This is a genomic window from Pseudomonas bananamidigenes, assembly GCF_001679645.1.
Lineage (GTDB): Bacteria > Pseudomonadota > Gammaproteobacteria > Pseudomonadales > Pseudomonadaceae > Aquipseudomonas > Aquipseudomonas bananamidigenes.
Genome location: NZ_LRUN01000067.1, coordinates 1 through 55,762 on the forward strand (window position 1 = coordinate 1; position 55,762 = coordinate 55,762).

The following is a 55,762-nucleotide window of genomic DNA, read 5'->3' on the forward strand; positions in this document are numbered from 1 at the left end:
AGCAGTCGGGGTTTTGTTTTGTCCGCAGGAAAGTTCGTACGGCATTCTCGGACGCCTCGCGGCTGCCCTCGCCAGCCGACAATGCTAAGGTTCAGACCTAGCTTTTGTATTTTTCAAGGAAGCCCTATGCCGGACACTCAGTCCCTCAACGCTGCATTCATGGTGGTTCAGAGCAACAGCCTGGACGAACTGCGCAGCCTTGTGATCAGCATAATGCGGCGTTATCCGCTGGCTCCTCTGGTAAACGAAATTGCCCTCGTGCAGAGCAATGGCATCGCCCAATGGCTCAAGCTCGCATTAGCCGAGGATCCTGAAGCGGATGAGCTTGGTGGCTGTGGCATTGCTGCCGCCATCGATGTGCAATTGCCGGGCAGTTTCATGTGGCAGCTTTACCGCATGGTTCTGGGACGAAATGAGATTCCGGCCAAGTCCCTGCTCGACAAGGCCCCTTTGACCTGGCGACTGATGCGCTTGCTGCCACAAGTCATCAACCGGCCGCATTTCGAACCACTGCAACGATTCCTGACTCATGACACGGACCTGCGCAAGCGCTATCAGTTGTCCGAGCGACTGGCAGACCTGTTCGATCAGTATCAGGTGTACCGTGCCGACTGGCTCGAGGATTGGGCCGAGGGGCGTCATCAGCTACGAAATGTCAGAGGGGAAGTGAAACCACTCCCCAGTACCAGTTGCTGGCAGGCAGAGCTATGGCGTGCATTGCTTGAAGATGTCGGTGAGCAAGGCATGGCTCAGAGTCGGGCAGGCGTGCATCAGAGATTTATGGAATGCATCAACAACCTTGAAAATGCACCGGCAGGTTTGCCTTCACGAGTCATCGTTTTCGGGATTTCCTCACTGCCTGCACAAGTATTGGAAGCGTTGGCAGGACTGGCCCGGTTCAGCCAGGTCCTGCTCTGCGTACACAACCCTTGCCGCTATCATTGGGCCGATATCGTTGCCGACAAGGATCTGTTGCGTCATCAATACAAGCGTCAGGCTCGCAAGAACGGCATGCCCGTGGTGCTGGATCCGGAATCTCTGCATCAACACGCCCATCCGCTGCTTGCCGCCTGGGGCAAGCAAGGTCGTGACTACATCAATCTGCTGGACAGCTACGACGATCCAGGCAGCTATCGCGCGGCATTTCGCAACGGCCGCATCGACCTGTTCAGCGAAACCCTTGCGCAAAACATCCTCAACCAATTGCAGGACGACATCCTGGAACTGCGCCCGCTCAGCGAGACGCGTGAGCTATGGCCCGATGTCGACCTGACGCAGGATCAGTCGATCCGATTCCACATTGCTCACAGTGCACAGCGCGAAGTGGAGATTCTCCACGATCAGCTTCTGGCTCGCTTCAGTGCCAATCCGCAATTGCGACCCCGCGATGTGATCGTGATGGTACCTGACATCGACAGTTATGCACCGCACGTCCGTGCGGTATTCGGGCAGCTGGATCGCCATGACCCACGTTTCATCCCTTTCACGCTGGCAGACCAGGGACAACGCGGTCGCGATCCATTACTGATCGCTGTCGAGCATCTGCTCAAACTGCCAGACAGTCGTTTTCCCGTCAGTGAAGTCCTCGATCTGCTCGATGTTCCCGCATTACGCGCGCGGTTCGGTGTGCAAGAGCGAGATCTGCCGACACTGCATCGCTGGATCGAAGGCGCCGGTGTGCGCTGGGGGATGGACGCAGACCAGCGTGCCGGGCTGGGATTGCCCAATGAACTGGAGCAGAACAGCTGGCGTTTCGGCCTGAGACGGATGCTTCTCGGATATGCGGTTGGCGATTTCGGTGCCTGCGCGGATATTGAACCCTACGATGAAATTGGCGGTCTTGATGCGGCGTTGATCGGTCCTCTGGTCGCACTTCTGGATGCCTTGGAGTACTCGCACCAGCAATTACTGAGGCCCGCGAGACCTCAAGAGTGGGGGAGCCGGTTGCAGGTACTGATGCAGTTGTTTTTCAAACCGAGCAATGAACACGATGACTACTTGTTGACTCAGCTCGAGGAGCTGCGCGAGTCATGGCTGGAGACCTGCGAGTCTGTCGGACTGGAGGACGAGTTACCGTTGACCGTTGTTCGCGAGGCCTGGCTGACCGGGCTGGACCAGGGGCGTTTGTCGCAACGATTCCTGGCCGGTGCGGTGAACTTCTGCACCCTGATGCCGATGCGGGCGATTCCATTCAAGCTGGTTTGTCTTCTGGGCATGAACGATGGCGATTATCCTCGGGCACAACCTCCCCTGGACTTTGATCTTATGGGGAGCGATTACCGGCCGGGAGATCGTTCCCGCCGTGAGGACGATCGCTACCTGCTGCTCGAAGCGCTGTTGTCTGCTCGCCATCAGCTTTACATCAGCTGGGTCGGGCGCAGCATTCGGGACAATAGTGAGCGACCACCTTCGGTGCTGATCGGTCAGTTGCGTGATCATCTCGCCAGCGGCTGGCGAACGACTGATGAAAAAACCAATATTCTGGAAGCCCTGACCCAGGAGCATCCACTTCAGCCATTCAGTGCGCGCTACTTTCATGAAGGCAACGAACTGTTCAGCTATGCCAGTGAATGGCAAGTGTTGCACCAGCATCATGAGCCTGCTGAGGTAGCATCCAGGCTTGAACCTCATGTCCAGGAAGAGCCACTGAGCCTCGCGTTGCTGCAGGATTTTCTGCGTAACCCGGTTCGCCACTTCTTTACCCAGCGCTTGAAGGTCTACTTTGAAGCGGCACAGGCCCCCCAGGCGGATGAAGAGCCCTTTGTGCTGGACGCGTTGCAACGATACACCCTGAGCGAAAGCCTGCTCGAAGCAGCCTTGAGGCAACCTGAGAATGTCGATCAGGCGCTTGAAGCTCAAGCAAGACGTCTGCAAAACAGTGGACTGCTGCCCATGGCGGGATTCGGTGAGTGCCTGCAGCGAGAATTGATCGAACCACTGCCTGATTTGCTGCAACGCTATCAGCAGCTACTGACGCTTTGGCCGACGCCGCTGACCAGTGCGACACCAATCAATCTGCAATGGCAGGGTTTACGCCTGGAAGGATGGCTGGGCGGTCTGCATCAACGAGCCGATGGCGGAGTGTTGTCGGTGACGACGATTCCCAACGGCGTCGGTTCGATCAAAAGCCGCAAGTGGCACCGTCTGACCAAACCATGGGTCAATCATCTGGTCGCTTGTGCGAGCGGGCTTTCACTGACGACTGCGCTGGTTGCCAGTGACGACACCCTTTTACTTGAACCGATGGAGCAGGATCGGGCCTGGGGAGTACTCGAAGATCTGCTGCTCGCCTGGCAGTCCGGGATGCGTCAACCGCTCCCGGTCGCGGTGAAAACTGCATTCGCATGGCTGGGGCAGAGTGATTCGCAGAAGGCTGAAGCTGCTGCCCGTAAAGCTTATGAAGGTGATGGTCTGACCAGCGAAGGTGAGCGACGCGAAAGCCCCGCATTGGCCCGTCAGTTCCCGGATTACGATGCACTGCTGGCCGACGAGACATTCTCCGATTGGTGCAACGCTTTATACCGCCCGTTACTCGAGGCTCCCTGGCAATCCCTGGCCGGTGCGGGAGTTCGTTCATGAGTGCAAAGCAACCTCTCGCCCTGGCGTTTCCGTTGAAGGGCAGTCAACTGATCGAGGCCAGTGCAGGCACGGGCAAGACATTCACCATTTCTGCGTTGTATCTGCGCCTGATCCTCGGTCACGGAGGTGAAGCGAGTGGTTTCGGTCGCGAGCTGCTGCCACCACAGATTCTTGTAGTGACCTTCACTGATGCGGCGACCAAGGAGTTGCGCGAACGTATTCGCACACGCCTGGCCGAGGCCGCACGTTTTTTTCGTGACGAGACGCCGCCCCCTGATACGTTGATCGATGAGCTTCGCGCGCAGTTCGATCCTCAGCAATGGTCCGGCTGCGCCAACCGTCTGGACATTGCCGCACAGTGGATGGACGAAGCCGCCGTCTCGACGATCCACAGCTGGTGCCAGCGGATGCTGCGCGAGCATGCTTTCGACAGCGGCAGTCTGTTTACCCATACATTGGAGACCGATCACAGCGAGTTGCTGGGCGAGGTGCTTCGCGATTACTGGCGTCTGTTCTGCTACCCGATGCGTGGGGATGCTCTGAATTGGGTTCGCAGCCACTGGGGGGGACCGGCAGCACTGTTGCCTCGCCTGCGAGGACTCTTCGGCACCGAACGTGCAGAGGGGGAGTACAGGACTCCGGCTGAGCTGATCGAAGCGTGTCTGCAGGAGCGCCGTGCGGCATTGATTGAATTGAAGAAGCCTTGGCATCAATGGGCAGATGAACTGCTTGCCCTTTGTCATCAGGGCGTCGCGAACAAAGTCGTCGACGGGCGCAAGATGCAGGTTCGCTACTTCGAGCCCTGGTTCGAAAAGCTCAAGGCCTGGGCTGAAGATGAGTCCCAGGAGCAACTGGACATCGGAACCGGATTTACCCGACTAACGCCTGATGGCATGGCCGAAGCCTGGAAAGGCGAGCCACCAAACCATCCGGGGCTGGACGCCATGCAGGCACTCAAATCGAGCCTTGACGGACTGCCGACACCTGATACCGCTGTGCTGCAGCACGCCGCCAAATGGGTTGGTGAGCGCTTTGAAGAAGAAAAACGTCGACGTGCAGAAATGGGCTTTGACGACATGCTGCTGCGTCTCGACGCAGCCTTGCAATCCGAAGGAGGCGAGCGCCTCGCCACTCTTATCCGGGAGCAGTTTCCGGTCGCGCTGATCGACGAGTTCCAGGATACCGATCCGGTGCAGTACCGGATCTTCGAGCGTATTTATCGCATCGAGGACAACGATTCCGATATCGGGCTGTTTTTGATCGGTGATCCCAAGCAGGCTATCTACGCCTTCCGTGGTGCAGACATCTACACCTATCTGCGCGCCCGACAGGCCACGGCAGGTCGACTGCATACACTGGGCACGAACTTCCGTTCCAGTCACGGGATGGTGCGTGCAGTGAACCAGGTGTTCGAGCGCGCCGAGCTCCGGGAACAGGGACGGGGTGCGTTTCTTTTCCGAGAGAAAACCGGTGACAACCCGGTACCGTTTCAGCCTGTGGACTCGCAGGGGCGCAAGGAGCAGTTACAGATTTCGGGGCACGACGTCCCGGCACTCAACATCTGGCATTTCTCCACCGAGCAGCCGGTTTCCGGTGCGGTCTATCGCCAACAGTTGGCAGCTGCTTGCGCCAGTGAAATCACGGCCTTGCTCAATGGCGGACAAGGCGGCAGCGCTGGCTTCGCCCAGGACGGCAAGGCGTTTCGCGGACTGCAACCGGCAGACATTGCGATCCTGGTACGCGATGGCAAAGAGGCTCAAGCGATACGTGGCGAACTTGCCGCCAGGGGAGTGCGCAGCGTTTATCTGTCAGACAAGGATTCGGTTTTCGCCGCCCAGGAGGCCCATGATCTTCTGGCCTGGCTCAAGGCCTGTGCCGAACCGGATATCGAGCGCTCGTTGAAAGCTGCCCTGGCCTCTACCACATTGAATCTGTCGTTGGCCGAGCTGGAGCGATTGAATCAGGACGAAATGGTCTGGGAAGCCAGAGTCATGCAGTTCCGGGCCTATCGTGAGCTGTGGCGCAAGCAAGGCGTGCTACCGATGTTGCGGCGTTTTCTGCATGACTTTCAGCTGCCGCAGACATTGATTGCGCGCACTGACGGTGAGCGGGTGCTGACCAATTTGCTGCACTTGTCGGAGCTGCTGCAACAGGCGGCCTCCGAACTGGATGGTGAACAGGCCCTGATCCGGCACCTGGCCGAGCACCTGGCATTATCCGGTCAGGCCGGTGAGGAGCAGATCCTTCGTCTTGAAAGCGACGAGCAACTGGTCAAGGTGGTGACCATCCACAAGTCCAAAGGGCTCGAGTACCCGTTGGTATTTCTGCCCTTCATTTGTTCGGCCAAACCCGTGGACGGCAGTCGCCTGCCGCTGCACTACCACGATGAATCCGGTCAGGCCCGGATCAGTCTCAAGCCTGATGCCGAGCTGATTGCCCTGGCCGACAATGAACGACTCGCGGAAGACCTGCGTTTGCTCTACGTCGCGCTGACCCGTGCGCAACATGCCTGCTGGCTCGGTGTGGCGGACCTCAAACGTGGTAACAACAGCAGCTCGGTCCTGCATCTTTCAGCGCTTGGTTATCTGCTGGGAGGCGGCGCCTCCCTGGGTGAGTCCAGCGGTCTGATCCGTTGGCTCGATGATCTGAAAGAGCATTGCCCTGCGCTGAACGTTCTTGAAATGCCACTGGCGACAAATGAGCGCTACCAGCCACCTCGCAACGTAGCGACCCCAAGTGCCACGTTGATTCCCAAACGCAAGGCCAGCGAAAACTGGTGGATCGCTTCCTATAGTGCATTGCGCATCAGTGACGTGTTGACCATGGGCAGCGACGAGGCACCGGACAGCCCGCAAGCGCAGAAGCTGTTCGACGACGAACGTCTCGAACCCGATGCTCCCCGTGAGATCATCCCCGGAGGCGCCGATATTCATCGCTTCCCCCGTGGTCCGAATCCTGGAACGTTTCTCCATGGCCTGCTTGAGTGGGCAGGTAATGAAGGGTTCGCGGTTTCGAGCGAAGCGCTGGCAGACGCGATCGCCCGGCGTTGCAATCGGCGCGGCTGGGAAGGCTGGATCACCACTCTTACCGATTGGCTGCGGCATTTGCTGCAGTCACCGATGCCGGCAGGTGCGGGTCGTCCGCCAATCATTTTGGCGCAATTGAAGCAGTACCGGGTCGAGATGGAGTTCTGGTTCGCCAGCCACAAGGTCGATGTGGTCAAGCTCGACGAACAGGTCTGCAAGCACACCCACAGGGGCGCAGCCCGGGTCGCCGCGGAAGCGGTGCAGCTCAACGGAATGTTCAAGGGGTTCATCGACCTGACCTTCGAGCACGATGGCCGTTACTACGTGGCGGACTACAAATCCAACTGGCTGGGCATTGATGACGCTGCCTACACCGAACAGGCCATGGAGCAGTCGATTCTGGAAAACCGTTATGACCTGCAATACGTGCTGTACCTGCTGGCACTGCATCGCCAGCTCAAGGCGCGTCTCGCCGATTACGACTATGACCGGCATGTCGGAGGGGCGCTGTATCTGTTCCTGCGCGGTACCCGGGCAGACAGCGGTGGCGTTTATTTCGCGCGCCCGCCACGGGAACTGATCGAGCGCCTGGATCGGATGTTCCAGGGCAAACCGGAACCGAGAACCGAACCGGTGTGGGAACAGGGAGAATTGCTATGAGCCGTACCTTCGTGGATTTCCCACCGGTTTCGCTGGATGCCGAAGACCTGGGGCAACTCACACCACTGACCCGGGCCCATGACCTGCTGCAACTACTGAATCTTTGGGTCGAGCGTGGATGGTTGCGGGCTCTGGACAAGGCATTCGTGGCGTTTCTTCATGAGCTGGCGCCTGATGTCGATCCGCTGGTATTGCTGGCCGCCGCGTTGACCAGTCATCAACTCGGTCATGGTCATGTCTGCCTCGATCTGTACGAAACCCTCAAGGCTCCGGACTTCGCACTGTCCCTGCCACCGGAGGGCGATGTGCAATACGGTGTATTGCTGCTGCCCTCACAGTTGCTCGAGGGCCTTGAAGGGGCGCATTGGTGCAAGGTTCTGGCCGGCAGTCCACTGGTGGCGCTGGCCGTCGACGACAGTGAGTCCGCGCGGCAATGCCCTCTGGTGCTGTCCGGTAAACGCCTGTACCTGCGGCGCTACTGGACCTATGAGCGCCGCATCGACATGGCACTGCGTCAGCGCCTGGCGGAGCGCGAACCGACACCGGATGATCTGTCGCAGCGGCTGGACGGGGTGTTCGGCGCGGCAAGGAAACCCGACGCGATCGACTGGCAGAAACTCGCCTGCGCACTGGCGACCCGAGGTGCCTTCAGCATCGTCACGGGCGGGCCGGGCACCGGCAAGACCACCACGGTCGTGCGTTTGCTGGCCTTGCTCCAGGCGCCTGCCGTCGAGGCTGGCCAACCTTTGCGCATTCGTCTGGCTGCGCCTACGGGGAAAGCCGCTGCACGGCTGACCGAGTCCATCAGTCAGCAGGTACAGTCATTGAAGGTTGCCGAGGCCGTTCGGGAAAAGATTCCTTCCGATGTGACGACTGTGCATCGCCTGCTCGGCAGTCGTCCCGGCACCCGTCATTTCCGCCACCATGCCGGCAATCGCCTGCCACTGGATGTGCTGGTGGTCGATGAGGCGTCCATGATCGACCTGGAGATGATGGCCAATCTGCTTGATGCGTTACCGCCACACGCCCGCCTGGTGTTGCTGGGCGACAAGGATCAACTGGCCTCGGTTGAAGCCGGTGCGGTGCTGGGGGATCTGTGCCGCGATGCCGAGGCCGGCTGGTACAGTCCGCAGACACGTCAGTGGCTGGAGTCCGTGAGCGGGGAGTCCTTGCAGGGCGCCGGCCTGCACGAAGACCTGGAGGGCACGCATCCCCTGGCGCAGCAAGTGGTGATGTTGCGTCACTCGCGGCGATTTGGCGAGGGCAGCGGCATCGGCCAGCTTGCACGCCGGGTGAATCAGCAACTGCCGCATGAGGCTCGCCAGTTGCTGGCAGCGCGAAGCCATGACGACGTGTATTCGCTGGCGCTCAAGGGAGAGCATGATCACGCACTGGAACGCCTCGTTCTGGATGGGCATGGCGAGGGCCCACACGGCTACCGACATTATTTGAGCGTTTTACGCAATCAGCGTCCGCCTGCCGGAACTCCCATTGAACATCCCGGTTGGCTCGAATGGGCGCGAGAGGTTTTGCGGGCGTTCGATACGTTCCAGCTGCTCTGCGCGGTTCGCAAGGGGCCGTGGGGCGTTGAAGGGTTGAACCGGCGCATCACCGAAGCGCTGCTAAAGGCGCGTCTGATCGACAGCGACCAGCAGTGGTATGAAGGCCGCCCTGTGCTGATGACCCGTAATGACTATGGCCTGGGGCTGATGAACGGCGATATCGGCATTGCGCTCAAACTGCCTGAACCCGACGGACGGGCCGTCGGTGAACCTGTCCTGCGGGTGGCATTCCCGCGCAATGACGGGCGCGGCGGCATCAGGTTTGTGCTGCCGAGCCGGCTCAATGATGTAGAAACCGTGTATGCGATGACCGTGCACAAGTCTCAGGGCTCGGAGTTCGCTCATACCGCACTGATACTTCCGGATGCGTTGAATCCGGTGTTGACCAAAGAGCTGATCTACACCGGTATTACCCGAGCCAGGCAATGGTTCACCTTGATCGAGCCGCGAAGCGGGGTGTTCGAGGAGGCCGTGCAGCGCAAGGTCAAGCGCTTGAGCGGTTTGATGCTTGAACTGGAAGACAGGGCGGGGACTCAAGGCTGAAGATGTCGGCTTTTTCCGGCACGATCTGACCAGTCGGTCAGCGGGGCTTGTATCGCTGGTGTTTCAACGCTGTGCTATCGTTGCGGCATCATTTCGTAACGATCCAAGAGAATCCCTGCATGAAGCTGGCTGTCTGGGCGACAGAGCGCGTAGTTGGCAGCAAACGAGTATTGCTTGCCGTTCTGCTCTGCTTGCTCACGGGTGTGGCGGTTGCTCAGCCGGAACTGCCGGTGAGCATGGCTGAACAGAGGGCCAGGTCTGTCACTCAAGTGGTGCTGGGCATTCTCAGTTATGCGCGCTGGCCGGTCGAACCTGCACAGTTGCGTCTTTGTATCGTCGGCCCTACCGAATACACCGATGATCTGGTGAAAGGCACGACCCAGGCGACAGGCCGTCCTGTCGCTGTGCGTCGTCTGCTGGCAGACAACCCGACAGTCGCCAATGAGTGCGATGCGGTGTACATCGGCAAGCTCACCGCCGATGAGCGCAATCGGTTGTTCGCATCGCTGATCGGCCATCCGGTCCTGAGCATCAGCGAGGGCGGCGATCAGTGCACGGTCGGCAGCCTGTTCTGTCTGCGGGTTGGCGACGAGCAGGTGTCTTTCGAGGTCAATCTCGACTCCGTCGCCCGTAGCGGCGTTCGTATCCATCCAAGCGTGCTGCAGTTGTCGCGCCGCAAGCCGGCGGTCCCATGAAGCGCGACCCTTCCACCGGACGTCCGACCCTGGGCTCGGTCATCGGGCGCGGACATCTGATTGTCGCACTGGTCGCCGTAGCGATGGCCAGTGTGTCCCTGACCCTGCTCGGCGTGCTGGCGCTGCGGGTCTATGCCGATCACAACCTGCACCTCATCGCGCGTTCGATCAATTACACCGTGGAAGCCGCGGTGGTATTCAACGACAAGGCAGCGGCAACGGAAGCGCTCGCGCTGATCGCCTCGACCGAAGAAGTGGCTGACGCGCAGGTGCTGGACAGTCAGGGCCAGGTACTCGCCCGTTGGCAGCGACCGGAGAACGGTCTGTTTTCCGCGCTGGAAATGCAGGTGGCACGAGCGATTCTGGAAAAACCGATCAGCCTGCCGATCCTGCATCAGGATCGTGAGATCGGACGCATTCTGCTCACCGGCCACGGCGGCAGCCTGATGCGATTTTTGTTGAGCGGTCTGGCGGGCATCATTCTCTGCACCGCGATCAGCGCCTGGGTTGCGCTCTTTCTGGCGCGTCGCCAGTTGCTCGGCATTATCGGGCCATTGCACAGCCTCGCCAAAGTGGCCCACGCCGCGCGCAGCGAGCGCGCGCTGGATCGGCGCGTACCTCCGGCGAAAATCGCCGAACTCGACAACCTTGGCAACGACTTCAACGCCCTGCTCGATGAACTGGAGTCGTGGCAGACCCACCTGCAAAACGAGAACGAAACCCTTGCCCACCAAGCCACTCACGACAGTCTCACCGGACTGCCCAACCGCGCGTTTTTCGAGGGCCGGTTGATTCGTGCATTGCGCAGCGCCAATAAACTCAACGAGCGCGCAGCGGTGTTGTTTCTCGACAGCGACCGTTTCAAGGAGATCAATGACAATTTTGGCCACGCTGCCGGTGATGCGGTGCTGGTGGCGGTGGCGAACCGGGTGCGTGCGCAGTTGCGTGAAGAGGATCTCGTGGCGCGCCTGGGCGGTGACGAATTTGCCGTGCTGTTGACGCCGTTGCACAAGACCGAAGACGCCGAGCGCATCGCCGACAAGATTCTCGCCAGCATGGACACGCCCATTACCGTACCGGGCGACACCAGTGTGGTGACCTCGCTCAGTATCGGCATTGCCGTTTATCCCGATCATGGTGCTACGCCGGGCACCTTGCTCGATGCCGCTGACGCCGCGATGTATCAAGCCAAGCGCCTTTCCCGTGGCGCCCAATTCACCGCCGGGTCGGAGCACCCGGTCGATCCCGTTCAAACCAGGAGCTGATGCCGTGTTCTCACTTTCCGTTCGACTGTTTTCCACTCTGTTGCTGACGGTCATGCTGACCCTCACCGGTTGCCAGACCGCTCCGCAAAAAGGCCTGACACCGGCGCAGATTGCCGTGCTCAAGCAGCAGGGCTTTGAACTGACCGACGATGGCTGGGAGTTCGGCCTGTCGGGCAAAGTGCTGTTTGGCAGCGATGTGGAAAGTCTGAACAAACAAAGCACCGATATCGTCGAGCGTATCGGCAAGGCTCTGCTCGGCGTCGGTATCGAGCGGGTTCGCGTAGATGGTCACACCGACGCCTCGGGCAAGGAAAGCTACAACCAGCAGTTGTCTCTGCGCCGGGCGAAAAGTGTCAGCAAAGTGCTGACGTCGGTTGGCATGAAAGAGGAGAACATCCAGCTGCAGGGCCTCGGCAGCCGCGAACCGGTGGCGTCCAACGATACCGCTGCCGGTCGCACCGAAAACCGCCGGGTCTCGATCGTGGTCAGTGCCGACTAGTCGGCAAACTGCATTTCCCGGGTCTGTCCCATCAACAACGCCTGATTGCGCTCGGTCACCTCACGGATGTAATCCCACAACAGGGTGATCCGCTTGAGCTTGCGCAGATCCTCCCGGCAGTACATCCAGAACTGCCGGGTGATATCGATTTCTTCCGGCAGCACCGGTAGCAGGCGCGGGTCCTGCGCCGCGAGGAAGCACGGCAGAATCGCCAGCGAACGTCCCTGCTGCGCCGCCACGAATTGGGCGATCACGCTGGTGCTGCGCAAATGGGCGTTGGCGCCGGGCAACACGTTCGCCAGATACAGCAGCTCCGAGCTGAACGCCAGGTCATCCACGTAACTGATGAATTGATGCTTGCCCAGGTCGGCGGGGCGGTGGATCGGTGGGTGCTTGTCCAGGTATTCCTGGGTGGCGTACAGCTGCAAGCGGTAGTCGCAGAGTTTGCAGCACACATACGGCCCGTGTTCCGGGCGCTCGAGGGCAATGACGATGTCCGCCTCGCGCTTGGACAGGCTGATGAAGTGCGGCAGCGGCAGGATGTCTACCGAGATCGCCGGGTAGGCATCGACGAAATGGCTCAGCTGCGGCGTGATGAAGAAACTGCCGAAACCTTCTGTGCAGCCCATCCGCACGTGGCCGGACAATGCGACTCCTGAGCCGGACACCTGCTCGCAGGCCATGTGCAGCGTGCTTTCGATCGACTCGGCATAACTCAGCAGACGCTGGCCTTCGGCGGTCAGCACGAAGCCGCTGGTGCGGGATTTCTCGAACAGCAGTGTGCCCAGCGCGGCTTCCAGCGAACTGATTCTGCGCGACACCGTGGTGTAGTCCACCGCCAGGCGTTTGGCCGCGGTGCTGGCCTTGCGGGTACGGGCGACCTCCAGGAAAAACTTGAGGTCGTCCCAGTTCAGCGAACCCAGAGAGGTGATGTTTTTTTGCATGATGGACGGGCTTATATGTGCGTTCTTATTAGAAGTTTGCACATCTATACTCCAAAAACAGTCCGACAACCAATTCGTGACACACGCCTCATCTCAAGGCGAACCTTCGCCTTGGCTCCCAAGATAAAAACAATTTCCGGAGACCAGCATGAACGCATCGCTTACGCCCAACGAAACCACGGTCCAGAAGGTCAAGCTGCTGATCGACGGCGAGTGGGTCGAGTCGCAGACCACCGAGTGGCATGACATCGTCAACCCGGCGACCCAGCAGGTGCTGGCCAAAGTCCCGTTCGCCACCGCTGCTGAAGTCGACGCTGCCGTCAGTGCCGCCCAGCGCGCCTTCCAGACCTGGAAACTGACCCCGATCGGCGCGCGCATGCGCATCATGCTCAAGCTTCAGGCGCTGATCCGCGAACATTCGAAACGTATCGCCGTGGTACTGAGCGCCGAGCAGGGCAAAACCATTGCCGACGCTGAGGGCGATATTTTCCGTGGCCTGGAAGTGGTCGAGCACGCGTGCTCCATCGGCAGCCTGCAGATGGGCGAATTCGCCGAGAACGTCGCCGGTGGCGTTGACACCTACACCCTGCGCCAGCCGATCGGTGTTTGTGCCGGCATCACCCCGTTCAATTTCCCGGCGATGATCCCGCTGTGGATGTTCCCGATGGCCATCGCCTGTGGCAACACCTTCGTGCTCAAGCCGTCCGAACAGGATCCGCTGTCGACCATGCTGCTGGTGGAGCTGGCGATTGAAGCCGGCATTCCGGCCGGTGTTCTGAACGTGGTGCACGGCGGCAAGGACGTGGTCGATGGCTTGTGCACCCACAAGGACATCAAGGCGGTTTCTTTCGTCGGTTCGACCGCCGTCGGCACCCATGTTTATGACCTGGCCGGTAAACACGGCAAGCGCGTGCAATCGATGATGGGTGCGAAGAACCACGCCGTGGTGCTGCCGGACGCCAATCGCGAGCAAGCGCTCAATGCGCTGGTCGGTGCCGGTTTCGGCGCGGCGGGTCAGCGTTGCATGGCCACCTCGGTGGTGGTGCTGGTGGGCGCGGCCAGGCAGTGGCTGCCGGACCTGAAAGCGCTGGCGCAGAAGCTCAAGGTCAATGCCGGCAATGAGCCGGGCACCGATGTCGGCCCGGTCATTTCGAAAAAGGCCAAGGCGCGGATTCTCGACCTGATCGAAAGCGGCATCAAGGAAGGCGCCAAACTTGAACTGGACGGTCGCGACATCCGCGTACCGGGCTACGAGAACGGCAACTTCGTCGGCCCGACCCTGTTCTCCGGGGTGACCACCGACATGCAGATCTACACCCAGGAGATCTTCGGCCCGGTGTTGGTGGTGCTGGAAGTCGACACCCTCGATCAAGCCATCGCGCTGGTCAACGCCAACCCCTTCGGCAACGGCACCGGCCTGTTCACCCAGAGCGGTGCGGCAGCACGTAAATTTCAGAGCGAAATCGACGTCGGCCAGGTCGGCATCAACATCCCGATTCCGGTGCCGGTACCGTTCTTCAGCTTCACCGGTTCGCGCGGTTCGAAACTCGGCGACCTCGGCCCCTACGGCAAGCAAGTGGTGCAGTTCTACACCCAGACCAAAACGGTCACGGCGCGCTGGTTCGATGACGACAGCGTCAACGATGGCGTGAACACCACCATCAACCTGCGCTGAGGAATGGCCATGAAAATCGCATTTATCGGTCTGGGCAACATGGGTGCGCCGATGGCGCGCAACCTGATCAAGGCCGGGCATTCATTGAACCTGGTAGACCTGAACAAAACCGTGCTGGCGGAACTCGAGCAACTGGGCGGCACCATTCGCGCCTCGGCTCGCGAAGCCGCAAAGGATGCAGAGCTGGTCATCACCATGCTGCCGGCGGCGGTGCATGTGCGCAGCGTCTGGCTCGGTGAGGACGGTGTGCTGGCCGGAATCGGCAAAGGTGTGCCGGCAGTGGATTGCAGCACCATCGATCCGCAGACCGCTCGCGACGTGGCAGCGGCGGCGGCCAGACAAGGCGTGGCCATGGCCGATGCGCCCGTGTCCGGCGGTACCGGCGGCGCCACGGCCGGGACGCTGACCTTCATGGTCGGCGCTACACCGCAACTGTTTGCCACCCTGCAACCGGTGCTGTCGCAGATGGGCCGCAACATCGTGCACTGCGGTGAAGTCGGCACCGGGCAGATCGCCAAGATCTGCAACAACCTGTTGCTGGCGATCTCGATGGTCGGCGTCAGTGAGGCCATGGCTTTGGGCGATGCGCTGGGGATCGACACCGGCGTGCTTGCCGGGATCATCAACAGCTCGACCGGGCGTTGCTGGAGTTCGGAGATGTACAACCCGTGGCCGGGCATCGTCGAAACGGCGCCGGCCTCGCGCGGTTACACCGGTGGTTTCGGTGCCGAACTGATGCTCAAGGATCTGGGGTTGGCCACCGAAGCGGCGCGCCAGGCCCATCAGCCGGTAGTGCTGGGCGCCGTGGCGCAGCAGTTGTATCAGGCGATGAGCCAGCGTGGGGAAGGTGGCAAGGACTTCTCGGCGATCATCAACAGCTATCGCAAGCCGCAGTAATCGTCGACAGGCCTGTGCGCGGCACAGGCCTTTATTGCCGGGAAATCACGTCGGGTGGTTTCCCGGCTTTTTTGCATCAGGCGAACACGAAATATTTGCGCACGGTCTCGACCACTTCCCAGGTGCCCTTCATGCCCGGCTCGACGACGAAAATGTCTCCGGCGCGCAGATGGATAGGCTCCATGCCATCCGGGGTGATGACGCAGTAGCCTTCCTGGAAATGGCAGTACTCCCATTTCACGTAATCCACCCGCCACTTGCCGGGGGTGCAGATCCAGGTGCCCATGATCTTGCTGCCATCTTCGCTGGTGTAGGCGTTGAGGTTGACGGTGTGCGGATCGCCCTCGAGCTTTTCCCATTTACAGGCGTCGAGTACGGGCAGCGGGTGGGTGTCGCGCAAAACGGTAACAGGTGCGGTCATTGGTGAGTTCCAGAGCAGGCCTTGAAGCGGAAGCTGCACCCTATAGCGCCGGGTACTTTGCCAATTGTCTGGGTTCGACATTCAGTTGCTCATAAACGCAACAACGGATTGCACTGAACGGTTAGTCAATAACCCGCTGGAACTTTAATTAAGGCAATGTACTGATCTGGAACAAAGGTTATGAACTTATAACAAAATTACTTGCTTTAATTTGACAGGTGATACGCCAGGGGTCGTCGCTAAGTTGCTTTCCAAAGTTGAACATGAGTGCGGCGGGCGCGCTCCACCCTACGCAGACATTGTTAAGTAAATATGTCGCTCCGACCAAGCGCCTGCACCAATCGAGTGCAGCGTTTACGGGCTTGTGCACGTTCGTCTCAGATCAATAAAAAACTTTGAACAGTTCGTTGACTCTCCCCTTAAGGGCAGAGTTTAGATTTCCGCCGCGTGAGAAGTTGCTGTGGGAAAAGTTACTTCTCGAATACGGAAAATATGAGTCAGACACCACATATAGGGAGATAGAAATGAACAATCCATTGGACTTGGAACAGGTCATTGGCAGCACCCGCGCCATTCTCGCGCAGTTGTTGGTAATGAGCGCTGACGAAATCGATGAACACAGCAGCATCGTCGAAGATCTGGGAGCGGACTCGCTGGACATCGTCGACCTCAGCTTCCAGCTGGGTCGCCAGTATGGCTGCACCTTGCCCAAGACCAGCGTGCTGGACCACGCGGTGGCTGTGTGCGGGGATGCCAGCGAGTTTCTGGCCAATGGCCGGATCACTGAAAACGGCAAGGCCCTGCTGGAGCAAAGCCTGAGCGCCTACGCACCGGACCAGCTCAAGGCCGGCATGCAACCGGCGCAGGTGTTTGCGGCCACCACGGTTCTCAACTGGGCGCAGCAGTGCCGCAATCTGTTCAATTACCTGCCGTCGAGCTGCCCTGACTGCAACGCCCATCAAGCCGTGCTCAACGAGCGTCAGCAAGTGGTCTGCGGTGCATGCAGCGCACGCCTGGTGCCGGCCGATGGCGACAAAGTCTCCCGTCAACTGGTCGAGCAGTTTGTCGCCACTCACGTCAAAGAGACGGTGTAGGAGCTCACATGCGGGCACGAGAAGTCTATGTGAGCGGGTTCGGCCTGGTGGCGCCCATGGCGCTGGACGCCGCCACGTTGTTCGAGCGCATCTGCCGGAAACAATCCTGTGTCCGCGAACATCCCCGGTTCCAGGCATTGGGGTTTCGCAACAGCGCGGCCGGGTTTATTGATGAAGCACAGTGGCAGAAGATCGCCGCCGGATTCGGTGGCAATGCAGCGTTGCACCCGCGTCAGAGCGTGCTGGCCGAGTACGTCGCGCGTCAGGCGTTGCAGCACGCCGGTCTGACACCGGCCGACTTTGCCCACAGCCGCAGCGGTCTCTTTCTGGGGGCCAACAAATATTGTGCCGACAGCGACGATCTGCAGCGGGTCAGTCGATGCATGGATGACGCAGGAAGAGTCGATCTGGATCGCCTGCTGGACCATCCGGCACCGTCGGGCTCGGCCTTCGTGCGTCGGGTCGATCAGCAGACCCAGCATCTGGCGGACTGGCTCGGTATCCGCGACTGCATCTCGACCCACTCTGATGCCTGCGCCGCCGGCACCATGGCCATCGGCAGCGCTTTCCGGGCGATCGAGCGCGGTGAAGTGGATCTGGCGATTTGCGGCGCCGTGGAGCTGATGGCCAATGAGCTGCCGTATTACATGTTCAACAGCCTCGGCGCGTTGTGCCAGGCCGACCTGCCGGCAGGCGAGCAGAGCCGCCCGTTCATGCCCGATCGCAGTGGTTTTGTGCTCAGCGAAGGCGCGGCACTGGTGATTCTCGAATCCGCCGAGCATGCCCGACGCCGCAAGGCCAGGCCGTTGGGACGAGTGTTGGGCTACGCCAATGTCTGCGAAGCCCAGAAGATGACCTCCAGCAGCCGGGATGGCAGCAAGTACGAGGAATGCATGGACGCAGCAATCGAAGATGCCGGGCTGCTGCGCAGTGCCGTGCAACACGTCAACACCCATGGGACTTCCACCCAGGCCAACGACAGTTGCGAGGCCCTGGCCCTGCAGCGGCTGTTTGGCGAATGTCAGGACTTCATGACCTTCACCGCCAACAAATCGGCCATGGGGCACTCTCTGGCGGGCAGCGGTGCCATTGAAGCCGTGCTGTCGTTGATGACCTTGCGCGACGGTGTGTTGTTGCCGACCTTGAACTATGAGCCTGAGCGCGCCGAATACCCTTCACTGAAGTTCCTCAGTGAGCCGATGCGCCAGTCGATCAACGTGGTGATGTCCAACTCCTTCGGTTTCGGCGGCGTCAACAGCTCGCTGGTTCTGGGGAGGGCATGACATGAACAGACCCCTCTACATCAATGCCGCTGCCGTACTCAATGCGGCCGGCAGCGAATGCGCCGATCTGCTCGGCACACCGCCGGTGCCACAACCGCTGACCTTCGACCTGCAACGCAAGGCTCTGGCGTTGCCCGTGCCGCGCCTGGCCAGTGATCTGTTCGATCGCAAGATCCAGCGCAGCGTCGAACCGCAGGGGCTGCGTCTGCTGCATTGCGCTGCACGGCTGGCGCCCGCGCTGGCGGCACTGCAACTGCCTGCAGCGCGCATTGCCCTGACTGCCGCCATTCCGGAGGTGGACGCGCCGAGTCCTTGCTGGGATGCAGTGCAGGCGATCCTCGAACAACCACACAAACAGCTGTCGCAACTGTTGGCCAATACCCCGCCATTGCATGCGCTGACATTGCTCAACAGCAGCGTGATGGCTTACGTGGCCGAGGCGCTGAATTGCCATGGCCCGATGGGCGGCTTCTGCTCCCAGGACAATGCCGGGCTCGATGCGTTGATAGAGGCCTGTCAGCAAATTGCCGAACGACACGCCGATGCGGCGCTGGTGGTCAGCAGCAGTCCGAACCTGACACCGGCCCTGTACCTGCGCGAGCCTGATCTGGCGGACGAGCCGGTTTACGGTGAAGGCGCTGCGGCGCTGTTGCTCAGTTCGAAACCGCTGCAGGACGCCACGCAGGTCTTGCGCGTGGCCGGGTTTGCCCGAGGCTACAGCGCGGATCCGCAGCGTACGCTGGCCGTCGGCAAACGCGTGATCGAGCGCGCCCTGAGCAAGGAAAAACTCTGTGTTGGCGACGTTGCCAATCTGGTGGCCAATCCCGCCGACCGGCAACTGATGAGCCTGTTTGAGTCGACGCCACAATGTCTGCGCAGTGTCAGTGCAATGACCGGCGAACTGGGCGCCAGCGGATTGCTGACCGAGGTCGCCATGACTTTGCACCACAGTCGCGAAGCAGGCGCCGTGCCTGGTTACACCTTGCTCGTCAGCCATGGTCGCGCCGGTCACTGGGGCGCATTGCTGTTGGCCAGTGAAAACCTGGAGAAGTACGCATGAGTGCGACACGGATTGTGATCACCGGAATGGGCGCGGTAACCGGATTCGGTTTCGAATGGCAGACCCTTTGGGAAAAAATGCTCGGCGCCGAACACTGCGTGCGCCCTTGGCAGCCGCAAGACCTGCAGGACAATGAATTTCCGGTTCGCTACGCGGCGCCCGTGGACATGACGTTATTGCCCGGGCATTTGCAGAACCACCCGGCCTGGACGCTGCCGCTGGAAAAACGCAGTCGCTTTGGCTGGGTGGCTGCCAGCCAGGCCGTCGCCGACAGTGGGCTGAATCCCGGGCAATTGCGCGAGGCTGCCGTGCTGTGTGCTTCCGGGGCACCGCAGCACATGCTCGCCGACATGCTCCTGACTCAGGCGCCGGACGGCGCTGCACCGGACTGGCAACACCTGATGGCGCGGGCCGCGGAAGTCAGTGCCGAAGGCTCCTTGCGTCAGGCGAACGACCGGCTGGCGCGAGTGATTGCCGACGACCTTGGTTGTGAAGGTCCGGTGATCAATATCAGCAGTGCCTGTGCCGGCGCGTCCCAGGCGATCGGCAATGCGTTCCGGATGATTCGTCGCGGCGAAGTGGACGTTGCCGTGGCCGGTGGCGCCGACTCGGTGCTCAACCTCGACACCATGGCGGCGTTGTACCTGCTGGGTGCCGCCTCGGGCGAGCAACGCTGGGGCGCTGATCTGTGCCGACCGTTCGATCGTGACCGCAGCGGCCTGATCGCCGGCGAAGGCGGCGGATTCGTTGTATTGGAAAGTCTTGAACATGCTCTGGCGCGAGGGGCGACCCCGTATGCCGAAGTGCTCGGTTACGGCAGCAGTCTCGATGCCTACAAGGTCACCGCGCCGCAGCCGGAGGGCCGGGGCGCCGCGTTGGCCATGCAAGCGGCGCTGGACGATGCCGGGTTGCAGCCGCAACAGATTGACCTGATCAATGCTCACGGCACCTCGACACCACTCAATGATGTCGCCGAGACCCTGGCCATCAAGCAGGTGTTCGGTCGGCACAAGCATTTTCAGACGCTGGCCGTGAGTGCCAACAAATCGCAATTCGGTCACCTGATCGCGGCGGCAGGGGCGCCGGAGTGCATTGTCACTGCACTCGCCTGTCTGAACGATCTGGTCACGCCCACCGTGAACCTGCACGAGGCCGATGAGCGCTGCGATCTGGATTATTGCGCCGGTCAGGCCGTCAGTCGTCGTGTGGATTACGCCCTCAGCAACTCCTTTGGCTTCGGCGGGCTGAACACCTCGCTGGCACTTGGCAAATATAGGGAGCACGGACAATGACTAGCGCCACTGCACGCATTGCCATCGCTGGCAGCGGTTGTGTGTTGCCCACGGGCTGGGGTGTCGAGGGATTCTGGTCGGCAGCCCGGGAAGGTCGCAGTGCGATTGCGCCTCTGCAAACGCCGCTGTTTCACAGTGAACGCATCGCCGCATTCGGACAGATCAATGACGCCACGCACCAGCGCAGTCGCCAGGACGTCGCGCAAAACCTGCAGCGTTACTGCCCGCCGGCGGTGATCTGGGGCGTGAGCGCGGCACGCCAGGCGCTGGCCGAGGCCGGCGTCGAACCCGGCCGGGACGGCTTGCGGTATGGCCTCTATTGCTGCCAGGGCGGGTATACCCATCCGTCGGTGGCTTCCTATGGAGAACTGCTTCAAGAGTCCCGGACCGACAACGCAGCCGACATGAACCGCCTCGCCCGACAGGTGTTGCAGGAGCGTGCGCTCGATCCGTTTCTGGTGCTCAAGAGTCTGAGCAACGGCTTGCTCGGCGTGGTCAGCCTGGCGTTGAAACTGGAGTGTGAGTGCAACGCCTACATGCAAGGCGTGGCCGGCAATCTGGCGGCATTGCGTCAGGCGCATAGTGCCTTGCAGAGTGGACGAATCGACGTGGCCATCGTGGTCGGGGCCGGCAGTGAGCTCGACCCGCTGGCGCTGGCCGCGCTCGCCGAGGCCGGTGTGATCGGTACCGACGGTTCCCGGCAGATGCTCGCCTTCGACCGAAAAGGTTCGGGCGGCATTGCCGGTGAAGGCGCCGCTGCGCTGGTGCTGCGGCGGGCTGCGGATCTGCCGCCGGAACCGCAGACCTGTCTGACGGCGCTGTTCGCGCACCCGCGTCTGGACGCTCTGAGCCTGCCGGACAAACAGGTCGATCTGCTGATCAGCAGCGCCACCGGCACTGCGCACAAGGACGCCGATCTGGCCCGCACGCTGGCCCGTACCGGCGCCGCACACATCACCAGCAGCACGGCGTTGACCGGCATCCTCAGCGGTGCGCCGAGCCTGGTCGACCTGATTCTCGCCCGCCAGATGCTGCAGGCCCAAAGCATCGCTCCGATTGCCGGGCTGACGCAGCCGGTGGATACCCATCTGCCGTTTGTGTCGGGCGAACCACGGGATGCCGTTCTGCACGATTGCCTGGTGATCAACCGCGACGACAACGGCTTCAGCGCCTGTTACCAACTCGACTTGCAGGCGGACGACTGACCGCTTGAAGGCAATACATCGCTTCTGAATTTTTACTCAAGGGATATGACTGTCATGGATTACCGCGATTACGTTCGGCCAAAATTCGTTGAATTGATGCAGGCCCTGGGCCTGGAGTGCCAGTTCCATCGGGCGCAGGGCAGCAAGCTGTTCTACCGCGACAAACAGGGTGACGAAGTGACCGTCACCGATTTTCTCGGTGGCTACGGTGCTGCGCTGTACGGTCACAACGATCCGCAATTCGTCGATCAGCTGTGCGGCCTGTTGCGCGCGGATGTGCCGTTCAACGCGCAAATGTCGGTGCGCAGCGCGGCGGGGCAGTTGGGTCGCGAACTCAGCGAAGCGTTCAACCGTGAGCTGAACAACACCGAGCGCTACATTTCCACGTTCTCCAACAGTGGCGCCGAGTCGGTGGAAATCGCCGTCAAGCATGCCGAGTACCGCCGGCAGAAAAACCTGCAGAAGCAGTTCGACGAGCATGATTTCGAACTGGCGAACCTGATGAGCAGCGACAAGGCCTATGTCGAGCTGGAGGTCGATGATCTCGAACTGCCGGCCGGCCTGTTGCCGCCGCACCTGACCAGCGTGACCGTGCGTCAGGTGGCCGAGGCGGTGCGTCAGCACAACCTCGCGCAACTGCATGTCGAGCCGGTCTTCCTCGCGGTGCGGGGCAGCTTCCACGGCAAACTGGTGAACACCGTTCAACTGACTTACGGCAAGCAATATCGCAAGCCATTTGCCCGTTTCGGGCTCAACGTCGAATTCATCGACCCGGATCAACCGCAGCAGTTGCAAGACCTGCCGGCCCGCCATCAGCATCACTGGCTGAGCCTGGAGTGGAACGGCGAAACCCTGCACGTGCGTCGTGAAGCGTTCAGCGCAATCACTGCCGTGCTGCTGGAACCGATCCAGGGCGAGGGCGGGATCAACGAGTTTGCCAAAGAGTTCTACCTGGGCCTGCGTCGCCTGTGCAACGAGCAGCAATGCCCGCTGGTCATCGACGAAGTGCAATCGGGTTTCGGCCGCACCGGCACCTTGCTCGGCGCCACCCATTTCAACCTGCAGGGCGACTACTACTGCCTGTCCAAGGCGCTGGGCGGTGGCTTGATGAAAATCGCCGCCACCGTGATTCGTGCCAGTCATTACGAAAACGATTTCAGCTACATCCACAGCTCGACCTTCGCTGAAGACGATGCCTCGTGCCACATCGCACTGTCGGCCCTGCGCCGGTTGTTCGAGAACGACAGCGCCATGCTCAAGGATGTGAACAAGAAGGGCGAATACCTCAAGGCTTCGCTGCTGGAGCTCAAGGCGGCCTACCCGGACGTAATCGCCGATGTGCGCGGGCGCGGTCTGCTGCTGGGCTTCCAGTTGCATGACCTGACCGGTGCCAGTTCGCTGGTCCAGGCGTCGGCGCAATACAACGAAGCGCTGGGCTACATCATTGCCGGCTACCTGTTGCAGTTCGAGTCGTTGCGTGTGGCGCCGTCGGGCAGCAATGCCAATGTGATTCGCCTGGAACCCCCGGTGTGCATCACCTTCCAGGAGATCGATGGCCTGATCGCTTCGCTGCAAAAAGTCTGCGACATGCTGCGTCGCCGCGATGCATTCCCGCTGGCCGCCGGTGTGTGTGCCGACAGCATCGATCATGTGCCGGCACGCGAGGTCAGCTTCACGGAGACCGACAGCCTCCCAAAGTCTGACGAGAACGTGCGCGTGGTAGCACGCGTGGCGTTCATCAATCACCTGATCGATGCGGACATGCTCAGTGACGTCGACCCATCGCTGTCGACCCTGAGCCCGGAGCAGAAGCGCGAGTTCATCAAACGCATGGCCCCCGAGCGCCGCGCGGCGCCCATCGGCCCGGTGCAGATTCGCTCGAAACTGGGCACGGCGGTGGAATTCACCCTCTATCCGCTGTGCATGGATTCCGATGCGATGGCGGCTTACATCGCCAGCGGTGATCTTGAAACCATCCGCGAGGAGGTCGGCAATCGCATCAAGGATGCCCGCGCCGACGGCTACAGCGTGGCCGGCCTGGGCATGTACACCTCGATTGTCACCAACAACTGCCAGGCGCTGAAAATTCCTGACATGGCGCTGACTTCGGGCAACGCGCTGACCATCGGCATGGGGCTGGAGGCAATCGAGCAGGGCTGCAGACAGCAAGGACTGGAACTGAGCCGGCAGACCGCTGCCGTGGTCGGTGCGGCCGGCAACATTGCTTCGACCTACGCCTCGCTGCTGTCGACCCGTGTCGAGCACCTGATCCTGATCGGCAGTGGTCGTGACGGCTCGCTGCGACGCCTGGAGAAAACCGCTCAGCAGATTTACGCCGAGGCTGCCCGCGCCCTACTCAAGGGGGTTGCCGAGCACGATCGTCTCGCCAGTCGCCTGCAGCAGCTGCAGGGTATCGACGCCCTGCTGCAAGCCCATGGCAACAGTGCCGATCTAGGTCAGCGTGTGGCACAACTGGTCGATGAGCAACTGGGAAGCAACGCGTTCATCACCGTCAGCAACGACCTGGAGGCCTTGAAACAGGCGCGCATCGTGCTGTGTGCGGCGAATGCACCGCAGGCGTTTCTCGGTGCCGGACACTTTGCCGAGAACAGCGTGATCTGTGACATCGCCGTTCCGCTGAACGTGGACCAGAACCTCGCCGGTCAGCGCTCCGACGTGCTGTACATGCACGGCGGGATTGTCCAGACGCCGCTGGGCGATGGCCTGGCCCCCAACGTTCGCGCCTACCTCAAGCAAGGGCAGTTGTATGCCTGCATGGCGGAGTCGGTACTGATGGGGTTGTCGGGCATGAAACAGCACTACTCCTACGGCGACATCAGCCGTGAGCAAGTGCAGCAGATCCGTGCACTGGCCGCGACCCACGGGTTCAGCCTCGCGCAGTTCAAAACCGACAACTCGCTGTAAGGAACGGTCATGCCGAACAAAGTAGCAGTAGTGACCGGTGGCAGCCGTGGCATCGGCCGGGCCATCGTCCTGGCGCTGGCGGGTGCCGGTTATCAAGTGGCGTTCAGTTATGTGCGCGATGAAGTAGCGGCGATGGCCCTGCGTGATGAAGTGCAGGCGTCGGGCGTGGATTGCCTGGCGCTGCAATGCGACATCAGCCGTGGCGACAGCATCGAGTCATTCTTCGGGCGGGTGGAAGCGCATTTCCAGCGCGTCGATCTGCTGGTCAACAACGCCGGCATTACCCGTGACGGCTTGCTGGCGACGATGCCGGCCAGCGACATCCTGGACGTGATCCAGACCAATCTGGTCGGCACCTTGCTCTGCTGTCAGCAGGTACTGCCGGGCATGCTGCGCCAGCGCAGTGGCTGCATCGTCAATATCAGTTCGGTCGCCGCGCAAAAACCCGGCAAGGGCCAGAGCAACTATGCCGCGGCCAAGGGCGGGGTCGAAGCCATGACCCGCGCCCTGGCGGTCGAGCTGGCGCCGCGCAATATCCGGGTCAACGCGGTGGCGCCGGGGATCGTCAAGACCGAGATGAGCACCGCGCTGATTGGCAGCCAGGAGGAGCAGATCCAGTCGCGGTTGCTGATCAAGCGTTATGCCGAGCCGCAGGAAATTGCCGAGGCGGTGCTGTACCTCGCCGACCGTGGCCTGTACCTGACCGGGGAGGTCCTGCCGGTGAACGGCGGGTTGAAAATGCCATGAGCCGCACGATTCTGATTACCGGTGCGGCCAAAGGCATCGGTCGCGCCGTGGCCGAGGACTTCGCGGCCAATGGCGACAATCACCTGATCCTGCTGGATCTGGATTTGCCGCAACTGCAGGGCTGGGTAGAAGAACAGCAGGAGCGGATCAAGGCGCGGGTAGAGACTTATGCGGCGAACATCGCCGACCTGCCTGCCATGGAGACGTTTTTCAAGCAGCTCGGCACCCGGATCAAGCAGGTCGACGTGCTGGTCAACAGTGCCGGCATCTGCAATGAAAACGAGCCCGAAGATCTGCACAACTGGCACAAGGTGATTTCGGTCAACCTCAACGGTACGTTTTATGTGACTTCGCTGTGTCTGGCGCTGATGCCGGATCGGGGACGGATCATCAACATGTCCTCGATCCTCGGGAGGGCCGGCAAAGTACGCAATACCGCGTACTGCGCCTCCAAGCACGGCATCGTCGGGATGACCAAGGCCCTGGCGCTGGACCTGGCGCCACGGCAGATCACGGTCAACGCCATTCTGCCGGCCTGGATCGATACACCGATGCTCCAGGGCGAGCTGGCGACGCAGGCGGCGATCGCCGGTCTGACCCAGGAACAGATCGTGCGCAACGCGAAGAAAAAACTGCCGATGCGCCGCTTCATCCAGAGCGAAGAAGTGGCCGCGATGGTGCGGTATCTGGCCAGTCCTGAAGCCGGCGGGGTCACGGCCCAGAGCCTGGTGATCGATGGCGGCGTCGGATTGGGAATGTAGCGATGCCAGGATCTATCAACCGCATCGCCTGGGCGGTGTGGGCGTGCGTGGCCGCTCCGGCGGCTGTCGCGGCCCTGGAAGTCGATGATCTCAAGCCCGATTACGCCGACGCCGAAATCGGCGTGGCCACGGCGCTGCGCCTGCACGGTGACGATCAGGTCACGCAGAAAGCCGTGTATTTCAAAGCCAATCTGGAGGACAACTGGGACGGCGGTTATTACAAGGCCAAGGGCCGCGTACGGTATGACGCCCGCTACGACGGCAACAACCCTTACAGCGAACGCGCCCGGGACAAATATCGTTTCGACGCCGATTGGCGGCATCTGTATGTCGGTCATTCGCTGGGCGACGGTGAAGTGACGGTCGGCTGGCAGCAGGTGGTCTGGGGGCGTGCGGATGAACTGCGTGTGCTGGACCAGATCAACCCGCTGGACTATCGCGATGGCCTGACCCCGTTGCTCGAAGACAGCCGCATCGCCGTGCCGATGGTGCGCGTGACGCAGCCCGTGGGCGAGTGGGAACTGGAAGCGCTGTGGATCACCGACTTCGTCAAGAACCGGCCGCCGGTGGCGGGCAGCGAGTTCGCCGCGCCGCTGTTTGCGGCGCCCGATCCCGAGTATTTCCTGCTGGATTCCAAACCCGGTTATGACGGTGACAAAGGCTACTCGTATGGTCTGAGCGCCAATGGCCGGATCGGTGCAGTGGACACCAGTTTCGTGGCGCTGAGCGCACGTCAGCAGGACCCGGTGTATGCCGTCGAAGGTCTGGCCGATGACGGTCGTACGCGCCTTGAACGCCAGTTTCCCCGTTACACCATGGGCGGTGCAGGGCTGGCGATCGACGCCGGCCACAGCATCGTGGTGCGCAGCGAGATTGCGTGGTTCGACAATTGGCGCGTGACCAATCCGACCCGCGCCTATGGTGCCGACAGCACTTCGATGGTCAAGTCGCTGCTGGGTGTCGACTATCTGTGGCGCGACTGGCTGATTTCGGCGCAATGGCAGGAACAGGTGTTGCTCGACTGGCAGGACGGAATGCTGCAGGACAAGCGCGAGCCGCTGTTCACCCTCTCGGCCGAGGGCACTCACTGGCAGGACCGGCTCAAGAGCCGACTGGTGGCCGCCGCCTCGCCACCGTACAAGGACAACGCTTTGTTGCAGGGCATCTTCACCTACAAACCCGTGGACTACATCAAGCTGGGACTGGAAGTGGACGTGTTCTTCGGCAAACCCGACAGGGCCTTCGGCGAGTACAGCAAGCGCGATCAAGTGCGCCTGTCCGCCGGCTATCTGTTTTAACCCCGTGACGCCTGCCTGCCGTCGGTGGCGCAGGCCCGCATGTACTCATCCGACGAAAAGGGAAATTCCGATGTTGCCGCTTTTGAAAAGTCTGACCGCCACCGCGTTGATCCTCAGTGGCGCCTGCGCGAGCGCTGCCGACGGCAGCAATGCCGATGAAATCATTCGTCAGGTGCGTGATCGCAATGACGGTAAAAGCTTCATGTCCCAGGTGTCGTTGATCCTCCACGACAAGAAAGGCAATACCCGGGTTCGTGAATTCACCTACCTGCAGAAGGACTACCCGGACAGCGACAAATTCAGCATGTATTTCTCGGCACCGACCGATGTGCGCGACGTCGCGTTCCACATTGAAAACCCCCATGAGCCCCTGGGCCTGGAAGACAGCCAGTGGATGTACCTGCCGGTCAGCCGCCAGACCCGCCGGATCTCCACCACCGACAAGCGCGGCTCGTTCATGGGCAGCGAATACTCCTATGCCGACCTGGACAAGATCCGGGTCAAGGATTACTCGCAGAAATTGCTGGGCGAAGAGCAGATCAAGGGCCGCGACTGCTACGTGATCGAGCGTGAGCCTGCGTCCCCGGAAGTGCTGGCCAAGACCGGTTACAACCAGCTCAAGGTGTGGATCGACAAGCAGAACTTCCTGGTCATGCGTCAGGACTTCTTCGACGTCAAAGGTGTACTGATCAAGCAGATGCGCACCCAGAAGGTCGAGACCATCGACGGAATCGACAGCATCGTGCTCAGTGAAACCGAGCACTTCATCGACGGCACGCGCTCGGAAATGCGCTTCAACCAGTTGCAGTACAACGTTGCGCTGGAAGACCGACTGTTTACCCAGACCGCCATCAAGCGCGGACTGAAAACCGGTGACATACCGGAATTTTCCGTGTCTGCCCGTTAAGCGCCGCTCCCGACGACCCTGGAACACATGATCATGGAAAGATACCTTAACTTCGTCGAGCGCCATGCGCGGGCGATCGTTTTCCTGCTGGTGGCGATCACCGCGTATTTCACTTATACGCTGGGCGCGCTGATCTCGGACACCAACCCTTATCTGCTCAAGGACAGCCATCCGGCGCGCAAGACCATCATCGATTTGCAGGGTGAGTTCACCGGCACTTTCGACTCGGTGATGGTGGCGTTGAACAACCCGCAGACGGTCTTCAACAAACAGACGCTCAATGCGCTGTTTTCGATGTCGCAGTCGGTGCGCAAGATGATCCTGGCCAACGACGCCGACAAGGAGCAACTGACGCAGATCGTCGCCCGCTACCCGAATGACAGCCGCGCGCAGTTATTGACCCGGGACATTCTGGAGGACGGTTTTTCCCAGAATGATTACGCTCAGGCCAAGGCCCTGCGCGATCATGCCCAGAGTCAGAACTGGGATGCTCATGATCAGTTGTTCCTGACCTTCCTCGCCGAGCGGATCAACCCGATTCGCGAAATGGCGTCGATGGGCGACCTGGAAAACATCGTGTTGACCGACGGTGGCGAGTTGTTGATCCACAAGACCCTCAACGCCTATGACATGGACCCGGCCTTGGTCGAGTCGCAGATCATGGGCAACGAGCTGATGGTCGACGGGGTGGTGTCGAAGGACAAGAAAGTCGCAATGCTGGTGGCCGAACTCGGCACCAAGCAGGATGACGCCCAGGCGCAACTGCGCGCCTATCAGATCGTGCGGGGCATCGTCGCGAAGTATCAGGCAGAGCATCCGGAGTACAAGGACGAGATTTTCATTGCCGGCATGCCGATATTCATCGCGGCCCAGCAGGAAATCATCGACCATGACCTGGCGGTGCTGTTTCCGATCGTGTTTCTGCTGATCACCCTGCTGCTGACGTTCTTCTTCCGCAAACCGCTGGGCGTGCTGTTGCCGCTGTTCAACATTCTGTTCTGCACCATCTGGACGCTGGGCCTGATGGCATTGCTGCGGGTGCCGTTCGACCTGTTGACCAGCGTGTTGCCGGTGTTTCTGTTCACCATCTGCTGTTCGGACGCCATCCATGTCATGGCCGAATACTACGAGCAGAAAAACGCTGGCAAGAGCAACCGTGACGCCAACCGCGAAACCCAGCGCCTGATGGTAGTACCGGTGGTGTTGACCACAGTGACGACCATCGCCACGTTCATGATTTCCACCACCAACAACATCGTCAGCATCCGCAATTTCGGCGTGTTCATGTCCATCGGCCTGACGGCGGCGCTGATCATTTCGTTGTTGCTGATTCCGGCCTGGATCTCCCTCTGGGGCAAGGATCAACCGGCGCAGACCAGGGTGGCTGTGCACAAGGAATCGATCATCTCGCGTTATCTGGTGGCGTTCTGCGCCTGGATGATCCGCTTTCGCAAACCGATTCTCATGGTCATGTTGCCGCTGCTGGCGCTGGCCACCGTGTTCACCTTCCGCGTCGATATCGAAGACTCGGGCATCGCCTATTTCAAGCCCGAAAGCCATATCCGCATCTCGGACCAGTTCATCAACCACGCCAACGTGGCGGGGACGGCGCCGGGCTGGATTGCCATCGACAGCAAGGAGCCACGTGGGGTGCTGACCACGGAGGTGGTTCAGTTCATCGACAGGCTCGACCACTTCATCAAGCAGCAGCCGAACGTGAGTTACGGTTACTCCCTGGCCACTTACGTCAAGCGCATGAACCTGGTGCTCAACGACATGAACCCTGATTACCTGCGCGTTCCCAACGCCATGGAAAAGGTGAGCTCAGTCAATGATGACGGGCAGGTCGAACAATTCGAAGTGCCGGGCAATTCGCTGATCGAGCAGCACGTGATGCTGTTCGAAAACGGTGGCGGCTCGGACTTGAACAACGTGCTCAACGCCGACTTCTCCAAGGCCTTGACGCTGTACACCATGACCTCGTCGGTCGCCAGCGATTATCAGGGCATGCTCGATCGCCTCGACGCCTGGCTGCTGGTGAACAAGCCGGCCAACCTGGAGGTGACGCATGCCGGCACGCCGTTGATCTGGACCGGTGTGTTGCAGGAAATCACCCAGGGCCAGGTCCTGAGCTTTTCCCTGGCGTTGCTGGTCGTCACGCTGATGATGATGTACTGGCTCAAGTCCGTGCGGCTGGGCATTCTCGGCATGTTGACCCTGCTGACCACCTCGGTCACGGTCTACGGCTTCATGTTCCTGTTCGAGATCCAGCTGAACATCGGCACGACGCTGGTGACTTTCCTGGTGGTGGGCGTGGTCGATTACGCGGTGCACCTGCTGTCGCGCATCAAATGGCTGGTGCAGCAGGGCATTGAAGTCGACGCGGCGATTCTGCAGGCGATGCACAGCGTCGGTCGCTCGACGGTGATCAACGTAGTGATTTTCTCCGTGGGCTTCATGGCGCTGCTGTTTTCTGACTTCAAGCCGATTGTCGACCTGGGGGCACTGGTGGCCATGGCGCTGTTCTCCAGCGGGGTCATGACCATCATTCTGGTGACGCTGGTTTCGCCGTGGTTCTTCGGCGCAATTGAGCCGGTTGCACAGCCCGCTCGGGCGCAACGCCTCGACGCAGAGGCAGTACCGGGCTGAACAGGCCTGAGCCGGTTCCGCCTGCCCTGATCCGACAGGCGAACCGGCCCATGCGCCGCAGAAGGGTTTTCAGTTCAGCGTAGCGGCCGGGGTTTTTTCCCCCTGCCGGGCGATGCGCTCGAACTGACATTCCTGTCGAGCCTCGTGAAGGTTGTTTTCAAACGCTTCAAGACCATCGTACAACTGCTGCAAATCGCCGATCTGGGTCACCAGCTCGGCTTTTTTTCGGGCGATGGCATTCTGTGCCATGTCCCAGGGGAATTCGTCGCCGCGGTAGTTGTTCAGGATGACTTGCAACTCCTTGAGCTTGAAGCCCAGTTGCTGAGCGCATTTGATGAACGTCAGGACCTCGACGCTCTCCTGACTGTAGATACGGTATTTGCCTTCACGCTTGGGCTCGGGCAACAGGCCGATTTCTTCGTAATGGCGAATGCTTTTGACTGTGGTGCCCGACAGCTGGGCGGCTTTGCCGATATACATAAAGATCCATCTCGATGATAAAACAGGGCGTAGCGTGACCAGGCTCGAGGCCTGACCGGCGGGCGATTATAGGGTGAATACCATCGGCAGGTTGCAACTGTGCGTAAATGACGCGCACAGCTGACGGACGGGCTTGAGGGAGAGCCCGTGGAAGGCTGACGGCGTCGGCGGCGCCGTCAGTTGGACAGTGGCGTCGGATTCAGATCGCGGCGCTGGCCCGCGCCTGTTTCAGCCATACGTCGCGCTGCTCCGGTCTGGAGCCGAGCATGGGACCGAACGTCAGGGTCTTGATAGGCTTGACCCCGCAGAATTCCAGCGTGGTCTTGCGCACCTGATGCAGGCCCGGCATGCCGTAGAACCACTTGTAGTACCAGTACGGCGTGTCCATGGTCACCAGCAAATGGGCGGTGCGCCCTTTGAGCAGTTTGTCCGGGAAGGCTTTGCCCTCGCGGTACTTGAACGCGAAACCGGGCAGGAAGATGCGGTCCAGAAAGCCTTTCATCAACGCCGGAATCCCGCCCCACCAGATCGGATAGACGAAAGTCAGGTGCTCGGCCCAGGTGATGTCGGCCTGCGCTTGCAGCAGATCGGGCTCCAGCGGCTGAATCTTGTTGTAACCCTCGTGCAGGACCGGGTCGAAATCCAGCGCATCCAGGCGCATCAACCGTACCTCATGCCCGGCGTCCTTGGCCGCCTGAACGTAGGTTTCACTCAGTGCTCCGCAAAAACTCTCGGTGGAGGGGTGTCCCAGAATCACGAGCATTCGTTTGCCCATAGTGTGTACTCCTGAAAAGAAGCTCACAGGATAGAGTCTGCCCCTAGCGGTAGAGTCAAGGCGTCAGTGCCTCCAGCAAGGCTTGGGTGTAGGCCGGCAGATGGGCGAAATTTCTTGAACACAGGTGCAGTGTCCGCCTGGCCCATTGGTCGTCCAGCGGCACACAGGCAAATGAGTTCGCCCGGGGCCAGCGCTCAACCGCCACTTTGGGCACGATCGCCAGCCCCGCCCCCCGCGCAACCATGCGCATGAGGCCATCGAAACCATCGGCGCGGATGCGGATCGCCATGCGCTGGCCGATGTGCAGCGCCTGTTCTTCCAGATGAATCGCCAGGGCACTGTCGGCACCCAGCGCCACGTAGTCATGGGCCAGGGTTTCGGCAAAGGTCAGCGAGAGACGCTCTGCCAGCGCATGCCCCGGCGGCACGAGCAGCACCAGCGGGTCGTCGCGAAAGATCCGGGTCTGCAAATCGTGGGTGTCCACGGCGTCGGAGACGATGCCAAGGTCTGCCGTTCCCTGACGCAAGGCGTGGGTGATGCGCGCGCTGGGCAGTTCCTGCAAGTCGATGTCGAGGTTGGGATGTTCGCTCAGGAAATCCGCCAGCACTTCCGGCAGGTATTCGCTGATGGCCGTGGTGTTGCACAACAGACGCACCTGGCCCTTGGCACCGCGGGCGTATTCGTTCAGGTCCTGCTGCATGCGCTCGGCCTGTTGCAGCAAGAGCCGCGCATGTTGCGCCAGGGCCTTTCCGGCCGGCGTCGGCGTGACCCCGCGACGTCCGCGCTCCAGAAACGCCGTGCCCAGCGAAGCTTCCATGGCACGGATCCGCGCACTGGCCGCCGCCAGCGACAGATGACTGCGGGCGGCACCGGCGGTGATGTTGCCGCTGTCGAGAATGTGCAGGTACAGGCGCAGGTCGGTGAGGTCGAAGTGCATCGGTCGTGACTCTTGCTGAAAGAGAGGCTGCCTCAGTGTATGACAGATTTTCAGTTCACCCGCGCCGGCGCACAGTATCGCCATGAACGCACTCGCAGATTTCTATCAGAACCTCGGTCTGGCCCTGTCTTTACTGGTGCTGATGACCTTCGTCCTCGCCGGCCTGGTGAAAGGCGTGATCGGCCTCGGCCTGCCCACTGTCGCCATGGGGCTGCTCGGTCTGGCTATGGCACCGGCGCAGGCTGCGGCGTTGCTGATCATTCCGGCGACTCTGACCAATGTCTGGCAACTGGCGTTCGGCGGGCATTTGCGCGCACTGGTGAAACGGCTGTGGCCGATGCTGCTGACGATTGTCCTCGGTACGGCCATCGGTACATTGTGGATCGGCATGGCGGGCGGGCACTGGGTGGTGCGCGGGCTCGGTGTGGCGCTGTTGCTCTATGCGGCGAGCGGATTGTTCCTGCCGACGCTGAATGTCAGTCGTCGCCGTGAACCGTGGCTGGGGCCGCTCTGCGGTTTGATCACCGGCGTCATCACTTCGGCCACTGGCGTGTTCGTGATTCCCGCCGTCCCCTACATGCAGGCATTGGGCTTGAGTCGCGATGAACTGGTTCAGGCCCTGGGCCTGTCCTTCACCGTGTCGACCCTGGCGCTGGCCGCCGGACTGCTCTGGCGCGGCTCGCTGGGTGGCGCGCAATTGAGCGCTTCGCTGTTGATGCTGATTCCGGCCATGCTCGGCATGTGGCTCGGGCAATGGCTGCGCCAGCGCATCAGCACCGTGTTGTTCAGGCGGGTGTTCTTCATCGGTCTGTGCGCGCTGGGCGCCCATCTGCTGATCAGCGGCTAGCGGACGATGCGCTGAGCATCTCGATCGGACGGATATCGAAATCCCGCTCCAGGTATTCCATGCGATTGGCGAGAAACTGCTGCATGTGCGGCAGGTTCGAGTGCACGTCCAGATGCGCCTGGCTTTCCCAGATCTCGTAGAAGATGAACAGGCTCGGGTCTTCCTTGTCGCGCAGCATGTGGTACTCGATGCAGCCAGGTTCTGCGCGGCTTGGCTCGACATAAGCGCGGAAAAACGCTTCGAAGGCTTCGGCTTTTTCCGGGCGGGTCTTGGCGTGCAGGATGAAACCCTGACGTTCGCTCATGGCAAAAAACTCCATTCAGATTCAGATGGCGGCCAATCCTACGGCAACAATCGACGTTCTATTCGTGCGTTTTACTCAAATGAATTTTGCGCAACCGACGCTTATTCCGCGCGAGGCGCATCGTTAATCTGCCGCCATCCAATTTCTTCCCCTTGTCCATCCGGCGCTCTGCGCTGTGTATCGGCATCCGATCGAGGCTGTCCCATGAAAAAAGTGCTGTTGCTCAATGGCGGTAAAAAATTCGCCCACTCCGACGGTCGCTACAACGACACTCTGCACGAAGCGGCGCTCGGTGTGCTGGATCGTGGCGGTGTCGACGTCAAGACCACTTTCATCGACGAGGGCTATGACATCGCCGAAGAGGTGGCCAAATTTCTCTGGGCCGACGTGATCATTTATCAGATGCCAGGCTGGTGGATGGGCGCGCCGTGGACCGTGAAAAAGTACATCGACGAAGTCTTCACCGAAGGCCACGGCAGCCTCTACGCCAGCGATGGCCGCACCCGTTCCGACTCCTCGCAGAAGTACGGCAGCGGTGGTCTGATTCACGGCAAGCAATACATGCTGTCGCTGACCTGGAATGCGCCGCAGCAGGCGTTCGACGATCCGACCGACTTCTTCGAGGCCAAAGGCGTGGATGCCGTGTACTTCCCGTTCCACAAGGCCAACCAGTTCCTCGGCATGACCGGTCTGCCGACCTTCCTCTGCGTGGACGTGATGAAACGCCCGAACATCGACGCGGACGTGGCGCGTTACGAGCAGCATCTGAGCGAGGTGTTTGGCCTCAAGGCCTGACGCTCGGCTACTATCGAAGGCCTGAGCCTGTACCGCAGGCCTTTCGATTCGAGGACACCCGTGAAAGCCAGATCCGATGAGTTGCAGATTTTCGTCTGCGTGATCGAGTGCGGTTCGATTTCAGCCGCCGCCGAGCAGGTCGGGCAGACGCCCTCGGCGGTCAGCCGCACGTTGTCACGACTGGAAGCCAAGCTCGACACCACGCTGATCAACCGCACCACGCGGCGCATGGACCTGACTGAAGAAGGCAAGTATTTCTTCGAACAGGCCAAGCTGATCCTCGACCAGATGGATCAACTCGAAGAGCGCCTGTCTTCACGTCAACAGACGCCATCAGGACGGCTGCGCATAAACGCCGCCTCGCCGTTCATGCTCCACGCCATCGTGCCGTACATCGACGAGTTCCGGCGGCTGTACCCCGACATTCAGCTCGAACTCAACAGCAACGACCTGATCATTGATTTGCTGGAACAAAGCACCGACGTCGCCATCCGCATCGGCGCCCTGGCCGATTCGACGTTGCACGCTCGGTCGCTGGGTTGCAGTCCGCTGCTGATCGTTGCGAGTCCTGCCTATCTGGAAAAACACGGTGCGCCGCTTCAGGTCGCCGATCTGAGCGAACACACCTTGCTCGGCTTCACCCAGAACGAAGGCCTCAACCAGTGGCCGTTGCGTTACGTGCACGGTGACCGCTGGCCGATCAACCCGGCGATCAGCGCCTCCAGCGGCGAGACGGTCCGGCATCTGGCGCTGGAAGGCCAGGGCATTGCCTGTCTCTCGCATTTCATGACCATCGACGACATTCGCGCCGGGCGCCTCAAGGTGCTGCTGGCGGAATTCAACAGCGGTTATCGCCAGCCGATCAACGCGGTGTACTACCGCAACTCGCAACTGGCGCTGCGCATCCAGTGCTTCCTGGATTTCATCCAGAGCAAACTGGCGGCTTACGCCAGCGCCGATTTCAAGGGCTGATTCGTGATCCCTGCGCAACAGTGATTTGGTTGTGGGCGGGTTTTTCCACCGGGCTCGCCGGTCGATACTCGCTGCATCACTTATTCACGCAGGGAGTTTCTCCATGAACGTATTCGTCACCGGCGCTGCCGGTTTTATCGGCGGCTCCATCGCCACCGGGCTGGTCAAGGCCGGCCACAGCGTCACCGGTCTTGTGCGCAGCGCCGAGCAGGCCGATGAGTTGAAAGCACTGGGTATCACCCCGGTGATCGGAACCCTCGACGACAACGCGCTGCTGGGCAAACACGCCCGTGCCGCCGACGCAGTGATCAACGCTGCCAGCAGCGACCATCGCGGCGCAGTCGAAGCCTTGCTCGACGCCCTGCGCGGCTCGAACAAAGTGTTCCTGCACACCAGCGGTTCGAGCATCGTCGGCGATGCTTCGGGCGGTAAATCCAGCGATGTCATCTACTTCGAAGACAACCTGCCCGAGCCGACCGTCGACAAGGCTGCGCGGGTGGCCATCGACAACCTGATCCTCGCGGCAGCGAAGGACGGCGTGAACTCGGCCGTGATCTGCAACACCCTGATCTACGGGCACAGCCTGGGCGTCCATCGCGACAGCGTGCAGTTGCCGCGCCTGCTGAAACAGGCACGCAAAAGCGGTGTGGTGCGTCATGTCGGTACCGGGCAGAACATCTGGTCCAACGTGCACATCGAAGATGTGGTGGCGCTGTACCTGCTGGCCCTGAGCAAAAATGTTCCGGGCACGTTCTACTTCGTTGAAAGCGGCGAGGCGTCGTTCATCGACATGACCACCGCCATGGCCGAGGCCCTGAATCTGGGTGAGCCACAAGACTGGCCGCTGAAAGACGCCGAGGCAGAGTGGGGCTATGAAATGGCCAATTATGGCCTGGGCTCCAACAGCCGTGTACGCGGCAAACACGCCCGCGAACTGTTGGGCTGGGCGCCGAAGCGCACGTCGGTCGTCGAGTGGATTCGCAACGAAATGCTGTGAGTCCACACACTCACATCGCACTCGAACCTGTGGGAGCCCTTCGGCTCCCGCAGGTTTTTTTATGCCCCGGAAAAGAAGGACAGGGCGCCGAGGCTCATCGAAACGTTCAGATATTTCCTACTAGTCTGATCCCTGCACAGACATGGCCAACGCAACAGGCCGGTTTGTAGGATAGCGGGCACCCACTGGTTGTCTGGCCATGAGGCCAGGTCGGTGGGTAACGCCCGTGGAATTTTTCTGCAAAAAGGAATTTGCGATGGCAATACGCACCTCTGCTGCCTGCACGTAAAGGCATATCCCGGGCGAACCAGACGATTTCGCCTCCTCACGGTTCATGACACGGCGCCAAGCGCCCTGGCCGGAGCATTGCGCTCTTCGGTCACGGGCACACTCATCCGCGAAATTGGCAATAACAAGGAGTAGTTATGATCATTTTGGGCATTACCAATAATGACTTGTCGGGTGCCTGCCTGGTACGTGACGGTCAGATTCTCTCGGCGGTCAGCGAAGAGCGATTCACCCGCATCAAGGACCACAAGATCTGGCCTGCGAAGTCCATCGATTTCGTGTTGAACCAGGCCGGCCTGTCGCTGGAGGATGTCGATTACGTGGCCTATGGATGGAATGCCGGTTTCAGCGCCGACAAGCACCTTGAGTTGTATTTCGACCGGGTCGTCGAAGAAGTCAGGAACAACCCCGAAGGCCTGGCGCAGTTCCGCCAGCGTGTCACCGATGAAGTCCGCAACGACAAAGAAAAACGTGCCGAATTCGACCAGTACATTGCCGCCAACGGGCTGACCGGCAAGGCGTATTACATCGATCACCACGAGTGCCATGCCCTCGGTGCCTATGTCTGCTCGCCATTCGATGAAGCCTTGACCCTGACCTGTGACGGGCGCGGTGATTTCCAGTCGTTGACCGTGACCTGGTACAGCCCGACCGAAACCACGGTGCTGCAGCGCGAAACCAGCATCGACAGCCTGGGTTATTTCTACGGCCGGATCACTCATTTGCTGGGTTACAAACCCAACCGTCATGAAGGCAAGGTCACGGGACTGGCCGCGTTCGGTGACCCGCAGAAGTTGCTGGGGGTGATGCAGCAGATGATCCGTTTCGAAGACGGGCGCATCAGGGCGAATTGCGGTGACCTGTTCCTGCCGTCCTACCAAAACTACAGCGAGTCACTGCAGACCCTGTTCTCCCGAGAAACCCCGGAAGACATCGCCGCCGCCGTGCAGCGTCACTCCGAGGATTTGCTGGTGGCGGTCGTCAAGCATCATCTGGCGCAACGCGGCAGCGCCAACCTGTGCCTGGCCGGCGGAGTGTTCGGCAACGTCAAACTCAATCAGCGCCTGCGCGAGATTCCGGGGGTGAAAAACGTCTATGTGCTGCCGTGCATGGGCGATGGCGGGCTGGCGCTGGCGGCGGCCGTGGGGGTGGCATACCTGGAAAACGGCACCCGCTTCAGGAACCCGGCCATGACCCTCGGCCCGGAGTCGCGCAGCGTTTCGCAGAACATCAACCTGATCCAGCGCGACTACCCCGAACTCGGTTATCACACGCCGTCGAACATCATCGACGTGCTGACCGACGCACTGATGGAAAACCAGGTGCTGGGCATGTTCAAGGGCAAGATGGAGTTCGGCCCGCGCTCGCTGTGCAACCGCAGCATCGTCTATCACGCGCAGGATGCCGAGGTGAACGACTGGCTGAACAAGCGCATGCACCGCACCGAGTTCATGCCTTTCGGACCGGTCACCGCCATTGAACAGGCGGCTGCCTGCTACGTCGGCTGGGATGAGGATCAAGTGGCGGCAGACACCATGACCATGACCTACGATTGTCATCCGTCGTTCAGCGAAGCCAGTCCGGCGGTGGTGCACATCGACGGCACCGCGCGGCCGCAGATCATTCGCCCGGAGCGTGATGCGTTCATGCATCGCCTGTTGAATGCCTGGCACGAGCGCACCGGTCAGGCGGCGTTGATCAACACGTCGTTCAACCGGCACGAAGAACCGATCGTATGCTCGCCACAGGACGCACTGGATGCGCTCAAAGAGGGGATGGTCGATCTGGTGGTCATGAGCGAAGCACTGATCGTCTGGCGCAAGGGCAGGAACAGCTTCACCCGCCAACGCTTCGAATAAGGGATAGCGTATTTCAGGGCTCCCCCGGAGCCCTGTTCAGGAGTGTCGAGCGTATGGTTGACCCATGTATCTGATCTTTTTCGGGTTCTTTGCCGCGGAGGGGATCATCTATCCGTTCTGGCCGACCTGGCTGGATTCGCTGGGCTTCAGCGCCAGCCAGATCGGTCTGCTGATTGCGGCGGTCTATTGGCCTCAGGTCGTGACCGGCGTATTGATGACCTACGTGGCCGACTGGCGCGTGGATCAGCTGCGACTGGCAGCCGTTCTCGGATTCGCGGCGGCGGTGTGTACGTTGCTGTTCTGTTTCATGCCGGTCCGGTTATGGGGCTTTGTGTGTCTGAGCATTGTCTTCGGCGGGCTGTGGATGGTGGTGCTGCCATTGTCCGAGTCCTATCTGCTCAAGCGTGACAAGCAGGCCCTGCAGAACTATGGCCGGGTCCGCGCAGTGGGCTCTTCGGCATTCATCCTGACCTCGACGTTCGGCGGTCTGCTGTTCGCGCACTACGGCCAGATGTGGGTGCCGATCGTGATTGCGGCGAGCATGCTGTTCACTGCACTGGCGTGTCTGTGGCTCAAGCGTCGGGTCACGCTGGCGCCTCTGCAACCGCACGAGCGTACGACGAAACGGCCTGACTGGAAGGCGCTGTTCGCACACAAAGGCCTGCTGATCGCGATTGCTGCCGCCAGTTTCATTCAACTGAGCCACACCCTGTACTTTTCCACGGCGTCGATCGGCTGGGGCGCCAAGGGCTACCCGGCCACCGCGATCGGCATGTTCTGGGCCGTGGCGGTGATTGCGGAAATCACCTATTTCGCGTTCTCCAACAAAGTCCTGGCGTATTGTTCACCGCTGTCTATCGTGATGGTTTCCAGTGTCTGTGCGGCGATACGCTGGGCGCTGTTTTCCGACAGCGATGCGCTGGCGGTGATTCTGCTGGGGCAATGCCTGCACGCCTTGAGTTTTGCGGCTTACCACTCGGCAATCATGCGCTGCATTCGCGACCATGCGCCGGCGCAGCTGCAGGTGTTTACCCAGGGCGTCTATTACTCGCTGGCGGTTGCCTTGCCCATGGGCCTTGCCACACCCTTCGCCGGGTATCTGTACGACACGCAGCCACAGTGGGCCTGGTACGTCATGGCCCTGTTTGCGTTGACCGGCACTGTCCTGGCATTCATTGCCTATCCGAAAATGCGAAGTGCAACCGATGACTCAACGAACCTTTACAGCCGTTTGCTTTGATATGGATGGCGTGCTGATCCAGTCGCGTCAGGTCATCGAACGGGCCTGGACCACGGTGGCACGCCAGTACGGCGTGGCGGTCGATCAGGCCTTCATTGACGAACACATTCATGGTCGCCCCGGCGGCTACACCCTGCAGGCGTTGTTCGGCCAGTTCGACGAGCAGCAGCGTGTGCTCATCAAGCAGGAAGTCGACGCCATCGAAGAGGTTTCGATCTGCCCGCTGGTGCCGGGCGTCGCTTCGTTCATCGAGCGTCTCGCCGGGCACGTGCCGCTGGCGCTGGTCACCAGCAGCTGGCGCGCGCGGGTCGATCACGTCCTGCAGCAACATGACCTGACGCAAGTGTTCGACTGCATCATCTGCCGCGACGATGTGCGCAGTGGCAAACCGGCCCCGGACCCTTATCGCCTGGCCGCCGCCCGACTGGATCGCCAGAGCGATGAATGCCTGGTCTTCGAAGACTCCGTCAGCGGTGTGCAATCGGCGGTCAGCAGCGGCGCGCTGTGCATCGGCATTGGCGACGATCCGACGCTGAGCGCTCATGGAGCACTGCGGACGTACGCAGATTTCACGGCGCTCCCGGTCTCGCAGGGCGGGGTGGATACGCACCTTTATGCCGACGGCGGACTGTTGATCAGCGGGCAGGTAACCCAGAGGTTCGCACACTCATGACACCGACCTTGCGACACGCGACCGTCCTGTGGAATTTCCTCGGAGCAGGGCGCCAACACAGCGATTGTGAGCTGATCGTGGTGTGCGGCTCCTACGACCTGCGGGTCTGCGATTACGCCTGCCAGTTGCTGAAAAAAGGCGTCGCCCCGCATCTGCTGTTTACCGGCAACACCGGCAACTGGACGAAGCATTTGTGGGAACGCACCGAAGCCGATGTTTTTGCGCAACGGGCCATGATCCAGGGTGTTTCGCCGGATCAATTCACCCTCGAATCCCGCGCCACCAACTTCGCCGAGAACATCGCGTTTGCCAGGGCATTGTTCCCGGACGTGCGCCGGGCGACGTTCCTGACCAAGCCCAATTCGATCCGGCGCGTGGCGTTGACCCTGCCCGTTCAATGGCCGGGGCTCGAGGCCTGGGTGGATGCGCCGTCGTTCGGTTTTCCGGGTGAAGTGAGTAACCTGATCGGGGTCCTCGGATTGATCGACGAAATGGTCGGAGATATCCACCGGATCATGGTTTACCCTTCGCTGGGCTTTCAGGTCGAGCAGGTGATTCCCGATGAAGTCGAGGTCGCCTGGCGCTACCTGATCGAACAAGGATTCGATCACCATTTGATCAAGGGCAGACACTGACGCCCGCGCTGCCGCCGGAGACTGACATGCTGTACGACACCCTGATCCGCAACGCCCTGGTCATCGACGGCAGCGACATTCCGGGCTATACCGCCGACGTGGCGATTCTCGATGGCCGCATCGCACGCATCGGTGACTTGCGCGACGTCGGCGCCACCGACGAAATCGACGCCGCCGGCCGCGTGCTGGCGCCGGGTTTCATCGACGTGCACACCCACGACGACACCGTGGTGATCCGCCAGCCGCAGATGCTGCCCAAGCTCAGCCAGGGCGTGACCACGGTGATTGTCGGCAATTGCGGGATCAGCGCCGCACCGGTCAGTCTCAAGGGCGAACCGCCGGATCCGATGAATCTGCTCGGCACTGCCGCCGCATTCGTCTATCCCCGTTTCAGCGATTACCGCGCGGCGGTGGAAGCGGCCAACACCACCCTGAATGTTGCAGCGCTGGTCGGCCACACGGCACTGCGCAGCAATCACCTCGACGATCTGTTTCGCACCGCGACCGACGATGAAATCGCCGCGATGCGCGAGCAACTGCGTGAAAGCCTGGAGGCCGGGGCGCTCGGTTTATCCACAGGGCTGGCCTATGCGAGCGCGTTTTCCGCGTCCACCGATGAGGTGATGCAACTGTCCGAAGAGCTGACGGCATTCGGCGCGGTGTACACCACGCATCTTCGCAGTGAGTTCGAACCGGTGCTGGAGGCCATGGACGAAGCGTTTCGCATCGGTCGCCACGCCCGCTCGCCGGTGATCGTTTCCCACTTGAAGTGTGCCGGCGTGGGCAACTGGGGCCGCAGTCCGCAGTTGCTCGCGTCGCTGGAGGAAGCGGCGCAAACCCACCCGGTCGGCTGCGATTGCTACCCCTATGCGGCGAGCTCTTCGACGCTGGATCTCAAGCAGGTGACCGACGCTCACCGCATCACCATCACCTGGTCGACGCCGCACCCGGAAGTCAGCGGCCGCGACCTGAGCGCCATCGCTGCCGAATGGACCATGCCACTGCTCGATGCCGCCAGACGCCTGCAACCGGCGGGCGCAGTGTATTACGGCATGGACGAGAAGGACGTGCGACGCATCCTTGCCCATCCGCTGTCGATGGTCGGTTCCGATGGCCTGCCGGAAGATCCGTTTCCCCATCCGCGTCTGTGGGGGGCTTTTCCCCGGGTGCTGGGCCATTTCAGTCGCGATGTCGGTCTGTTCCCGCTGCACACCGCCGTGCACAAGATGACCGGTCTGTCGGCGGCACGTTTCGGCTTGAAGGGGCGGGGCGAGATTCGCGAAGGCCATTGGGCGGATCTGGTGCTGTTCGACCCGGCAACCGTGCAGGACGTCGCGGATTTCAAGGATCCCCAACGGGCGGCGCAAGGCATCGATGGCGTGTGGATCAACGGCGTATTGAGCTACCGCGACGGTCAGGCCAACGGGCAGAGGGCCGGGCGCTTTCTGGCCCGCGAGGGTGATCTGCGTGACAACTTTCGCTGAGTTTCGCGGAGTGCGTCACAGTGATGGCACATTGCGATTAAAGAAAGCCATCACCAAGCCGAATTGCTGACATCTGCCCCGGCTGCACGGCGGGGCCAATCAGTCAGGGAGCACCCCATGAGCTTCGGCAAAACCACCCCGATCCTGCGGATCTTCGATGAAGCCAAGGCGCTGGAGTTTTACGTCGACTTCCTTGGTTTCAAGATCGATTGGCAGCATCGTTTCGAAGCGGATTTCCCGTTGTACCTGCAAGTCTCCCGAGGTGAATGCGTGCTCCACCTGTCCGAGCATCACGGCGATGCGACACCGGGTTCGGCCCTGCGGATCGAGACCGATGAGCTGGAGGCGTTTCAGCAGCAACTGCTGGCGAAGAACTACAAGTTCTCGCACCCGGGCATCCAGGCCATGCCATGGGGCAGCCAGGACATGACCATCGTCGACCCGTTCGGCAATCGCCTGGTGTTCACCAACGCGATCAGCCTCTGAGCCAAAAGCCCCCTCACCCTAACCCTCTCCCAGGGGAGAGGGGACTGACCGAGGTGTCTATCGTCATACACCGACCTGAAAGATCGTATCGATTATGGATTCAAAAAAGATCTTTCAGGTCGGCGTAGATCGTTAGCATTTCGCGGTCGGCTCCCTCTCCCTCGGGGCGGTCCGACGTTTCGGGAGGGTTGGGGTGAGGGGAGCTGTGAGTCGAACACTTATTCGGCACCACCACTAACCCGGTGAGTCTGCCGAAACTCGCCGGGCGGCATCCCGCGTCGGCTCTTGAAGGTGCGGTGAAACGAGCGCGGCTCGGTAAAGCCCAGATACTGGGCGATGTCCTGAATCGGCAAGGTGCTGTTGAGCAGGTAGTGCTCGGCCAGCTCCTGACGCAGCTCATCGAGAATCTGCTGATATGACGTGCCGGCCTGATGCAGCTGGCGTTGCAGCGTGCGCACGGACACCGCGAGATGTTCGGCCACCTGTTCCTTGCGCGGCAGACCTTCCTTGAGCAATTGGCGCAGGATGCCTTTGACCCGTTGTTCCAGCGACGCATCCTCCAGCGTCGCCATCAGGCTTTGCGCGTGTTCTTCCAGGGTGCGCAGCAAATGCGCATCGGCCTGGCGCAACGGCAACTGCAGATACGGCAGCGGCACGATCAACGCCGAATACGGTTGATCGAACAGCACCGGGCATTCGAAAAACCGTTCGTACTGTTCCAGCGTCGTGTCCGCCGGGATCGAATGTTCCAGCCAAACGGCGGCCGGCGACAACCGGGTGTCGGCGATCCAGCGTGCGTAGTGCAGCCAGGAGCCGAGCACGTTTTCCACCAGATGCCGGCGGATCCGCGGGCGTTCGAATCGGCAGTTCCAGATCAGGTGCACATGCTCGCCCTGCACCTCGGCACGGCTGACGCCCATGTCGCCCACCAGTTTTTCGAACGGCATGATGCGGCTCATGGCATCGCCCAGCGTCGCGCAGTTCATGGTGATGTAGCCCAGCACGCTCCAGGAGTTGGGCAGCACGAAATTGGCGGCGTTGAGACCGAAAAGCGGATCGCCCGAATGCTCGCAAAAGTAGTCGAGCAAGCGCTCGTGGGTTTCACCGGGCAGGCGCAGGCTGTTGTCGCTCAGCTGTTGCGCCTGCAACCCGGCCGCCGCCAGCGCCGGCTCGATGGCCAGGCCCAGATGCTCGGCATGACGCAGGTACTTGAGCAGTGGCGGAACGGAGGTGAAACCGAGCGATTGCATGACCGAATTCCCTTGATCGAGACCGCCACGGGCGGATGAGCGCCCTGAAAGGTAATTTGAATCCACGGCTAAAGTAAATGGCTGACGCTTGTGCGACGTTTGACTCAATTGGCTACTCGAACTGGCCGGATGCGACCGTGACACTTTTGGCCGGCTGACTAGTATGAGGGCCTGAAATCTCACTGATCGGACTGCACAGAAGGACACACGCATGCGACGCTGGAACGGCTGGGGCGATGCAACCACGGTGGTCGAACTGCCGGCCCGGGGCGCAGGTTTTCTCCATGAGCGGCTGGGAGAAGGGCGCGCATTGCCCGACGCAACGCTTGAAGCCGCGCTGGCCCGGGTGCCGGTCTCGCGGCTGGTGCAACACGCGCTGTACAGCATCGATGCCCACGATCGCCTGCTGCACGCCCGAGGACAGAGCCTGCCGGACTGGCTGGCGCTACGCGAAGGCGCGCTGGGCAACTATCCCGATGCCGTGGCGTTCCCCGAAACCGCCGAGCACATCCGCCAATTGCTGGCCCTCGCCCAGGCGCAGGACCTGTGCCTGATTCCCTACGGCGGCGGCACGTCGGTGGCCGGGCACATCAATCCGCCGGACTCTGCGCGGCCTGTGGTGACGGTGTCGCTGGCGCGGATGAATCGCCTGTTCGACCTCGATGAACAAAGTCTGCTGGCGACTTTCGGCCCCGGCGCCAGCGGCCCGCAGGTCGAGAGCCAGTTGCGCGCCCGTGGCTACACGCTGGGACATTTCCCGCAGTCGTGGGAACTGTCGACGCTGGGCGGTTGGGTGGCCAGCCGTTCCAGCGGCCAGCAGTCGTTGCGCTATGGACGGATCGAGCAACTGTTCGCCGGCGGAACACTGGAAACCTTTGCCGGGCCGCTACAGATTCCAACCTTCCCGGCCTCGGCGGCCGGCCCGGATCTGCGTGAAGTAGTGCTGGGTTGCGAGGGACGTTTCGGGATCATTTCCGAGGTCAAGGTGCGGGTCAGTGCACTGCCGGCGGATGAGCGTTTCTACGGCGTGTTTCTGCCGAGTTGGAGCAAGGCGCTGCAAGCCATCCGGCAACTGGCCCAGGCGCGGGTCCCGCTGTCGATGCTGCGCTTGTCCAACGCGGTGGAAACCGAAACCCAACTGGCGCTGGCCGGTCACCCGCAACAGATTGCCTGGCTGGAAAAATACCTGAACCTGCGCGGCGCGGGCGAAGGCAAGTGCCTGCTGACCTTCGGCGTGACCGGCAATCGCAAGCAGAATGCGCTGTCCCTGAGCCAGGCCCGTCAGCACCTGAAGGCCTTCGGTGGCGTGTTCACCGGTACGCTGCTCGGCAAGAAGTGGGCGCAGAACCGCTTTCGTTTTCCGTATCTGCGGGAGAACCTGTGGAACGCCGGTTATGTGGTCGACACCCTGGAAACCGCGACCGACTGGAGCAACGTCGACAACCTGCTCAACCGCATCGAAAACAGCCTGCGCGATGCCTTGGCGGCCGAGGGCGAACGGGTGCATGTGTTCACCCATCTGTCCCACGTCTATGGCGAAGGCTCGAGTATCTACACCACCTACGTGTTTCGCTCGGCGGCGGACTATCCCGCGACGCTCGCCCGCTGGAAAGCCCTCAAACACGCGGCCAGCCAGACCATCGTCGACAACCACGGCACCATCAGCCACCAGCACGGCGTGGGCAAGGATCACGCGCCATACCTGCTGCGCGAAAAGGGCGAACTGGCGATGGACACCCTGCAGGCGCTGAGCCGGCACTTCGACCCGGCCGGGCGCCTGAACCCCGGCACGCTGTTGCAGGAGTGACCGCCATGAGCGCGGACTGGAACGCCGAATGGCGCCAGCAAGTCCTGCCGACGCTGGCGGGTGAGAACTGGGATCTGATCGTCATCGGCGGCGGCATCAGCGGCGCCGGCATCCTGCGTGAAGCCGCACGCCGTGGCTGGCGTTGCCTGCTGCTGGAGCAGCGTGATTTTGCTTGGGGCACGTCCAGCCGCTCTTCGAAAATGGTCCATGGCGGTTTGCGCTATATCGCCAAGGGCCAGTGGCGCCTGACCCGGGATTCGGTGCGCGAACGCCAGCGCCTGCTCGACGAAGCACCGGGGCTGGTGGAACCGATGAGCTTCATGATGCCGCACTATCGCGGCGGCTTCCCCGGGCCTCGGGTGCTGGGTGGTTTGTTGTCGGTGTATGACGCATTGGCCGGGCGCCGGGATCATCGTTTCCATAACGCACAGCAACTGCGTTATCTGGCGCCGGGCGTGAAAGAAAACGGCTTGCTGGGCGGCACCTGTTTTGTCGATGCGCTGACCGATGACGCGCGGCTGGTAATGCGCGTGTTGAGCGAAGCGCGGGCCGATGGCGCGGTGGTGCTCAACGGTGTGCGCGTCGAACATCTGCTGCGGGAAAACGGGCGGGTGTACGGGGTTCAGGTCGAGGACTGCGAGGCCGGCGCCTCACTGCAATTGCGTTGTGGTGTGTTGGCGGTGGCCACCGGGGCCTGGGCCGAACGCTTGCGTCCGGCCGAAGCGCCACGTCAGTTGCGCCCGTTGCGCGGCAGTCATTTGCTGCTGCCGGGCTGGCGCTTGCCGGTGGCGCAGGCCTTTACGTTTATGCACGAGCAGGATCGGCGACCAGTGTTCGTTTTCCCGTGGGAAGGCGCCACGGTGGTGGGCACCACCGACCTCGATCACCGCGAGAATCTGGACCAGAGCGCGAGCATCAGCGGTGAAGAACTGGACTATCTGCTGGCCGCCTGCCGACAGCAGTTTCCCGGCGCTGAAGTGACAGCGGCCGACGTGCTTTCAACCTGGTCCGGCGTGCGCCCGGTGGTGGGCAGTGCAGCGGGTGAGCATCAAGACAAACCGTCGAACGAAACCCGTGAACATGTGCTGTGGCAGGAGCCGGGTTGCGTCACGCTGGCCGGCGGCAAACTCACGACGTTCCGCCCGCAAGCCATCGAAGTGCTTAAAGCTTGCGCCGACATGCTCGGTCGTTCTTTCGAAGATGATGCCGCGCCGGTATTCGCGGCGGTACCGCCACTGACGATTCCCGGTCTCAGCCCCGGCCAGTGGCGACGTCTGGCCGGGCGACATGGCCGAGACCTGCCGAGGCTGGCGCAACTGCTCACCGAACTGGGCCATGAAACGGTCGGCGCCACCGACACCTTGTGGGCCGAACTGGCCTTCGCCTGCGACGCGGAAATGGTCCTGCATCTGGATGACCTGCTGCTGCGTCGAACCCGTCTCGGCCTGTTGCTGCCCCATGGCGGCGCCGATTATTTCCCGGGCATTCGCCGACTCTGCCAGCCACGACTGGGCTGGGACGACGAACGCTGGCAACAGGAACAGCAACGCTATCAGGCGTTATGGCAACGCCATCACGGCCTGCCGGAAATCGTGCAGTGATGCCCCTCGAAGAGAGCTCCATGGACAACCACCCGAACAAGCGTTACCTGCTGGCCATCGACAATGGCACCCAGAGCGTGCGCGCGCTGCTCTTCGATTTGCAGGGCAATCTGCTCGGCAAGGGCAAGGTTGAATTGCAGGCCTATTACTCGACGCAACCGGGCTGGGCCGAGCAGGATCCGGAATATTACTGGGCGAAACTGGGCGAGGCCTGCCAACAGGTGTGGGCGCAAACCGGCATCGATCGTTCGCAGATTGCCGGGGTTTCCCTGACCACCCAGCGTGGCACGGTGATCAACGTCGACGCTCAGGGCAAGCCGCTGCGCCCGGCGATTCTCTGGCTCGATCAGCGCCAGAGCGAAGTCGAAGGCGGGATCAAGGGGCCGTGGGGCTGGCTGTTTAAACTGGCCGGCGCGCAGGCCACCGTGGATTACTTTCGCGCTCAGGCCGAGGCCAACTGGATCGCCCGCCATCAGCCTGATGTGTGGGCGGCGACCGACAAATTTCTGCTGCTCTCCGGGTTTCTCACGCATCGCCTGTGCGGGCGCTTCGTCGACTCGGTGGGTTGTTGCGTCGGCTACCTGCCGTTCGACTTCAAACGGCTGCGCTGGGCCGCAACCCGTGACTGGAAATGGCAGGCGCTGGCGGTGCGTCCCGAGCAACTGCCCACCTTGCACAAACCCGGTGAAACCCTCGGCCATATCAGCGCCGAAGCGAGTCTTCATACCGGCATTCCCGAAGGCGTGCCGCTGATTGCGGCGGGGGCGGACAAGGCTTGTGAAGTGCTCGGTTCCGGCGTCGTTGACTCGGGCACGGTGTGCCTGTCCTACGGCACCACCGCGACGATCACCAGCACCCGCTCGCGCTATCTGGAAATCGTCCCGTTGATTCCGCCGTACCCGTCGGCGGTGCCGGATCAGTACAACTGCGAGGTGATGATTTATCGCGGGTACTGGATGGTCAGCTGGTTCAAGAACGAGTTCGGCCTGCGGGAAATGCAGCAGGCCAGAGAACAGGGCATCGAGCCCGAGCAGCTGTTCGACGCGCTGGTCGAGGCGGTGCCGCCGGGCTCGATGGGATTGATGCTGCAACCGTACTGGTCACCGGGGATTCGTGAGCCGGGTGTCGAAGCCAAAGGCGCGATGATCGGCTTCGGTGACGTGCACACCCGCGCGCACATTTACCGGGCAATCCTCGAAGGCCTGGCTTATGCGTTGCGTCAGGGCATGGAGAAAATCGAGAAGCGCTCGAAGATCTCCGTCACCCGTTTGCGAGTGGCTGGCGGTGGTTCGCAAAGTGATGCAGCGATGCAACTGACGGCGAACATTTTCGGCCTGCCGGCGGAGCGTCCGCACGTCTACGAAGCGTCCGGTCTGGGGGCGGCGATTTGTTGTGCGGTGGGATTGGGATTGCACGCGGATTTCCCCACGGCGATTGCGGCGATGACCCGGGTCGGCGCGGTATTCATGCCGCAGCCCGAGGCGCAAAAGGTCTATGAGCGACTGTACAGGGACGTGTATCTGCGCATGTACCGGCAGCTCAAGCCGTTGTACCAGAACATCCGCAAGATCACCGGTTACCCGGCCTGAACGAACAGCGCACGTGGCGCTATCGGAGAACTTTTCTGGTGAGATCGGACAGTGTCAGGGGCGGGGTCGATTGTTAGGCTCGATCCCCACGGCACACATAACAAGAACCAGAAGCAATGAAGCTGATCTCCCTCCTGCTGCTTTGCACAATGGCCCCGACGGCGTGGGGCTGGTCGAATCATACGGTGGGCAGTTACCTGGCGTTGCAGGATCTGCCGGCGTTGCGCGATGCATCGCCCGTCGAAGTCGAACCGCTGGAGCGGTTTCTCTCCGATCAGTATCCGGCCATCGTCGTGTTGCTCGATGAGCAGGAGCGCTTCGCCCGCGAACACTTCAAGCAATACCCGCCGCGCCCCGACAACCTGAAATTGCCAGCGGTGCCGAGCGACAATCTGCGCCACGACTTCCTCACCGCGCTGCGGATCAATCCGCAGATTCATCTGGCAATGGTCATCCAGCCGTTGCCGGGCAAAGACCTGCCCGAACGCGAGCATCTGCAAGCCGACCAGGTGATGGTCGAGCAGACGCTTTCACCCTGGAATCGCCAGCGTTTCATCCGCGTGGCCGATCACGAAAAAGTCGCGCCCCTCGCCGTGCTGGCGAGCGCCGCCGATGAGCCGGACTACGGCCACGACATCAATCTTTTCAGCGACAACCCCGGCGACGTCGCCGCGTTGTACGGCTTCGGCCCGCAGCCGTTTGGCGATGCGCGCTTCCAGTACAGCTCCCAGGCGCCGTTCCACATGGGCTTCTTCCATGAGAGCCCGGTGGTCTACGCGGCCGCCGGATTTCTTGAGCGCAGCTGGCCGGACTGGCGCGCGTATCAGTACATGGGGCTGGCGCGACTGGCGTTTGCCAGCGGTCATTCCTACTGGGGTTATCGCTTTCTCGGTTGGGGCCTGCACCACGTTCAGGACCTGACCCAGCCGTATCACGCCAAGCCGTTGCCCGGCGTCGAACTGCCGAGCCTTCTGCTGCTGGAGGGCAAAGCCCTGGCCGGTTTTGCGGAAGGCAAACAGGCGTCCATCGAACGGGTCGCGACCGCCACATGGAAGTCGAGAAATACCAGTCGACCTGGCTGCGTCGCGTGCTGCGCGCCGGTCAGCCGCATCCGATGCTCGATGCTTACGCCGATGCCGCCGGGGACGCGCATTACCCGCCGTACTCCGTGGACTACCTGCGTGAAGTGGTGAGCGCCGAGTCTGTAGACGACTCCGCCGCCTTCGATGAAGCCATCGGCCAATGGCTTGAGGCGGCGCCGGTCACCAGCGACTTCAGTGCCGGCAATCAGTTGCAGCAAGAGAATTTCGACCATCCGGAGCTCAACCGGCAACTACTCAGACTGCTCGGCCATTTCGGCGCCCATAGCCGGATTTATGTCAGCGCGGGACTGGCGCCCTGAGCATCGCGGCAACACACAACAATAAGAACAGGGAAGGAGGAACAGATGATCAACACTCGATTGCGCCTGTCTGGCGTAGCGCTCCCCGGTGTCGGTTTGGCAGGGCTGCTGCAACTCTGCGCAGTCGACGCGGTGCAGGCCGCCGAGTTCAGCGTGCTGGACAATCAGGTCACCGGCTCGCTCGACACGACTCTGTCCTATGGCCGCTTGTGGCGGGTTCAGGGCCGGGACAAGAACAACGATGACGTCAACACCAACGACGGCAATCGCAACTTCGACACCGGGCTGGTTTCCGAGGTGTACAAGATCACTTCGGAGCTGGAGGCCAACTACCAGAACTACGGGATGTTCCTGCGCGGCACCGCGTTCTACGACACCCAGTTGATGGACAAGCGCAACGACTACTACCACAACAACAGCCCGTCGCAGCCGAGCCAGAGTTATCCCCAGGACGACCGTTTCACCAGCCAGACCCGCGACATCGCCGGCAGCCGGATCGAGATGCTCGACGCCTACGTCCATGGTAGCTGGGACGTTGCGCAAATGCCGGTGACGGCGCGGGTTGGGCGTCAGGTGTTCAACTGGGGCGAGGGGATTTTCTATCGCGGCGGGATCAACACCACCAACCCGGTGGACGCCGCCAAGTACCGCTTGCCCGGCGCCGAGGTCAAGGAAGTGCTGATGCCGGTGGAGGCGGTCAGCTTCAACATCGGCCTGACCGACAGCCTGACCATGGAAAGTTTCTACCAGACCAACTGGAAAGAAACCCGCATCGACCCGGTCGGCACCTTTTACTCGCAGACCGACCTGTTCGCCGACGGCGGCAACACCGCTTACAACAACTTCAGCGGCACCGCCCTCGACACGCCGGTGCCAGGGTTCGGCAATGTCATCGGCCTGTACAGCGCATTGGGCAACAACCCGATGCTGGGCCCGGCGTTGAAATCCACCGGCCTCTACGCCAATGGCGTGACCCCGGCCTATGGCAACACCCTGAAAGTGGCGTCCATCGGCAAGGACTACAACGCGCGCAACGACGGCCAGTTCGGCTTTGCCTTTCGCTACATCGCCGAAGAACTCAACAGCACCGAGTTCGGCCTGTACATGGTCAACTACCACGCCAAGGAACCGACCATCGCCGCCGACCTCGGTGGCTACAAGGGCATCGACATGAATGCCCTTACCAACATGCTCTCCAGCGTTGCCGGCAGTCAGGCCGGGGCTCTCGCCAACGGTCTGGCGACCGCCGATGTGATGGGCAACATCCAGGCCCATCGGCGGTATGCCGAAGACATCCGCATGTACGGCTTCAGTTTCAACACCACCCTGGGCAATGCCTCGGTGTTCGGTGAACTGGCCTATCGGCCGAACCTGCCCATCGGCATCGCCGCCACCAACGACTTGATCGGCGATCTGGCCAATGGCGCTGCGGCGGCGGTGTCCGGCAAGGCCATCAACGTCGGCGGGCAAATGGTCACCCTCGACAGCCGGATCAACAACGCCGAGCGGGTGGAAGCGTTCAACACCTCGCTGGGCAGCATCTACAACTTCGGCCCGACCCTGTCGTTCGACTCGATGTTCGGCATCTTCGAACTGGCCTCCGAGCACTTGCGCGGCAGCAGTCTGCAATACACCGCCTACGACGGCAGCACCCGCTACTACGCCGGTACCGGCAACACATCGTACGTGTCCGGCGGTGATCGCGACGATCAGGTCAACCGCAATTCCTACAGCTACACGGTGATGTTCAACGGCACCTGGAACGATGTGTACGCCGGGATCAACGTCTCGCCTTACGTCGTCTACAAGGACGACTTCAAGGGCAACAGCTACCAGGCCGGTAACGCCATCGACGGGCGCAAGGCCTACACCCTCGGGGTCAAGGCCAACTACCAGAACAGGCTCGAAGCCGAACTGCAATACACCGAGTTCTGGGGCGGCGGGCAGAACAACGGCATCCGCGACCGCGACAACGTCGGGTTCAACCTCAAGTATTTCTTGTGAGTCCACAGGTTTTTTGAATTCGGAGAACGAACATGTTTCCTGCATCACGACTGACCAAGACCACACTGGCGTTGCTCTTGAGCCTCACCGCCGCAAGCACGCTGGCCGCCATCTCGCCCCAGCGGGCCGAACAACTGAAAACCACGCTCACCCCCATGGGCGCCGAGCGCGCCGGCAACGCGGCCGGCACCATTCCGGCGTGGACCGGCGGCATCACCCAGGCCCCGGCGGGCTACAAACCCGGTCAGCATCACCCCGATCCCTACGCGGCGGACAAGCCGCTGTTCACCATCACCAAGGCCAATCTCGACCAGTACAAGGCGCATCTCACACCGGGCCAGATTGCTCTGTTCAACAGCTACCCCGACACCTTCCAGATGCCGGTTTATCCCTCGCGTCGATCCGGTTCGGCGCCGCAATGGCTGTATGACAACACCTTGAAAAACGCGACCTCGGCCAAACTGCTGGAGGGCGGCAGCGGGTTCGCCGATGCGTATGGCGGCGTGCCGTTCCCGGTGCCCAAGGATGGTGTCGAAGTGTTGTGGAACCACATCACCCGCTATCGCGGCATCTACGTCGTCCGTCGTGCTTCCGAAGCGCCGGTACAGCGCAACGGCAGTTTCGCGCTGGTGACCTCGCAGCAGGAGGGCTTCTTCAACTACTACCGCCCGGGCGGCCAGTTCGCCGACCTGAAAAACATCCTGTTCTACTACCTCGCCTTCGTGAAAAGCCCGGCGCGTCTCGCCGGTGGTGCCGCACTGGTTCATGAGACGCTGGACCAGCTCAAGGAACCCCGTCAGGCCTGGATCTACGACGCCGGCCAACGCCGCGTGCGCCGTGCACCGAACCTCGCCTACGACACGCCGATCGCCTCATCCGATGGCCTGCGTACCGCAGACGACACCGACCTGTTCAACGGCTCCCCCGACCGCTTCGATTGGAAGCTCAAGGGCAAGCAGGAAATCTACATCCCCTACAACAACTACAAAGTCGGCAGCCCCGAAGTGAAATACGCCCAATTGCTCACCCCCGGCCACCTCAACCCGCAATACACCCGCTACGAACTGCACCGGGTCTGGGTGGTGGAAGGCACGCTCAAACCGGGTGCGCGGCATGTCTATTCCAAGCGAGTGCTGTTTCTGGACGAGGACAGCTGGGGCGCTGCGCTGGTGGACCAGTACGACGGGCGAGGGGAGTTGTGGCGCGTGTCGATGGCCTACCTGAAAAACTTCTACGACCTGCCCACCACCTGGAGCGCACTGGACGTCTTCCACGACTTGCAGGCCCGGCGTTACTACGTGCAGAACCTGGATAACGAAGAGGCCTCCACCGTCGACTTCTCGCAACCGATGCCGGAGGACGCGTATTTCATGCCGTCGGCGTTGCGGCAGCGGGGGACGCGTTAAGTGATCTGACGCAATCGCGGGCAAGCCCGCTCCCACAGGTAAAGAGTCGAACACAGTCTCTGTGTACGCCTCAGAATTTTGTGGGAGCGGGCTTGCCCGCGATTGGATTTCGCTTCAGCGCTGGTTGTAGGTCAGACGCGGAAATGACTCACCATCTGCTGCAACTGCCCACCCAACCGCGCCAGTTCAACGCTGGACTTGGCCGTCTCATCACTCGCCGCAGCGGTCTGTTCCGACACGTCACGGACGTTGATGATGCTGCGGCTGATTTCTTCGGCCACGGCGCTTTGCTGTTCGGCGGCTGCGGCGATCTGCTGGTTCATCGACTGGATGTTCGACACCGTGCGGGTGATGTTTTCCAGGGAGTCGCCGGCCTTGCGGGTCAGGGCCACGCTGCTGTCGGTCAGGGCGCGGCTGTTGTTCATCACGGCGGATACCTGCTGCGTGCCGTTCTGCAGACCGGCCACCAGGCCTTCGATTTCCTCGGTGGATTTCTGCGTGCGCTGGGCCAGGCCACGGACTTCGTCGGCGACCACGGCAAAACCGCGACCGGCTTCACCGGCACGGGCGGCTTCGATGGCGGCGTTGAGGGCCAGCAGGTTGGTCTGTTCGGCCACGGCCTTGATCACGTCCATGACGCTGCCGATCTTGTCGCTTTCCTGTTGCAGCACGCTCATGGCTTCGGTGGAACGCACCACTTCGCTGGCCAGACGCTCGATCTGGGCGATGGCTTCGTTCACCACCTTGTCGCCTTCGCGGGCTTCACCGTCAGCGGCAGCTGCGGCTTGCGAGGCTTCTTCGGCGTTGCGCGCGACTTCCTGCACGGTGGCGGTCATTTCGTGCATGGCGGTGGCCACCTGATCGGTCTCGACCTTCTGGCTGTTCACGCCGGCGCTGGTCTGTTCGGTCACGGCCGACAGCTCTTCGGCGGCGCTGGCGATCTG

General features: G+C 61.3%; 42 protein-coding genes and 1 pseudogene. 35 read left to right on the plus strand and 8 right to left on the minus strand.

Annotated features, from left to right (window positions below):
- The first annotated feature begins 126 nt into the window (after positions 1–126).
- The 6 genes from recC to BBF94_RS21830 all read left to right on the plus strand — a co-directional run bounded on the left by recC (position 127) and on the right by BBF94_RS21830 (position 11,829).
- A complete protein-coding gene (gene recC / locus BBF94_RS21805; protein WP_065261035.1) occupies positions 127–3,579 on the plus strand; it encodes an exodeoxyribonuclease V subunit gamma in 3,453 nt (1,150 codons plus the stop codon).
- Positions 3,576–7,265, plus strand: a complete 3,690-nt coding sequence (recB, locus tag BBF94_RS21810; RefSeq protein ID WP_065261036.1) for an exodeoxyribonuclease V subunit beta — start codon at positions 3,576–3,578, stop codon at positions 7,263–7,265. Before recC ends, recB begins: the two co-directional genes overlap by 4 nt.
- Entirely contained in the window at positions 7,262–9,370 is a 2,109-nt protein-coding gene (gene recD, locus BBF94_RS21815; protein ID WP_065261037.1) for an exodeoxyribonuclease V subunit alpha, read from the plus strand. The genes recB and recD overlap by 4 nt, the downstream gene beginning before the upstream one ends.
- A 119-nt stretch (positions 9,371–9,489) precedes the next feature.
- Positions 9,490–10,065 carry a YfiR family protein gene (locus BBF94_RS21820; protein ID WP_065261038.1) on the plus strand — a complete coding sequence of 192 codons (576 nt, stop codon included), beginning with the start codon at positions 9,490–9,492 and terminating at the stop codon, positions 10,063–10,065.
- Complete coding sequence (locus BBF94_RS21825) at positions 10,062–11,330, plus strand: diguanylate cyclase domain-containing protein (protein WP_065261039.1); 1,269 nt, start codon at positions 10,062–10,064, stop codon at positions 11,328–11,330. Before BBF94_RS21820 ends, BBF94_RS21825 begins: the two co-directional genes overlap by 4 nt.
- A gap of 52 nt (positions 11,331–11,382) precedes the next feature.
- Positions 11,383–11,829 carry an OmpA family protein gene (locus BBF94_RS21830; protein WP_404820986.1) on the plus strand — a complete coding sequence of 149 codons (447 nt, stop codon included), beginning with the start codon at positions 11,383–11,385 and terminating at the stop codon, positions 11,827–11,829.
- On the opposite strand, the gene BBF94_RS21835 is transcribed toward BBF94_RS21830, so the two are convergent.
- Complete coding sequence (locus BBF94_RS21835) at positions 11,826–12,773, minus strand: LysR family transcriptional regulator (RefSeq protein WP_065261041.1); 948 nt, start codon at positions 12,771–12,773, stop codon at positions 11,826–11,828. The genes BBF94_RS21830 and BBF94_RS21835 overlap by 4 nt on opposite strands.
- Positions 12,774–12,921: 148 nt before the next feature.
- Between BBF94_RS21835 and BBF94_RS21840 the strand changes: the two genes are divergently transcribed.
- Together BBF94_RS21840 and mmsB are read left to right on the plus strand one after the other, a co-directional pair.
- Positions 12,922–14,448 (plus strand): CoA-acylating methylmalonate-semialdehyde dehydrogenase, encoded by a 1,527-nt coding sequence (locus tag BBF94_RS21840; RefSeq protein WP_065261042.1) that lies wholly within the window; start codon positions 12,922–12,924, stop codon positions 14,446–14,448.
- 9 nt (positions 14,449–14,457) lie between these two features.
- Positions 14,458–15,345, plus strand: coding sequence for a 3-hydroxyisobutyrate dehydrogenase (mmsB, locus tag BBF94_RS21845; protein ID WP_065261043.1), 888 nt, complete (start codon positions 14,458–14,460; stop codon positions 15,343–15,345).
- A gap of 76 nt (positions 15,346–15,421) precedes the next feature.
- Here the strand turns inward: mmsB and BBF94_RS21850 are convergent, their stop codons facing one another.
- Positions 15,422–15,766 (minus strand): cupin domain-containing protein, encoded by a 345-nt coding sequence (locus BBF94_RS21850; RefSeq protein WP_065261044.1) that lies wholly within the window; start codon positions 15,764–15,766, stop codon positions 15,422–15,424.
- 524 nt (positions 15,767–16,290) lie between these two features.
- On the opposite strand from BBF94_RS21850, the gene BBF94_RS21855 reads away from it, so the two are divergent.
- The 11 genes from BBF94_RS21855 (at position 16,291) to BBF94_RS21905 (ending at position 30,987) form a co-directional block, all read left to right on the plus strand.
- The gene (locus BBF94_RS21855) at positions 16,291–16,860 is read left to right on the plus strand and encodes an acyl carrier protein (RefSeq protein WP_065261045.1); all 570 of its coding nucleotides are present in this window, start codon (positions 16,291–16,293) and stop codon (positions 16,858–16,860) included.
- Positions 16,861–16,868: 8 nt separating this feature from the next.
- Positions 16,869–18,143 carry a beta-ketoacyl-[acyl-carrier-protein] synthase family protein gene (locus BBF94_RS21860; protein WP_065261046.1) on the plus strand — a complete coding sequence of 425 codons (1,275 nt, stop codon included), beginning with the start codon at positions 16,869–16,871 and terminating at the stop codon, positions 18,141–18,143.
- A 1-nt stretch (position 18,144) separates the two neighbouring features.
- Positions 18,145–19,203 (plus strand): beta-ketoacyl-[acyl-carrier-protein] synthase family protein, encoded by a 1,059-nt coding sequence (locus BBF94_RS21865; RefSeq protein WP_065261047.1) that lies wholly within the window; start codon positions 18,145–18,147, stop codon positions 19,201–19,203.
- On the plus strand, positions 19,200–20,495 hold the full coding sequence (locus tag BBF94_RS21870; RefSeq protein ID WP_065261048.1) for a beta-ketoacyl-[acyl-carrier-protein] synthase family protein: 1,296 nt from the start codon (positions 19,200–19,202) through the stop codon (positions 20,493–20,495). The genes BBF94_RS21865 and BBF94_RS21870 overlap by 4 nt, the downstream gene beginning before the upstream one ends.
- Positions 20,492–21,700, plus strand: coding sequence for a beta-ketoacyl synthase N-terminal-like domain-containing protein (locus BBF94_RS21875; RefSeq protein WP_065261049.1), 1,209 nt, complete (start codon positions 20,492–20,494; stop codon positions 21,698–21,700). Before BBF94_RS21870 ends, BBF94_RS21875 begins: the two co-directional genes overlap by 4 nt.
- 54 nt (positions 21,701–21,754) lie before the next feature.
- Positions 21,755–24,625 (plus strand): aminotransferase class III-fold pyridoxal phosphate-dependent enzyme, encoded by a 2,871-nt coding sequence (locus BBF94_RS21880; protein ID WP_065261050.1) that lies wholly within the window; start codon positions 21,755–21,757, stop codon positions 24,623–24,625.
- A gap of 9 nt (positions 24,626–24,634) precedes the next feature.
- Positions 24,635–25,372 (plus strand): 3-oxoacyl-ACP reductase family protein, encoded by a 738-nt coding sequence (locus BBF94_RS21885; protein WP_065261051.1) that lies wholly within the window; start codon positions 24,635–24,637, stop codon positions 25,370–25,372.
- The gene (locus tag BBF94_RS21890) at positions 25,369–26,133 is read left to right on the plus strand and encodes an SDR family NAD(P)-dependent oxidoreductase (protein WP_065261052.1); all 765 of its coding nucleotides are present in this window, start codon (positions 25,369–25,371) and stop codon (positions 26,131–26,133) included. The genes BBF94_RS21885 and BBF94_RS21890 overlap by 4 nt, the downstream gene beginning before the upstream one ends.
- Before the next feature lie 2 nt (positions 26,134–26,135).
- Entirely contained in the window at positions 26,136–27,431 is a 1,296-nt protein-coding gene (locus BBF94_RS21895) for a DUF1302 family protein (RefSeq protein WP_065261053.1), read from the plus strand.
- 70 nt (positions 27,432–27,501) lie between these two features.
- Positions 27,502–28,338, plus strand: coding sequence for an outer membrane lipoprotein-sorting protein (locus tag BBF94_RS21900; RefSeq protein WP_065261054.1), 837 nt, complete (start codon positions 27,502–27,504; stop codon positions 28,336–28,338).
- A gap of 33 nt (positions 28,339–28,371) precedes the next feature.
- Complete coding sequence (locus tag BBF94_RS21905) at positions 28,372–30,987, plus strand: efflux RND transporter permease subunit (RefSeq protein ID WP_065261075.1); 2,616 nt, start codon at positions 28,372–28,374, stop codon at positions 30,985–30,987.
- 69 nt (positions 30,988–31,056) lie between these two features.
- Here BBF94_RS21905 and BBF94_RS21910 read toward each other — a convergent pair whose 3' ends face one another.
- From BBF94_RS21910 to BBF94_RS21920, 3 genes are all read right to left on the minus strand, one after another.
- Positions 31,057–31,467, minus strand: a complete 411-nt coding sequence (locus BBF94_RS21910; RefSeq protein WP_065261055.1) for a MerR family transcriptional regulator — start codon at positions 31,465–31,467, stop codon at positions 31,057–31,059.
- Positions 31,468–31,666: 199 nt separating this feature from the next.
- Positions 31,667–32,242 (minus strand): NAD(P)H-dependent oxidoreductase, encoded by a 576-nt coding sequence (locus BBF94_RS21915; RefSeq protein ID WP_065261056.1) that lies wholly within the window; start codon positions 32,240–32,242, stop codon positions 31,667–31,669.
- A gap of 55 nt (positions 32,243–32,297) precedes the next feature.
- Positions 32,298–33,179 carry a LysR family transcriptional regulator gene (locus tag BBF94_RS21920; protein ID WP_065261057.1) on the minus strand — a complete coding sequence of 294 codons (882 nt, stop codon included), beginning with the start codon at positions 33,177–33,179 and terminating at the stop codon, positions 32,298–32,300.
- 82 nt (positions 33,180–33,261) lie between these two features.
- On the opposite strand from BBF94_RS21920, the gene BBF94_RS21925 reads away from it, so the two are divergent.
- On the plus strand, positions 33,262–34,026 hold the full coding sequence (locus tag BBF94_RS21925) for a sulfite exporter TauE/SafE family protein (protein WP_065261058.1): 765 nt from the start codon (positions 33,262–33,264) through the stop codon (positions 34,024–34,026).
- Here the strand turns inward: BBF94_RS21925 and BBF94_RS21930 are convergent.
- Positions 34,016–34,330 carry a putative quinol monooxygenase gene (locus tag BBF94_RS21930; RefSeq protein WP_065261059.1) on the minus strand — a complete coding sequence of 105 codons (315 nt, stop codon included), beginning with the start codon at positions 34,328–34,330 and terminating at the stop codon, positions 34,016–34,018. The genes BBF94_RS21925 and BBF94_RS21930 overlap by 11 nt on opposite strands.
- A 204-nt stretch (positions 34,331–34,534) precedes the next feature.
- On the opposite strand from BBF94_RS21930, the gene BBF94_RS21935 reads away from it, so the two are divergent.
- From BBF94_RS21935 to BBF94_RS21975, 9 genes are all read left to right on the plus strand, one after another.
- Entirely contained in the window at positions 34,535–35,125 is a 591-nt protein-coding gene (locus BBF94_RS21935; protein ID WP_065261060.1) for an NAD(P)H-dependent oxidoreductase, read from the plus strand.
- A 60-nt stretch (positions 35,126–35,185) separates the two neighbouring features.
- Complete coding sequence (locus BBF94_RS21940; protein ID WP_065261061.1) at positions 35,186–36,097, plus strand: LysR family transcriptional regulator; 912 nt, start codon at positions 35,186–35,188, stop codon at positions 36,095–36,097.
- 103 nt (positions 36,098–36,200) lie between these two features.
- Positions 36,201–37,094 (plus strand): NAD-dependent epimerase/dehydratase family protein, encoded by an 894-nt coding sequence (locus BBF94_RS21945; protein ID WP_065261062.1) that lies wholly within the window; start codon positions 36,201–36,203, stop codon positions 37,092–37,094.
- Positions 37,095–37,519: 425 nt separating this feature from the next.
- The gene (locus tag BBF94_RS21950) at positions 37,520–39,241 is read left to right on the plus strand and encodes a carbamoyltransferase family protein (RefSeq protein ID WP_065261063.1); all 1,722 of its coding nucleotides are present in this window, start codon (positions 37,520–37,522) and stop codon (positions 39,239–39,241) included.
- A 64-nt stretch (positions 39,242–39,305) separates the two neighbouring features.
- A complete protein-coding gene (locus BBF94_RS21955) occupies positions 39,306–40,481 on the plus strand; it encodes an MFS transporter (RefSeq protein WP_065261064.1) in 1,176 nt (391 codons plus the stop codon).
- Positions 40,447–41,154 (plus strand): HAD family hydrolase, encoded by a 708-nt coding sequence (locus tag BBF94_RS21960; protein WP_082302454.1) that lies wholly within the window; start codon positions 40,447–40,449, stop codon positions 41,152–41,154. The genes BBF94_RS21955 and BBF94_RS21960 overlap by 35 nt, the downstream gene beginning before the upstream one ends.
- Entirely contained in the window at positions 41,151–41,789 is a 639-nt protein-coding gene (locus tag BBF94_RS21965; protein ID WP_065261066.1) for a YdcF family protein, read from the plus strand. Before BBF94_RS21960 ends, BBF94_RS21965 begins: the two co-directional genes overlap by 4 nt.
- A gap of 26 nt (positions 41,790–41,815) precedes the next feature.
- A complete protein-coding gene (locus tag BBF94_RS21970) occupies positions 41,816–43,273 on the plus strand; it encodes a D-aminoacylase (RefSeq protein WP_065261067.1) in 1,458 nt (485 codons plus the stop codon).
- Between the two features lie 117 nt (positions 43,274–43,390).
- Positions 43,391–43,759, plus strand: a complete 369-nt coding sequence (locus BBF94_RS21975; RefSeq protein WP_065261068.1) for a glyoxalase superfamily protein — start codon at positions 43,391–43,393, stop codon at positions 43,757–43,759.
- 218 nt (positions 43,760–43,977) lie between these two features.
- Here BBF94_RS21975 and gliR read toward each other — a convergent pair whose 3' ends face one another.
- The gene (gene gliR, locus BBF94_RS21980) at positions 43,978–45,009 is read right to left on the minus strand and encodes an AraC family transcriptional regulator GliR (RefSeq protein ID WP_065261069.1); all 1,032 of its coding nucleotides are present in this window, start codon (positions 45,007–45,009) and stop codon (positions 43,978–43,980) included.
- Positions 45,010–45,220: 211 nt separating this feature from the next.
- Between gliR and BBF94_RS21985 the strand changes: the two genes are divergently transcribed.
- The 6 genes and pseudogenes from BBF94_RS21985 to BBF94_RS22010 all read left to right on the plus strand — a co-directional run bounded on the left by BBF94_RS21985 (position 45,221) and on the right by BBF94_RS22010 (position 54,818).
- Positions 45,221–46,816 carry an FAD-binding oxidoreductase gene (locus tag BBF94_RS21985; RefSeq protein WP_065261070.1) on the plus strand — a complete coding sequence of 532 codons (1,596 nt, stop codon included), beginning with the start codon at positions 45,221–45,223 and terminating at the stop codon, positions 46,814–46,816.
- Between the two features lie 5 nt (positions 46,817–46,821).
- On the plus strand, positions 46,822–48,417 hold the full coding sequence (locus BBF94_RS21990) for a glycerol-3-phosphate dehydrogenase/oxidase (RefSeq protein WP_065261071.1): 1,596 nt from the start codon (positions 46,822–46,824) through the stop codon (positions 48,415–48,417).
- A 20-nt stretch (positions 48,418–48,437) separates the two neighbouring features.
- Positions 48,438–50,006, plus strand: a complete 1,569-nt coding sequence (locus BBF94_RS21995; RefSeq protein ID WP_065261072.1) for an FGGY-family carbohydrate kinase — start codon at positions 48,438–48,440, stop codon at positions 50,004–50,006.
- 116 nt (positions 50,007–50,122) lie between these two features.
- Positions 50,123–51,408, plus strand: a pseudogene (locus BBF94_RS22000) (phospholipase).
- Positions 51,409–51,453: 45 nt separating this feature from the next.
- The gene (locus tag BBF94_RS22005) at positions 51,454–53,412 is read left to right on the plus strand and encodes a DUF1302 domain-containing protein (RefSeq protein WP_065261073.1); all 1,959 of its coding nucleotides are present in this window, start codon (positions 51,454–51,456) and stop codon (positions 53,410–53,412) included.
- Between the two features lie 32 nt (positions 53,413–53,444).
- A complete protein-coding gene (locus BBF94_RS22010; RefSeq protein WP_065261074.1) occupies positions 53,445–54,818 on the plus strand; it encodes a DUF1329 domain-containing protein in 1,374 nt (457 codons plus the stop codon).
- A 131-nt stretch (positions 54,819–54,949) separates the two neighbouring features.
- Here BBF94_RS22010 and BBF94_RS22015 read toward each other — a convergent pair.
- A partial coding sequence (locus BBF94_RS22015; RefSeq protein WP_225875083.1) for a methyl-accepting chemotaxis protein occupies positions 54,950–55,762 on the minus strand: 813 nt, incomplete at its 5' end.

What these genes read in the sequence shown, in the direction of transcription:
- mmsB (WP_065261043.1), top strand. Translation starts at nt 14,458, where the DNA reads ATGAAAATCGCATTTATCGGTCTGGGCAACATGGGTGCGCCGATGGCG.
- BBF94_RS21850 (WP_065261044.1), bottom strand. Translation starts at nt 15,766, where the DNA reads ATGACCGCACCTGTTACCGTTTTGCGCGACACCCACCCGCTGCCCGTA.
- BBF94_RS21895 (WP_065261053.1), top strand. Translation starts at nt 26,136, where the DNA reads ATGCCAGGATCTATCAACCGCATCGCCTGGGCGGTGTGGGCGTGCGTG.
- BBF94_RS21820 (WP_065261038.1), top strand. Translation starts at nt 9,490, where the DNA reads ATGAAGCTGGCTGTCTGGGCGACAGAGCGCGTAGTTGGCAGCAAACGA.
- BBF94_RS21825 (WP_065261039.1), top strand. Translation starts at nt 10,062, where the DNA reads ATGAAGCGCGACCCTTCCACCGGACGTCCGACCCTGGGCTCGGTCATC.
- BBF94_RS21965 (WP_065261066.1), top strand. Translation starts at nt 41,151, where the DNA reads ATGACACCGACCTTGCGACACGCGACCGTCCTGTGGAATTTCCTCGGA.
- BBF94_RS21860 (WP_065261046.1), top strand. Translation starts at nt 16,869, where the DNA reads ATGCGGGCACGAGAAGTCTATGTGAGCGGGTTCGGCCTGGTGGCGCCC.
- BBF94_RS21875 (WP_065261049.1), top strand. Translation starts at nt 20,492, where the DNA reads ATGACTAGCGCCACTGCACGCATTGCCATCGCTGGCAGCGGTTGTGTG.
- BBF94_RS21955 (WP_065261064.1), top strand. Translation starts at nt 39,306, where the DNA reads ATGTATCTGATCTTTTTCGGGTTCTTTGCCGCGGAGGGGATCATCTAT.
- BBF94_RS21915 (WP_065261056.1), bottom strand. Translation starts at nt 32,242, where the DNA reads ATGGGCAAACGAATGCTCGTGATTCTGGGACACCCCTCCACCGAGAGT.
- BBF94_RS21960 (WP_082302454.1), top strand. Translation starts at nt 40,447, where the DNA reads ATGACTCAACGAACCTTTACAGCCGTTTGCTTTGATATGGATGGCGTG.
- gliR (WP_065261069.1), bottom strand. Translation starts at nt 45,009, where the DNA reads ATGCAATCGCTCGGTTTCACCTCCGTTCCGCCACTGCTCAAGTACCTG.
- BBF94_RS21950 (WP_065261063.1), top strand. Translation starts at nt 37,520, where the DNA reads ATGATCATTTTGGGCATTACCAATAATGACTTGTCGGGTGCCTGCCTG.
- BBF94_RS21865 (WP_065261047.1), top strand. Translation starts at nt 18,145, where the DNA reads ATGAACAGACCCCTCTACATCAATGCCGCTGCCGTACTCAATGCGGCC.
- BBF94_RS21935 (WP_065261060.1), top strand. Translation starts at nt 34,535, where the DNA reads ATGAAAAAAGTGCTGTTGCTCAATGGCGGTAAAAAATTCGCCCACTCC.
- BBF94_RS21890 (WP_065261052.1), top strand. Translation starts at nt 25,369, where the DNA reads ATGAGCCGCACGATTCTGATTACCGGTGCGGCCAAAGGCATCGGTCGC.
- BBF94_RS21840 (WP_065261042.1), top strand. Translation starts at nt 12,922, where the DNA reads ATGAACGCATCGCTTACGCCCAACGAAACCACGGTCCAGAAGGTCAAG.
- BBF94_RS21830 (WP_404820986.1), top strand. Translation starts at nt 11,383, where the DNA reads ATGCTGACCCTCACCGGTTGCCAGACCGCTCCGCAAAAAGGCCTGACA.
- BBF94_RS21930 (WP_065261059.1), bottom strand. Translation starts at nt 34,330, where the DNA reads ATGAGCGAACGTCAGGGTTTCATCCTGCACGCCAAGACCCGCCCGGAA.
- recB (WP_065261036.1), top strand. Translation starts at nt 3,576, where the DNA reads ATGAGTGCAAAGCAACCTCTCGCCCTGGCGTTTCCGTTGAAGGGCAGT.
- BBF94_RS21995 (WP_065261072.1), top strand. Translation starts at nt 48,438, where the DNA reads ATGGACAACCACCCGAACAAGCGTTACCTGCTGGCCATCGACAATGGC.
- BBF94_RS21990 (WP_065261071.1), top strand. Translation starts at nt 46,822, where the DNA reads ATGAGCGCGGACTGGAACGCCGAATGGCGCCAGCAAGTCCTGCCGACG.
- BBF94_RS22010 (WP_065261074.1), top strand. Translation starts at nt 53,445, where the DNA reads ATGTTTCCTGCATCACGACTGACCAAGACCACACTGGCGTTGCTCTTG.
- BBF94_RS21870 (WP_065261048.1), top strand. Translation starts at nt 19,200, where the DNA reads ATGAGTGCGACACGGATTGTGATCACCGGAATGGGCGCGGTAACCGGA.
- BBF94_RS21945 (WP_065261062.1), top strand. Translation starts at nt 36,201, where the DNA reads ATGAACGTATTCGTCACCGGCGCTGCCGGTTTTATCGGCGGCTCCATC.
- BBF94_RS21970 (WP_065261067.1), top strand. Translation starts at nt 41,816, where the DNA reads ATGCTGTACGACACCCTGATCCGCAACGCCCTGGTCATCGACGGCAGC.
- BBF94_RS21920 (WP_065261057.1), bottom strand. Translation starts at nt 33,179, where the DNA reads ATGCACTTCGACCTCACCGACCTGCGCCTGTACCTGCACATTCTCGAC.
- BBF94_RS21985 (WP_065261070.1), top strand. Translation starts at nt 45,221, where the DNA reads ATGCGACGCTGGAACGGCTGGGGCGATGCAACCACGGTGGTCGAACTG.
- BBF94_RS21880 (WP_065261050.1), top strand. Translation starts at nt 21,755, where the DNA reads ATGGATTACCGCGATTACGTTCGGCCAAAATTCGTTGAATTGATGCAG.
- BBF94_RS21855 (WP_065261045.1), top strand. Translation starts at nt 16,291, where the DNA reads ATGAACAATCCATTGGACTTGGAACAGGTCATTGGCAGCACCCGCGCC.
- BBF94_RS21835 (WP_065261041.1), bottom strand. Translation starts at nt 12,773, where the DNA reads ATGCAAAAAAACATCACCTCTCTGGGTTCGCTGAACTGGGACGACCTC.
- BBF94_RS21885 (WP_065261051.1), top strand. Translation starts at nt 24,635, where the DNA reads ATGCCGAACAAAGTAGCAGTAGTGACCGGTGGCAGCCGTGGCATCGGC.
- BBF94_RS21905 (WP_065261075.1), top strand. Translation starts at nt 28,372, where the DNA reads ATGGAAAGATACCTTAACTTCGTCGAGCGCCATGCGCGGGCGATCGTT.
- BBF94_RS21975 (WP_065261068.1), top strand. Translation starts at nt 43,391, where the DNA reads ATGAGCTTCGGCAAAACCACCCCGATCCTGCGGATCTTCGATGAAGCC.
- recC (WP_065261035.1), top strand. Translation starts at nt 127, where the DNA reads ATGCCGGACACTCAGTCCCTCAACGCTGCATTCATGGTGGTTCAGAGC.
- BBF94_RS21900 (WP_065261054.1), top strand. Translation starts at nt 27,502, where the DNA reads ATGTTGCCGCTTTTGAAAAGTCTGACCGCCACCGCGTTGATCCTCAGT.
- BBF94_RS21910 (WP_065261055.1), bottom strand. Translation starts at nt 31,467, where the DNA reads ATGTATATCGGCAAAGCCGCCCAGCTGTCGGGCACCACAGTCAAAAGC.
- BBF94_RS22005 (WP_065261073.1), top strand. Translation starts at nt 51,454, where the DNA reads ATGATCAACACTCGATTGCGCCTGTCTGGCGTAGCGCTCCCCGGTGTC.
- recD (WP_065261037.1), top strand. Translation starts at nt 7,262, where the DNA reads ATGAGCCGTACCTTCGTGGATTTCCCACCGGTTTCGCTGGATGCCGAA.
- BBF94_RS21925 (WP_065261058.1), top strand. Translation starts at nt 33,262, where the DNA reads ATGAACGCACTCGCAGATTTCTATCAGAACCTCGGTCTGGCCCTGTCT.